The sequence below is a fragment of the Kitasatospora sp. NPDC056138 genome (genome assembly GCF_042264695.1).
Lineage (GTDB): Bacteria > Actinomycetota > Actinomycetes > Streptomycetales > Streptomycetaceae > Kitasatospora.
The window spans coordinates 57,672-114,248 of the sequence record NZ_JBHJVK010000020.1 but is presented as its reverse complement, the minus strand read 5'-3'; the positions used below and the strand labels follow the sequence as shown (position 1 = coordinate 114,248).

The 56,577-nt window shown below is 70.8% G+C and carries 48 protein-coding genes and 10 pseudogenes (2 of these 58 running past the window's edge); 26 read left to right on the top strand and 32 right to left on the bottom strand.

The window, feature by feature from the left end; translation table 11 throughout:
• The 3 genes from ACFC1R_RS15495 to ACFC1R_RS15485 all read left to right on the top strand — a co-directional run.
• Positions 1-96, top strand: the 3' end of a protein-coding gene (locus ACFC1R_RS15495; protein WP_375938671.1) for a hypothetical protein. The gene continues 99 nt to the left of window position 1, outside the view; only the last 96 of its 195 coding nucleotides appear in the window; its start codon lies off the left edge, out of view; it ends in the stop codon at positions 94-96.
• A gap of 21 nt (positions 97-117) precedes the next feature.
• Positions 118-378: a hypothetical protein gene (locus ACFC1R_RS15490; protein ID WP_375938638.1), complete on the top strand. Its 261-nt coding sequence runs from the start codon at positions 118-120 to the stop codon at positions 376-378.
• Positions 379-526: 148 nt separating this feature from the next.
• A complete protein-coding gene (locus ACFC1R_RS15485) occupies positions 527-751 on the top strand; it encodes a hypothetical protein (protein ID WP_375938635.1) in 225 nt (74 codons plus the stop codon).
• A gap of 174 nt (positions 752-925) precedes the next feature.
• Here ACFC1R_RS15485 and ACFC1R_RS15480 read toward each other — a convergent pair whose 3' ends face one another.
• Positions 926-1,144, bottom strand: a complete 219-nt coding sequence (locus tag ACFC1R_RS15480) for an integrase core domain-containing protein (protein ID WP_375938632.1) — start codon at positions 1,142-1,144, stop codon at positions 926-928.
• On the opposite strand from ACFC1R_RS15480, the gene ACFC1R_RS15475 reads away from it, so the two are divergent.
• Positions 1,104-1,664: a hypothetical protein gene (locus tag ACFC1R_RS15475; RefSeq protein WP_375938668.1), complete on the top strand. Its 561-nt coding sequence runs from the start codon at positions 1,104-1,106 to the stop codon at positions 1,662-1,664. The genes ACFC1R_RS15480 and ACFC1R_RS15475 overlap by 41 nt on opposite strands.
• A gap of 174 nt (positions 1,665-1,838) precedes the next feature.
• Here ACFC1R_RS15475 and ACFC1R_RS15470 read toward each other — a convergent pair whose 3' ends face one another.
• The 6 genes and pseudogenes from ACFC1R_RS15470 to ACFC1R_RS15445 form a co-directional block, all read right to left on the bottom strand.
• Positions 1,839-2,483, bottom strand: a complete 645-nt coding sequence (locus tag ACFC1R_RS15470; protein WP_375938629.1) for a hypothetical protein — start codon at positions 2,481-2,483, stop codon at positions 1,839-1,841.
• A pseudogene (locus tag ACFC1R_RS15465) lies at positions 2,480-2,818 on the bottom strand (GNAT family N-acetyltransferase); the annotation flags it as partial. The gene ACFC1R_RS15470 and the pseudogene ACFC1R_RS15465, both read right to left, overlap by 4 nt.
• 90 nt (positions 2,819-2,908) lie before the next feature.
• Positions 2,909-4,237 (bottom strand): hypothetical protein, encoded by a 1,329-nt coding sequence (locus ACFC1R_RS15460; protein WP_375938626.1) that lies wholly within the window; start codon positions 4,235-4,237, stop codon positions 2,909-2,911.
• Between the two features lie 445 nt (positions 4,238-4,682).
• Positions 4,683-5,450 carry a peptidase S1 gene (locus ACFC1R_RS15455; protein ID WP_375938623.1) on the bottom strand — a complete coding sequence of 256 codons (768 nt, stop codon included), beginning with the start codon at positions 5,448-5,450 and terminating at the stop codon, positions 4,683-4,685.
• Positions 5,451-6,049: 599 nt separating this feature from the next.
• Positions 6,050-6,826: a helix-turn-helix domain-containing protein gene (locus tag ACFC1R_RS15450; protein WP_375938620.1), complete on the bottom strand. Its 777-nt coding sequence runs from the start codon at positions 6,824-6,826 to the stop codon at positions 6,050-6,052.
• A gap of 475 nt (positions 6,827-7,301) precedes the next feature.
• Positions 7,302-7,478 (bottom strand): annotated as a pseudogene (locus ACFC1R_RS15445) (ISAzo13 family transposase); the annotation flags it as partial.
• 263 nt (positions 7,479-7,741) lie between these two features.
• Here ACFC1R_RS15445 and ACFC1R_RS15440 point away from each other — a divergent pair.
• Complete coding sequence (locus ACFC1R_RS15440) at positions 7,742-8,218, top strand: hypothetical protein (RefSeq protein ID WP_375938617.1); 477 nt, start codon at positions 7,742-7,744, stop codon at positions 8,216-8,218.
• Positions 8,219-8,319: 101 nt separating this feature from the next.
• Positions 8,320-10,605, top strand: a complete 2,286-nt coding sequence (locus ACFC1R_RS15435; protein ID WP_375938614.1) for a tetratricopeptide repeat protein — start codon at positions 8,320-8,322, stop codon at positions 10,603-10,605.
• Between the two features lie 149 nt (positions 10,606-10,754).
• On the opposite strand, the gene ACFC1R_RS15430 is transcribed toward ACFC1R_RS15435, so the two are convergent.
• The 5 genes from ACFC1R_RS15430 to ACFC1R_RS15410 all read right to left on the bottom strand — a co-directional run bounded on the left by ACFC1R_RS15430 (position 10,755) and on the right by ACFC1R_RS15410 (position 15,198).
• Complete coding sequence (locus tag ACFC1R_RS15430; protein ID WP_375938665.1) at positions 10,755-11,324, bottom strand: transposase; 570 nt, start codon at positions 11,322-11,324, stop codon at positions 10,755-10,757.
• A complete protein-coding gene (locus ACFC1R_RS15425; protein WP_375938662.1) occupies positions 11,240-11,455 on the bottom strand; it encodes a winged helix-turn-helix domain-containing protein in 216 nt (71 codons plus the stop codon). The genes ACFC1R_RS15430 and ACFC1R_RS15425 overlap by 85 nt, the downstream gene beginning before the upstream one ends.
• A 49-nt stretch (positions 11,456-11,504) precedes the next feature.
• Positions 11,505-12,746, bottom strand: coding sequence for an IS110 family transposase (locus ACFC1R_RS15420; RefSeq protein ID WP_375938611.1), 1,242 nt, complete (start codon positions 12,744-12,746; stop codon positions 11,505-11,507).
• 439 nt (positions 12,747-13,185) lie between these two features.
• A complete protein-coding gene (locus ACFC1R_RS15415) occupies positions 13,186-14,427 on the bottom strand; it encodes an IS110 family transposase (RefSeq protein WP_375938608.1) in 1,242 nt (413 codons plus the stop codon).
• Between the two features lie 612 nt (positions 14,428-15,039).
• Complete coding sequence (locus ACFC1R_RS15410) at positions 15,040-15,198, bottom strand: helix-turn-helix domain-containing protein (protein ID WP_375938605.1); 159 nt, start codon at positions 15,196-15,198, stop codon at positions 15,040-15,042.
• 682 nt (positions 15,199-15,880) lie between these two features.
• On the opposite strand from ACFC1R_RS15410, the pseudogene ACFC1R_RS15405 reads away from it, so the two are divergent.
• The 4 genes and pseudogenes from ACFC1R_RS15405 to ACFC1R_RS15390 all read left to right on the top strand — a co-directional run bounded on the left by ACFC1R_RS15405 (position 15,881) and on the right by ACFC1R_RS15390 (position 20,868).
• Positions 15,881-16,644, top strand: a pseudogene (locus tag ACFC1R_RS15405) (transposase).
• Between the two features lie 282 nt (positions 16,645-16,926).
• Positions 16,927-17,601: a winged helix-turn-helix domain-containing protein gene (locus ACFC1R_RS15400; RefSeq protein ID WP_375938602.1), complete on the top strand. Its 675-nt coding sequence runs from the start codon at positions 16,927-16,929 to the stop codon at positions 17,599-17,601.
• Complete coding sequence (locus tag ACFC1R_RS15395; RefSeq protein ID WP_375938599.1) at positions 17,598-18,857, top strand: sensor histidine kinase; 1,260 nt, start codon at positions 17,598-17,600, stop codon at positions 18,855-18,857. Before ACFC1R_RS15400 ends, ACFC1R_RS15395 begins: the two co-directional genes overlap by 4 nt.
• Positions 18,858-18,924: 67 nt before the next feature.
• The gene (locus ACFC1R_RS15390; protein WP_375938596.1) at positions 18,925-20,868 is read left to right on the top strand and encodes a glycoside hydrolase family 9 protein; all 1,944 of its coding nucleotides are present in this window, start codon (positions 18,925-18,927) and stop codon (positions 20,866-20,868) included.
• Positions 20,869-20,892: 24 nt separating this feature from the next.
• On the opposite strand, the gene ACFC1R_RS15385 is transcribed toward ACFC1R_RS15390, so the two are convergent.
• The gene (locus ACFC1R_RS15385; RefSeq protein ID WP_375938659.1) at positions 20,893-21,537 is read right to left on the bottom strand and encodes a hypothetical protein; all 645 of its coding nucleotides are present in this window, start codon (positions 21,535-21,537) and stop codon (positions 20,893-20,895) included.
• 205 nt (positions 21,538-21,742) lie between these two features.
• Positions 21,743-22,587: pseudogene (locus tag ACFC1R_RS15380) on the bottom strand (helix-turn-helix transcriptional regulator).
• Positions 22,588-22,797: 210 nt separating this feature from the next.
• Between ACFC1R_RS15380 and ACFC1R_RS15375 the strand changes: the two are divergent.
• Positions 22,798-23,532 (top strand): SDR family oxidoreductase, encoded by a 735-nt coding sequence (locus ACFC1R_RS15375; RefSeq protein ID WP_375938593.1) that lies wholly within the window; start codon positions 22,798-22,800, stop codon positions 23,530-23,532.
• A 21-nt stretch (positions 23,533-23,553) separates the two neighbouring features.
• The gene (locus tag ACFC1R_RS15370; RefSeq protein WP_375938590.1) at positions 23,554-24,027 is read left to right on the top strand and encodes a nuclear transport factor 2 family protein; all 474 of its coding nucleotides are present in this window, start codon (positions 23,554-23,556) and stop codon (positions 24,025-24,027) included.
• Positions 24,028-24,925: 898 nt separating this feature from the next.
• On the opposite strand, the pseudogene ACFC1R_RS15365 reads toward ACFC1R_RS15370, so the two are convergent.
• From ACFC1R_RS15365 to ACFC1R_RS15350, 4 genes and pseudogenes are all read right to left on the bottom strand, one after another.
• Positions 24,926-26,420, bottom strand: a pseudogene (locus tag ACFC1R_RS15365) (alpha/beta hydrolase); the annotation flags it as partial.
• 134 nt (positions 26,421-26,554) lie between these two features.
• Entirely contained in the window at positions 26,555-26,821 is a 267-nt protein-coding gene (locus ACFC1R_RS15360; RefSeq protein ID WP_375938587.1) for a hypothetical protein, read from the bottom strand.
• 7 nt (positions 26,822-26,828) lie between these two features.
• Positions 26,829-27,899 (bottom strand): protein kinase family protein, encoded by a 1,071-nt coding sequence (locus tag ACFC1R_RS15355; RefSeq protein WP_375938656.1) that lies wholly within the window; start codon positions 27,897-27,899, stop codon positions 26,829-26,831.
• A 417-nt stretch (positions 27,900-28,316) separates the two neighbouring features.
• Positions 28,317-29,240 carry a transposase family protein gene (locus ACFC1R_RS15350; RefSeq protein ID WP_375938584.1) on the bottom strand — a complete coding sequence of 308 codons (924 nt, stop codon included), beginning with the start codon at positions 29,238-29,240 and terminating at the stop codon, positions 28,317-28,319.
• A gap of 746 nt (positions 29,241-29,986) precedes the next feature.
• On the opposite strand from ACFC1R_RS15350, the gene ACFC1R_RS15345 reads away from it, so the two are divergent.
• Both ACFC1R_RS15345 and ACFC1R_RS15340 read left to right on the top strand, forming a co-directional pair.
• The gene (locus tag ACFC1R_RS15345; protein WP_375938581.1) at positions 29,987-30,301 is read left to right on the top strand and encodes a hypothetical protein; all 315 of its coding nucleotides are present in this window, start codon (positions 29,987-29,989) and stop codon (positions 30,299-30,301) included.
• Positions 30,302-30,767: 466 nt separating this feature from the next.
• A pseudogene (locus ACFC1R_RS15340) lies at positions 30,768-32,210 on the top strand (NF041680 family putative transposase).
• 67 nt (positions 32,211-32,277) lie between these two features.
• Here ACFC1R_RS15340 and ACFC1R_RS15335 read toward each other — a convergent pair.
• From ACFC1R_RS15335 to ACFC1R_RS15315, 5 genes are all read right to left on the bottom strand, one after another.
• Positions 32,278-32,565, bottom strand: coding sequence for a hypothetical protein (locus tag ACFC1R_RS15335; protein WP_375938578.1), 288 nt, complete (start codon positions 32,563-32,565; stop codon positions 32,278-32,280).
• 152 nt (positions 32,566-32,717) lie between these two features.
• Positions 32,718-33,092, bottom strand: coding sequence for a hypothetical protein (locus tag ACFC1R_RS15330; RefSeq protein WP_375938575.1), 375 nt, complete (start codon positions 33,090-33,092; stop codon positions 32,718-32,720).
• Positions 33,092-34,666, bottom strand: a complete 1,575-nt coding sequence (locus tag ACFC1R_RS15325; protein WP_375938572.1) for a hypothetical protein — start codon at positions 34,664-34,666, stop codon at positions 33,092-33,094. The genes ACFC1R_RS15330 and ACFC1R_RS15325 overlap by 1 nt, the downstream gene beginning before the upstream one ends.
• Before the next feature lie 4 nt (positions 34,667-34,670).
• The gene (locus tag ACFC1R_RS15320; RefSeq protein ID WP_375938569.1) at positions 34,671-34,997 is read right to left on the bottom strand and encodes a hypothetical protein; all 327 of its coding nucleotides are present in this window, start codon (positions 34,995-34,997) and stop codon (positions 34,671-34,673) included.
• 160 nt (positions 34,998-35,157) lie between these two features.
• Positions 35,158-36,141 (bottom strand): GNAT family N-acetyltransferase, encoded by a 984-nt coding sequence (locus ACFC1R_RS15315; protein ID WP_375938566.1) that lies wholly within the window; start codon positions 36,139-36,141, stop codon positions 35,158-35,160.
• A gap of 66 nt (positions 36,142-36,207) precedes the next feature.
• Here ACFC1R_RS15315 and ACFC1R_RS15310 point away from each other — a divergent pair.
• The 4 genes and pseudogenes from ACFC1R_RS15310 to ACFC1R_RS15295 form a co-directional block, all read left to right on the top strand.
• Positions 36,208-36,711 (top strand): annotated as a pseudogene (locus tag ACFC1R_RS15310) (ABC transporter); the annotation flags it as partial.
• A pseudogene (locus ACFC1R_RS15305) lies at positions 36,708-37,172 on the top strand (ABC transporter permease); the annotation flags it as partial. The pseudogenes ACFC1R_RS15310 and ACFC1R_RS15305, both read left to right, overlap by 4 nt.
• Entirely contained in the window at positions 37,135-37,737 is a 603-nt protein-coding gene (locus ACFC1R_RS15300; protein ID WP_375938563.1) for an alpha/beta fold hydrolase, read from the top strand. The pseudogene ACFC1R_RS15305 and the gene ACFC1R_RS15300, both read left to right, overlap by 38 nt.
• A 463-nt stretch (positions 37,738-38,200) precedes the next feature.
• Positions 38,201-40,096, top strand: a complete 1,896-nt coding sequence (locus tag ACFC1R_RS15295) for a potassium transporter Kup (protein ID WP_375938560.1) — start codon at positions 38,201-38,203, stop codon at positions 40,094-40,096.
• 166 nt (positions 40,097-40,262) lie between these two features.
• Here ACFC1R_RS15295 and ACFC1R_RS15290 read toward each other — a convergent pair.
• Positions 40,263-40,355, bottom strand: a pseudogene (locus ACFC1R_RS15290) (type I methionyl aminopeptidase); the annotation flags it as partial.
• Between the two features lie 22 nt (positions 40,356-40,377).
• Positions 40,378-40,773: a tautomerase family protein gene (locus ACFC1R_RS15285; RefSeq protein ID WP_375938557.1), complete on the bottom strand. Its 396-nt coding sequence runs from the start codon at positions 40,771-40,773 to the stop codon at positions 40,378-40,380.
• A gap of 158 nt (positions 40,774-40,931) precedes the next feature.
• On the opposite strand from ACFC1R_RS15285, the gene ACFC1R_RS15280 reads away from it, so the two are divergent.
• Both ACFC1R_RS15280 and ACFC1R_RS15275 read left to right on the top strand, forming a co-directional pair.
• Positions 40,932-41,405 carry a winged helix-turn-helix transcriptional regulator gene (locus ACFC1R_RS15280; protein WP_375938554.1) on the top strand — a complete coding sequence of 158 codons (474 nt, stop codon included), beginning with the start codon at positions 40,932-40,934 and terminating at the stop codon, positions 41,403-41,405.
• Between the two features lie 110 nt (positions 41,406-41,515).
• Positions 41,516-41,710, top strand: a complete 195-nt coding sequence (locus tag ACFC1R_RS15275; RefSeq protein ID WP_375938552.1) for a hypothetical protein — start codon at positions 41,516-41,518, stop codon at positions 41,708-41,710.
• A 15-nt stretch (positions 41,711-41,725) separates the two neighbouring features.
• Here ACFC1R_RS15275 and ACFC1R_RS15270 read toward each other — a convergent pair whose 3' ends face one another.
• Complete coding sequence (locus tag ACFC1R_RS15270) at positions 41,726-44,725, bottom strand: BTAD domain-containing putative transcriptional regulator (RefSeq protein WP_375938549.1); 3,000 nt, start codon at positions 44,723-44,725, stop codon at positions 41,726-41,728.
• Positions 44,726-45,090: 365 nt separating this feature from the next.
• Between ACFC1R_RS15270 and ACFC1R_RS15265 the strand changes: the two are divergent.
• The 4 genes and pseudogenes from ACFC1R_RS15265 to ACFC1R_RS15250 form a co-directional block, all read left to right on the top strand.
• Positions 45,091-45,399 (top strand): annotated as a pseudogene (locus ACFC1R_RS15265) (MBL fold metallo-hydrolase); the annotation flags it as partial.
• Positions 45,390-45,521, top strand: a complete 132-nt coding sequence (locus tag ACFC1R_RS15260) for a hypothetical protein (RefSeq protein WP_375938546.1) — start codon at positions 45,390-45,392, stop codon at positions 45,519-45,521. The pseudogene ACFC1R_RS15265 and the gene ACFC1R_RS15260, both read left to right, overlap by 10 nt.
• The gene (locus ACFC1R_RS15255; protein ID WP_375938543.1) at positions 45,518-45,952 is read left to right on the top strand and encodes an MBL fold metallo-hydrolase; all 435 of its coding nucleotides are present in this window, start codon (positions 45,518-45,520) and stop codon (positions 45,950-45,952) included. The genes ACFC1R_RS15260 and ACFC1R_RS15255 overlap by 4 nt, the downstream gene beginning before the upstream one ends.
• Before the next feature lie 104 nt (positions 45,953-46,056).
• Positions 46,057-46,500, top strand: a complete 444-nt coding sequence (locus tag ACFC1R_RS15250; RefSeq protein ID WP_375938540.1) for a hypothetical protein — start codon at positions 46,057-46,059, stop codon at positions 46,498-46,500.
• Positions 46,501-46,745: 245 nt separating this feature from the next.
• Here the strand turns inward: ACFC1R_RS15250 and ACFC1R_RS15245 are convergent, their stop codons facing one another.
• Both ACFC1R_RS15245 and ACFC1R_RS15240 read right to left on the bottom strand, forming a co-directional pair.
• On the bottom strand, positions 46,746-47,582 hold the full coding sequence (locus ACFC1R_RS15245) for a phytanoyl-CoA dioxygenase family protein (protein ID WP_375938537.1): 837 nt from the start codon (positions 47,580-47,582) through the stop codon (positions 46,746-46,748).
• A complete protein-coding gene (locus ACFC1R_RS15240; protein ID WP_375938534.1) occupies positions 47,579-49,579 on the bottom strand; it encodes a DegT/DnrJ/EryC1/StrS family aminotransferase in 2,001 nt (666 codons plus the stop codon). The genes ACFC1R_RS15245 and ACFC1R_RS15240 overlap by 4 nt, the downstream gene beginning before the upstream one ends.
• A gap of 229 nt (positions 49,580-49,808) precedes the next feature.
• Here ACFC1R_RS15240 and ACFC1R_RS15235 point away from each other — a divergent pair, with 229 nt between their 5' ends.
• Together ACFC1R_RS15235 and ACFC1R_RS15230 are read left to right on the top strand one after the other, a co-directional pair.
• Complete coding sequence (locus ACFC1R_RS15235) at positions 49,809-50,750, top strand: Gfo/Idh/MocA family protein (protein ID WP_375938531.1); 942 nt, start codon at positions 49,809-49,811, stop codon at positions 50,748-50,750.
• A gap of 159 nt (positions 50,751-50,909) precedes the next feature.
• Positions 50,910-52,850, top strand: coding sequence for a BTAD domain-containing putative transcriptional regulator (locus ACFC1R_RS15230; RefSeq protein ID WP_375938528.1), 1,941 nt, complete (start codon positions 50,910-50,912; stop codon positions 52,848-52,850).
• An 80-nt stretch (positions 52,851-52,930) separates the two neighbouring features.
• On the opposite strand, the gene ACFC1R_RS15225 is transcribed toward ACFC1R_RS15230, so the two are convergent.
• The 4 genes from ACFC1R_RS15225 to ACFC1R_RS15210 all read right to left on the bottom strand — a co-directional run.
• The gene (locus tag ACFC1R_RS15225; protein ID WP_375938525.1) at positions 52,931-53,914 is read right to left on the bottom strand and encodes an NAD-dependent epimerase/dehydratase family protein; all 984 of its coding nucleotides are present in this window, start codon (positions 53,912-53,914) and stop codon (positions 52,931-52,933) included.
• Positions 53,911-55,335, bottom strand: a complete 1,425-nt coding sequence (locus tag ACFC1R_RS15220) for a glycosyltransferase family 2 protein (protein ID WP_375938522.1) — start codon at positions 55,333-55,335, stop codon at positions 53,911-53,913. The genes ACFC1R_RS15225 and ACFC1R_RS15220 overlap by 4 nt, the downstream gene beginning before the upstream one ends.
• Positions 55,336-55,448: 113 nt before the next feature.
• Positions 55,449-56,138: a PIG-L deacetylase family protein gene (locus tag ACFC1R_RS15215; RefSeq protein WP_375938519.1), complete on the bottom strand. Its 690-nt coding sequence runs from the start codon at positions 56,136-56,138 to the stop codon at positions 55,449-55,451.
• Positions 56,122-56,577, bottom strand: partial view of a hypothetical protein gene (locus tag ACFC1R_RS15210; RefSeq protein ID WP_375938516.1) — the end only. It continues 1,509 nt past the right edge of the window; only the last 456 of its 1,965 coding nucleotides appear in the window; its start codon lies off the right edge, out of view; its stop codon occupies positions 56,122-56,124. Before ACFC1R_RS15210 ends, ACFC1R_RS15215 begins: the two co-directional genes overlap by 17 nt.

Here is a 56,577-nt window from a genome sequence, read left to right as displayed (position 1 = left end):
GCAGTCCACCTCTACATCCTGATCGCCCGGCGGCAGGTCAACGGAAGTGACCGGGGTGTCCTCGGACAGCCCGGCCAGGCCGGTCAGGCCACTTAGGCCGAGCGCATCCAGGTCATCGTGACCGACCACTCCGAACAGCACCAGTTGCAGCCCGGTCAGGTCAGCCCCGGGCAGCCGGTCACCGCACTGACCGAGGCGCCCAAGGTGTCCCGGTCGGAGAGCCACGCGGTGACCGGGGACAGCGGGAAGGCGGTCAGCGCTGGCCCGCACCCTGCCGGAACCGGTCACGGCGACCCGCCGGCCTGTGCCGCTGACCTGGGCGGAAAACCGGTCAACACCCCGGCGGACAGCACCCGGTCGGTTAACCCCGGCCGGTGACCGCGCCGCCGGTCAGTGACCGGGGTGACCGGACTACCGGTGACCGGGCAGCGCCCTGGGGCGGGTGACCGGACCAGTCACTCCAGTCGGTCACCCGCCCCAGGTCATCCACCCCACGACCTCCTCCACCGAACCGGAGAGCACCACGATGCGCACGACCCCCGCCACGAGCGTCGAGGTGGACACCTGGATCACCGTCCTGCAGGAGAACGGCCACCTCCACCAGGCCGAAGCAGGTCCTGGCGGCACCTGGACTGTGCCACGACGCCGACGCAACCGCCCCTGGACCCTCCACCACCCCGTCCTGGCCATGGACTGCATCGAGGACATCCTGCGCGACATCCAGCAGCAGAGCGCGGAGACGGGGCGATGACCGCCCGGACGCCGGAGGGCACCGCCTATGGCGGTGAGCGTGACCTTGATCAGGCTCCTGGCGGAGCAAGTTGTCGCATTGGATATCCCAACGGGCTATCCAATGCGGGCATCCTCACCCAAGGGGCCGAGGACGGCTGTGTCAATCCCCTGGTTTGGTTCCGCAGAGACTTTGCTACGCAGCCAGGCCCTCGTATAGACGGCTGGCTCTTGCCTCGCTGATGATCCATCCGAACTCCGTCGGTGGCAGTCCGTTCGCCGCACTGTGCCTGCGGCGCGTGTTGTAGAAGTCGGTGATCCAGATGGCGGTCTTCGGTCGGGCCTCGGCCCTGGTGGCGAAGTGCTGCCGGTAGATGCACTGGCGCACGGCCGCCCACCTGCGAGACCTGCTCATGGAGAGCAACATCCTGCCCCACGCGGACCGGCGGCTCCTGCTCTACGAACGCTGGCTCGCCGAGCGCCTCACGGCGGTCGAGGATCCCGCGCGACACCAGCTCCTGCACCGATTCGCCACCTGGCACCAACTGCGGCGCCTACGAGCGAAGGCCGAGGCCGGGCCGCTCGGACGCTCCCCCACCCACGAGGCCCGGCAGCAAATCCCCCAGGGCGACGCCTTCCTCACCTGGCTCGCAGCCCGCAATCGGACCCTTGACCAGTGCCGACAGGCCGACCTCGAGGCCTGGCACGCGGACAACTACGCCACCCGCCGACCTGCCCAGCCCTTCCTGCGCTGGTGCATGGGCAACGGCGCCATGCCCCGACTCGCCCTGCCGCCCCACGTGATCAAGCAGGACCAGGCGGGGAGGGGGCGGGCCGCGGCTGGGGCGGTGCGCGGGGACACTGCGGTCATAGCCGTTCCACCCCCTTGGCGATCAGGGCGAGGACGGCGAACACGAGAATCGTGGCGCCGATGAAAGCCAGGTCCGTCATGAGAGCTCCACCGGGAGTCACGCCGGACGGGCGTCCGACCGGTCTCCACGATTCTCCGGTGTGGGATCCCTGGACGCCGACCGTTCCTGGTCCATTAGAGCTGCTTGACGCGTCGCCGGGCCCGCCGCCGCAAATCCTCGACGCCGCAGGCGGACCCGTCACCGCCGCCTGGAGATGACCGGCGGTGACGTCTTCCTCGCCACCCTCGCCGCCCTCACCCCCGCGGCCGGCTCTCGGTCTTCGGCGCCGTCACCGGGCAGCGGGAACCGGTCCAGCTCCCAGGCCAGGTACTTGTTGTAGGGACGCGGTCGGCGGTCCAAGGCGAAGAGCAGGTCGAGCAGGAATCCGACACTGGCTGCCGCGTCGAGGTGGCCGGCGAGCGGGTTGCCGTCGCGGTGGTTCTTGACCGAGCGGTAGAGCGAGTTGGCGTAGGCGTCCAACAGGGCGGCGGCGGACCGGAAGGCCTCCTCGGCGCCGAACCGTCCCATCGCGGCGACGATTCGGGTGACCTCCCCGTCGCGGCGGTCGACGAGCACCCGGGAGCGGGCGATGGCGTACCGCTCCCAGTCGGCGGGTCGGCGGAACCGTTCGAGGGTGGTGACGACCAGGTCGAGCCGCGCGGAGCGGTAGCCGTCGAGCGCAGCCAGCTCGCTCGCCGCGTCGTCGGCGAGGATGACGTAGAGGTCGTGGTCGGAGTGACGGGTGGTCATGCCGTCGTGGGCCCGGGAGCCTTTGAGGACGAGCCCGACGACGGCCGGATCGGCCGTCGCATCGGCGACGAACGCCGAGAAATCCAGCGTCACGCCAGGTCCTTGCGCATCAGCGTGCACATCGTCTCGTACCGCTGGAGCGAGCCGTCCTCGGCCTCCACGTCCCAGGAGTCGAGCTCGCGGCCAAAGGCCCGGTAGCCCAGGCGTTCGTAGAGGGCGCGGGCGCGCGGGTTGCTCTCCTCGACGCCGAGTTCGGCGCGGGTCGGGCCCCGGGCGCCGATCCGCTGCTCGGCGGAGCAGATCAGCAGCATGCCGATCCCGCAGGACTGCAGGGCCGGGTGGACGCCGAGTCGCCAGAGCGTGCCGGCGCCGGGCTTGACCGTGCAGTCGATGCCGCCGACCGCCACCGGGAGCCCGACCGGCGTGCAGTTCGGAGTCGAGCTCCAGGCCGATGTGGTCCCCGTGCCGTCCAAGGGGTTTCGGACCGGCCCCGACGTCAGGAGGTGTCGTGCAGGCGGTCAGCTGTCCGGGTCGCGGTTCTCGCCGCGGAGTTCGGGATCCGGTGCTTCGTCCACCGGTGCGGCGGTACGGCGGAGCGTGTTGCGGTGCTGCTCCAGGACGGCCGCGCGGACCCGGCTGGTGGCGGCGGGCGGGCTCGGCGCCCGACCGGCAGCCGGGTTGACCAGGCCTGGAGCGTGCGGGGCCCGCGACTGGGCAGTAACGGACGACTGCGCGGTGCCGGGCCCATGGGTGTGCTGGCGGACGACGGAGGGCTCACCGAGCGGCTGGTGGACAGTCAGGCTGCCGGGTTGCTGCGGAGGCGTCGGACTGGCCGATGCGCTTGCGGCCGGAGCAACCGGGGCAGCGGGGTCCTGGGAAGGGCTCAGCCCGTCCAGGGACAGGCGCTCGTTCCCGTGCGGGCGGCCCGCGCCGGGGCTGCCGAGGACGTTGCCCGCGAGCGTGAGCGGGCTGCGCGGGTTCGGGGTGCTGTGGCCGGCCAGGACGCCGTTGAGCTGCCGGGTGTGCTCCTCCTCGTGCTCGGTGAGATTGCGGGCCACCTGGTCCATCCGGTCGGCGGTGCCCTGGAACGCGGCGAGCAGGCGCTTGATCACCTCGACGCCGACGGCGGTGGCGATCTCCTCGGCGGCGGCGATCACCACTCGCCCGAGCGCATCCCCCGACTGCCCGAGGTCCAGGCTCTCCACCAGCCGCCGGAACGAGTTGCCATGCGTCTCGATGTCGTCCGCGTGCTGTCGCAATTTGCTGGCGCAGGAGGCAAGTTGGGAGAGGTCGACGCCGAACCCGGCGCCGACCGAGCGGATCGACCCCCCGCCGGTCACCTCTTTGACCACACTCTCCACCACATCGCCCACCGGCTTGGCCAGCGCCTGGCCGAGCGCGGACACCGCCTGGTCCAGGATGGCGGAGACGAGCTGTTTGCCGGCCGCGACCACGGCCGCCTCACCGCCCGGACCGGTCAGCGAAGCGACAGCCAACTCGCCCTGTGTGGCAACAAGTTGGGCGGTCGAGGCGGCCTTGCACGCCTGAATCACCAGGGCGCCCGCGTGCAGCACGTTGACCAGCGTCCCGCAGCCCTCCACCACCAGGCCGGAGAACTTCGAGATCGCGCCCCACAGTTCGGCGAACTGGTCGGCAGACGCGCCGTGATACGTCTCGCGCAACGTATTGACGGCCTTGTCCGCGGCCAGTTGCAGCGAGTCGATGCCCGAGGCCAGCCTGGTCAGCTCGTCCGCGAGCCGTACCACCTCGTCCTCGTTCACCTGGGGCCATTCCACCCCGAGCAGACTCAGCACCGGTTGCAGTTCCGGTGGCAGGTCCAGTGCCATGCTTCCCCCAATGACGGTGGCGACATCACGGACGCCGGTTGTCGGCACCCCACCAGGAGGGCCGAGCGGCCGCCGGTGGAGGCGGCCGCCAAGAGCCGAACAGCCCGTTCCCGGGCAGGCGCCGGACATCACCTGGCGGATGCTCGCTGCCGGACTCGGCCAGCGTCCCGCCGTGTCCTTGCAGTTCGCGCACCCCCAGAGCATCCGCCGCTGTTGGTGATGTGGCCCAGCTGCCAGCTGGAGCGTGCGGTCGGCGTGAGAAGAGGACCATGACCGCGCCCACCGCCACCCGCCGGAAACAGCCCGCCGGCAGGCCATCCCCTGGTGGAACAGCTGCGCGCCAGCGCCCCCGAGCCGATGCCCCGCCTGGATGACCCGCCGGCCCTGGGGGCGGTACGGATCGCCGGCGCGCACCCGGCCCGTTGCTCGCTACTGACCCACACTCCTAGCCGAGGTGGAAGCCAGCCCCGACGCCGCCGTGGGCGTCCATATCGGCGAGGATGCTCAGGATCCGGGTGTGGTGGAACGCGCCCCAGGCGTTGCCGACGAGCGTGTTGCCGACCACCGTGGGCGAGCCGGAGTCTCCGGCCCAGGTCCAGATCAGACTGGTGAACCACTTCGAATCACTGCCCGTCAGCACACCGCAGGTCAGACCGGTGGCCCAGCCCTGCTTGCACATCCTGGTGCCGATCGGCGGGAGATCCCCGATCGAGGTGATGGTCACCCCGCCCACGGTGCTGACGGGGGCGACCTTGGCCGGGTCCAGCTCGATCACCGCGTAGTCCAGGCCGGCAGGGCCGCCGCTGAGGAGGTTGTTCGGCTCGCTGACGTAGGTCGCCGTCCCGATCGGGCCGACCGCCACATCTGAAATGGCTTGCTCGGCAGTGGGGGTGGGGGCGACGTTGAGGCCCTGTCCCCCCGGCGCGGTGCTCTTGTAGACCTTGTCCCCCACCAGCTTGTTGCCCGCCTTGTCGATGAAGCAGTGAGCGTTGGTCAGGGCCACGAGGTTCCCCGCCCTGTCGTGGCCCACAGCCGTGACGGTGCAGGTCTCTGCGGTGATGGCGGTCGGGGTCGGCTGGTTCACCTGGATCCAGATCGGGCTGCCACCACCGAGGGGGATCAGGGAGGCTGCGTGTGCGGGCGCCGCCGACACCGACCAGGCACCCGCCAGGGTCACGGCGGCGACAAGGACCTTGCTCAGGGAGCTAGGCATCGAACTCTCTTCCTGCAAAAGGGAGGTGAACCGGGTGCGGAGAACCTAGCGGCGTACTGGAAGGATGGATTGGACAAATTTGACCTTGTCCTCGCAGGGCGAAGCCTCCTTCCCCATGAGGCACTTGTACTCGACATCAGGAACTCGGACGGCCCGGTCGTCCGTGCGGGTGGCCGTCGTCAGGCCGGGAGTGATGCCGGCCAGGGCGTGGAATCCACGGCTGAGGTGGGCCTGGTTGTAGAAGCCGCAGGCCGCAGAGACGTCGACCAGACTCGCAGCCCCGGAGGTGAGCGTCCCCAGCGCGCGGTGTCCGGGCGGACATCTCGGGTGCCAGGCCGACCTTTTGGTGGATCAGGTCCCCCTGGCTCCAACTCACTTCGGCTGCGAATCGGGCGATGGGGCTCTCTCTCCGGCCGTTCTGGACGGCAGTCGCCAGGTGAGGCCCGCCTCCGGTGCCGGGTCCGGGCCTCGTCCGATCCGGACCAGCAGGACGGCATCCCGCAGGCCGAATCTGGCCGCCCCGGTCACGGGTGGCCGCCAGTCGCTCCACCAGCGTCCCGGGCCTCCGGCCCCAAGACGTCGCGGAGCTCGACCACCTTTCAGAAGGAGAGGGCCCCCTCCGCCCAGCGGGCGACCGCCATCTGGCCCGGGGTGACCCCGGCCAGGGCGCGGAACTCGCGGTTGAGGTGAGCCTGGTCGTAGAAGCCGCAGGCGGCGGAGAGCTCGGCGAGATTCGCACCACCCTGGCCGAGCATCCCCACCGCGCGGTGGAAGCGCAGCACGCGAGCGAGCGTCTTGGGCGTCAGGCCGACCTGCTCGGTGAACCTGCGGACCAGGTGCTTCTGGCTCCAGCCGACCCGGTCGGCGATCCGTGCGACTGGGATCGTCCCGGCGGCGTCGGACAGCAGTTTCCAGGCATGGTCCACCTCGGGCGCAGTATCCGGCCCGAGCTCGAATCTGGTCAGCAGGGCAGCGTCGAGCAGGTCGAACCTGGGCGCCCAGTCGCAGGTGTTTGCCAGACGTTCCACCAGCAACCCGGCCGCCGGTCCCAGGACATCGCAGACGTCGACCACGGTGTTGGTCAGCTCGCTCATCGGTACGGCGAACAGTCGGTAGGCGCCCAGCGGCGTCAGCTCCAGACGGATCGCCTCCTGGCCGCCGGGGTGCTCGCACAGTCGGGGCCCGTCCTCCAGCCCGGCGATCAGCGAACCGACCACCTCACTACCGGAGTTCACCGTCCCCAACCGGCTGACCTGTGCAAACGGCTTCCTCAGATTGAGCACCAGGACGGCGCGGCCCGTCGGGACGAGCCGGACCCGATAGGGCGAGGCCACTTCGTCCCAGTAGCCGGCGTAGTCCCGGACGAAGGGGCGCAATCCAGGATGAAGTGGCCGGGTGATCCGCCACAGACGACCGGCCCGGGTGATCCGAACACCCCGATGTCCTTCGGCCGGCATGAGCTCTCCCTCCCCCGGCGGTGGTCCAGCCCACCATGATCCGATGTTGCATCAGTCCTTATACAGACCAGCAGGCTTTAATCGGCCATATCGGCGGTGTTCCAGCCCTCGCATATGGGGCTTTGCACCGGCACAGGGAGTGGAGTACGCCAGGACAAGCAGGCCATCGACGTCCACGATCACCGGCTGCCCGCATCCGGGGCCGCCACGCCGGCCAACTTCCAGAGCGGCCCGCGGACTTCAGGGTGCCCGCGGCGGAACCCGGACAACGCATCGACGCGCGCGCCACTTCCGAGCAGACCGTCCATCACGGCCCTTGGTTGATCCACGTGTCTCCTGGCGGAAACACATGATCAAGCAGAGGCCGCCTTGCTGTCAGGCAAACGGCTACTGTAAGCGGCTCCTCTCCGGCGTCCAGCTCGTCCACGCCCCGGCGGACCGTGGTCTCGCTGGCCCGAGCCGCCCGTGCGACGGCCCGGACGCCCCCATGGCCCAGCAGCCGGGCCTCGGCGCCCATCAGCAGACGCCGTTGCCGCTCATCCAGGTGCGGGAACAACACCTCGAACTTCAAGGCGAGCTGGTCACGGATCGACTCGGAGATGCGCGTACCGCATCAACGAGCCCAGAGCCGTGAAGCAACACGTTGTTCCTCTTCAAGTCCTAAGGGTCGTCCCGTACTGACTTCGGCGCTCCAGGGTGACGATTTGGCAGGCATTGCTGACGGCTAGTCACTTATCGTTGATCGCCTGCGCAGCCACGTGAATATCCGCCTGGGCACGGCGCCCGGCTCGCGGTACGGTCGGGGTCACGGTTGTCGACAAGGGGGGATTGCGCATGCTGTCCGAGGCGCTGACCGCGCTGGCCATGTCCGGGGGGACGGCGGTGATGACCGCGGCGGGGACCGAGGCCTGGGAGGGGGTCCGAGGCCGGGTGGCCGCCTGGTTCGGGCGGGGGAACACCCAGCGTGAGAGTGCCGAGCTGGAGCGGCTGGGTCGCACTGCCGCCGAGCTCGCGGCAGCTGAGGGCGAGCAGCTGGAGCGGCTCCGGATCCGCCAGGAGGCATCCTGGCAGGCCCGGTTCGAGGCGTTCCTGGAGGACCTGCCGGAGGACGAGCGCGAGCGCGCCGGCGCGGCGCTGCGCGAGCTGCTGGCTGAGAGCGCGGCCCAGGCCCAGGTGTCGGCCGGGGACGGCGGGATCGCGGTCGGCGGAAACGTGCACATCAGCGCTCAGGAAGGCTCGGTCGCCGCCGGTGTGATCCATGGGGGTGTGCAGATCGGACACCCTCAGGTGCCGGATCCGTCCACGGGCTGAACGGACCGGGCACGCCAGGCCCGTCACAAACCTCGCCACCGCCGCTGCTCACAGGGGTCCAGGCGAGCAACCACAGCTTCGCCGTCGGCCACGCCGACCAGGTGGCCTACTACGCCGGCCGACATGCCCCGGCCGCCTGGCCGCATCAGGTCGGGGCGGTCCCAAACGCCGCGCGCTGCTTCCAGCACCGGGCCGTTGTCGATACTCCCGACGCTCCTGCGCGCTGCCGGATACTGGTCGGCGCCGCCGGGGTCGGCAAGTCCCAGCTGGCCGCGAACGAGGCCCGCACTGCCTGGGAGGCCGGGCAACTCGACCTGCTGGTCTGGGTCACCGCCGACAGCCGCGCAGCGATCCTGACCGCCTACGCCCAGGCCATCGCCGAGATCAGCGGTGGCGACCCGGCAGATCCGGAGCAGGGCGCGCGGGAGTTCCTCGCCTGGCTCCGGCCGGGCGGGGCCGGGGCGACGGTTCGCCGGCTGATCGTCCTGGACGGTCTGGTCGACCCCGACGACCTGCGCGGACTGTGGCCGCCGGACCAACCCGTGGGGCAGACCCTGGTCACCACCTGGCGCCGGGACCTGGCCCGCGAGGGGCTTGGCCGACAGGTGGTCACCGTGCCGTCGTTCAGCTCCGCCGAGGCCTTCAGCTACCTCACGGCGGTGCTCGCCGCGTCCGGCCGGGTCGAGCCCCCTGAGCAACTGGAGGCGCTCGCCCGCGAGCTGGGGCACCTGCCGCTCGCGCTCGCGCAGGCGGCCGCCTACCTGGGCAGCACCGGTCTGAGTTGCGCCGACTACCTCCGCATGCTCTGCGACGACGGTCGGCGGCTGGCCGACCTCGTGCCGGACCCGGGCGGACTGCCGGACGAGCAGAGCCTGCCACTGCCATACGCCTGGGACCTCGCGCTGGAGCGCGCCGACGCCCTGGCGCCGGTCGGGACGGCGCGGATGCTGCTGGAACTGGCGGCGCCGCTGGCTTCCGACGGCATCCCGGCTACCGTGCTGATCGCTGCGGTTAGGTACCTCGACCGGCAGCGGACCGACCGCCCGGCAGAGGACGCGGAGCCGGACGAGCGCGCCGACGAGACGCTCGCGCTGCTGCACCGGTGGAGCCTGCTCGACTACGACCCGGCGGACCAGGACCGGTCGGTGCGGGTCCACCCGGTGGTGCAGCGAGCCGTCCGCGAGGGCGTGCCCGCGAGCCGGGCCGCAGAGCTGGCCGACGTGGCCGCCAGCCTGCTCTTCGTCGCGTCCCGGACGTCGGCGGACGAGGCGAACTCGATGACGTTCTTCCTGGTTCCCCCGAGGGATCGGGCGCCGCACCTGCGTTCGCGCGCCCTCGATCTTCCCCCGGACGTGCTGCGCTCCAACGTCGAGGCGCTGACCCGCAATGCCCCGGCCATGATGCTGGGCGCCGGCGAGCCCGAGCTTCGGTACGGGTGGAGTACCGGTCAGGAGCTGCACGATCTCGTGCTCCGGGTGGGCGACACGCTGGCGGACGACGGCCGACCACAGGCCGCACTTGACTACTTCGTAGCGCTGCTGCCGACGACGGCCGACCGGCTGGGAGCCCGGCACGAGTCCGTGACGAAGCTGCGCGGCCGGATCGCGCGGCTGCGGGCGGAATCCGGCGACCTCACCGCCGCGATCACCGAGTACCGTCGGATGATCGGCGATCAACTCGCCCTGCTGGCCCCGGAGTACGAGCTGTATCCCTCCCAGCGGATCCGCCTGATCGAGGAGGTCACCGAGCTGCGCTACCGCCTGGCCTACTGGCTCGAACAGGCCGGTGACCTGCCGGGCGTCGCACGCGTCTATCGCGATCTGCTCGCCGATGACCGCTACATCGCGGCCGTCTACGGACGGACGGGCCCGCCCGACTTCGCTCTGTGCCGCGATGCCGCCGAGTGGCAGGGAAAGGCGGGAGACGCGGCCGGGGCAGTGGTCGTGTACCGCCAGCTCGTCAACGAGCAGTTCCGCACGTGCGGGCGGGAGAACTCGGGCACCTTCGACACCCGTTTCAGCTTCGGCCACTGGCTCGGCGAGTCGGGCGACGCACGAGGGGCGGTGACCGTCCTGACCGACCTGCTCAACGACCAACTTCGCCTGGAGCAGCGCGAGATCGCCCAGGGCGCTCGGGACATGTGGTCCAACCCGTACGCGGTAGCAGCCAACACCGACCGGTCCGCAATCTTCCGCACCCGCGCCGCCCTCGCCCGCTGGCGCGGCCAGTCCGGCGACCCTCGCGGCGCAGTGGCCCTCCTCTCCGACTTGCTAAACGAGCAACTGCGTGTCCTCCGCCCAGACCATCCCGACCTCGCGACCACCCAACAGGCACTCACGTACTGGCAGGAACAATCCCGGGGCAGGGGGTGGCTACGAGGGAGGTAGCCTTCGCAGGCTGCTTACCGGTGGTTTGTTGACACGTGGTCAGGTCAGCAGTGTCGGTGAGGAGAGAGTTCTTCGGGGGTGTTTCCATGACCGTGCGCGTACCGTGTCCACCGGCTCCCGGGCCCCTCGAAGGTTACTGACTCGGCGCTTCAAGGTGACGGCGGTGGGAGGTCGAGGGAGAGTCCGGTGCCGGCGAGGAAGCCGTCGAGGACGTCAGAGCGGTACTGCAGTCGCTTGAGACGGTTGCGGACGAAGGCTTCGAGTCGGTCCAGGGCGACGCCGGCGAGGTTCGCGAGACTGTGCTTGACGTTGGCCCACAGGTACTCGACCGCGTTCAGCTCGGGTGCGTAGGCGGGCAGGATGAACACCGTCAGCCAGTCCCGCGCACCGATCAAATCGCGCATGGCATGGGAGACATGGGTGTTGATCCGGTCCCAGACCAGCACGATCGGCGCCCTGACCAGCTGGTGCATGCCGTCGATCAGGCCGATGTAGTCGCGCTCGGACAGGCTGCGGCGCTCGCCCTTGCGCCCGGTATGGCGCCGCAGCCGGTGGCACAGCCGGGTCCGCGAGCCCGGGCGCATCGCGAGCAGTCCGGCGACCGGGACCCGTCCGGAGCCCCGGCCGCAGACCTTCACGACCGGGGTGATGCCACGCCGGCCCCACGTGCGCCCCTTGGGCGGTCTGCGGGTGAACCCGGCTTCGTCCTCGAAGCAGATCCATCCGTCGCAGGCCGCCCGGGTGCTTTTACCTCCGTCCAGGTCGCCTCCTTCCACGCGGTCACGGCCCGCTCGTCGCGTTGGGCGGCCCGCCGGGCCGGGACCTGCGGGGTGAAGCCGAGCCGGCTCATCAGGCGGGTGGCGCCCGAGACGCTGTAGACATCCGATGGGGTTAAGAGGTCAAGCTGCGATGGCAAGGGCGAGCTTGGGTGGGGCGGGGAAGGCGGTGCTCTCGCTATAGGGCGTGTGGTTGGTGAGGCAGTGGTGAAGGCAGCCGAGGAGCCGGTTGTAGAGGTTGCGCTGGGCCGAGGTGTGACGGTCGCCGACTGTGCGTCGGCGGTCGTAGTGGGCCCTGGCGCCGGGTGAGGCGTTCAGGGAGGCGAAGGCCCAGACGTAGCCGACGGCGGCGAGCCGCTGGTTCTTGACCCGGCGGGCCATGACCGCGTGGCTCTTGCCGGAGGCGCGGGTGACTGGCGCCGACCCGGCGTAGGCCTTGAGGGACGTGGCGTCGGTGAAGCGGCTTCGGTCGTCGCCGATCTCGGCGAGCACCCGCGCGCCGGTGAGTGCGCCGAGGCCCGGAAAGCTGGTGATGATCGCGGCGTCGGGATGCCGCTCGAACAGCTCGACGGCGGCCTCGGCGAGCTCGTCCGCAGCGGTGCAGGCGGCCTCGAACTTCCCCAGCAGGGCCAGGGCCTGGCGGCCCATCGCCTTCTCGACCAGCGGGAGTTGGCGCATCTGCGGGACGCGCAGGGCGGCGTGCAGACGCTCGACCTCGGCGTCGATCCCGCGCTGACGGCCGGCCCGCTTGAGGACCGCCCGAAGCTGGGTGCGGGTTAGACGGGAGGCCTGCGCGGGGGTCGGTGCGGCGGCCAGCAGCGTGCGGGCCAGTGGCGCGTTGATGCCGCCGGTGGTCGACTGGACGGCGGCGAGGTAGCCGGGGAAGTACTCGCGCAGGTGGGAACGGAGCTTGTTACCGGCCTGGGTGCGGTCCCAGACGGCGTCCTGCTGGGCGCGGGCCAGGACCGCGACGGCCTGGGCGAGTTCGCTGTCGGCCGGCAGTTGGCGGTGGGCGTCGGCGTCGGTGCGCAGGATGTTCGCCAGCACCATCGCGTCGAGGTGGTCGGACTTCTTTCGCACGACGGTGTGCCGCTCGCGGTAACGGGCCGCGGCCATCGGGTTGACCGCGTAGACGGGCCTGCCGGTTGCCCGCAGGCAGGCCACCAGGAGGCCGCGGGAGGTCTCGATCGCCACCGGTATCCGCTCGCCGGGGCTGTCGCCGTACTCGGCCAGCAGGTCGAGCAGCTGCTGGAGGCCGGCCGCGTCGTCGGCGATCCGGGCGCGGGCGAGGAGTTTGCCGTCGCCGTCGATCAGGGCGACATCGTGGTGGTCGCTGGCCCAGTCGATCCCGCAGAACACTCTCATGGGCGCCTCTCAGTCTTTCCGCTCGATGTGCGTTTCTGCTGGTCAAAGCCATGCAGAGGCACGCGACTCCCTAATGGAAGGGCTCTCGGCCCGTCATCCGATTAGTCGTTCGTGACCCCAGCTGACCGCAGGGGCCTCGGTCTGTGCAGGAGCTCGGAGGCGTCCCGGCGAAGTGAGAGGTGCACCCTGCGGAGGGCTCGGACCACGAGTATTCGATCACCCGATCGGCGGCGACCGTGAGGACGCCGGACGCCGGGGCCGCCGATCTCCTGCCGGAGGTCAAGCCTCACATGCCTGTCAGGAGTGGCCCCGCCGCTGGCGTCCTCGCCGCTGAGGTGAAGCTGGCGGCCGCGCTCTACAGCGAGGTCTCTGCGGACCGGGACACGTGAAGCGATCCACCGGCTTCGCCTCCCATTAGACATCCGATGGGGTTAAGAGGTCAAGCTGCGATGGCAAGGGCGAGCTTGGGTGGGGCGGGGAAGGCGGTGCTCTCGCTATAGGGCGTGTGGTTGGTGAGGCAGTGGTGAAGGCAGCCGAGGAGCCGGTTGTAGAGGTTGCGCTGGGCCGAGGTGTGACGGTCGCCGACTGTGCGTCGGCGGTCGTAGTGGGCCCTGGCGCCGGGTGAGGCGTTCAGGGAGGCGAAGGCCCAGACGTAGCCGACGGCGGCGAGCCGCTGGTTCTTGACCCGGCGGGCCATGACCGCGTGGCTCTTGCCGGAGGCGCGGGTGACTGGCGCCGACCCGGCGTAGGCCTTGAGGGACTTGGCGTCGGTGAAGCGGCTTCGGTCGTCGCCGATCTCGGCGAGCACCCGCGCGCCGGTGAGTGCGCCGAGGCCCGGAAAGCTGGTGATGATCGCGGCGTCGGGATGCCGCTCGAACAGCTCGACGGCGGCCTCGGCGAGCTCGTCCGCAGCGGTGCAGGCGGCCTCGAACTTCCCCAGCAGGGCCAGGGCCTGGCGGCCCATCGCCTTCTCGACCAGCGGGAGTTGGCGCATCTGCGGGACGCGCAGGGCGGCGTGCAGACGCTCGACCTCGGCGTCGATCCCGCGCTGACGGCCGGCCCGCTTGAGGACCGCCCGAAGCTGGGTGCGGGTTAGACGGGAGGCCTGCGCGGGGGTCGGTGCGGCGGCCAGCAGCGTGCGGGCCAGTGGCGCGTTGATGCCGCCGGTGGTCGACTGGACGGCGGCGAGGTAGCCGGGGAAGTACTCGCGCAGGTGGGAACGGAGCTTGTTACCGGCCTGGGTGCGGTCCCAGACGGCGTCCTGCTGGGCGCGGGCCAGGACCGCGACGGCCTGGGCGAGTTCGCTGTCGGCCGGCAGTTGGCGGTGGGCGTCGGCGTCGGTGCGCAGGATGTTCGCCAGCACCATCGCGTCGAGGTGGTCGGACTTCTTTCGCACGACGGTGTGCCGCTCGCGGTAACGGGCCGCGGCCATCGGGTTGACCGCGTAGACGGGCCTGCCGGTTGCCCGCAGGCAGGCCACCAGGAGGCCGCGGGAGGTCTCGATCGCCACCGGTATCCGCTCGCCGGGGCTGTCGCCGTACTCGGCCAGCAGGTCGAGCAGCTGCTGGAGGCCGGCCGCGTCGTCGGCGATCCGGGCGCGGGCGAGGAGTTTGCCGTCGCCGTCGATCAGGGCGACATCGTGGTGGTCGCTGGCCCAGTCGATCCCGCAGAACACTCTCATGGGCGCCTCTCAGTCTTTCCGCTCGATGTGCGTTTCTGCTGGTCAAAGCCATGCAGAGGCACGCGACTCCCTAATGGAAGGGCTCTCGGCCCGTCATCCGATTAGTCGTTCGTGACCCCAGCTGACCGCAGGGGCCTCGGTCTGTGCAGGAGCTCGGAGGCGTCCCGGCGAAGTGAGAGGTGCACCCTGCGGAGGGCTCGGACCACGAGTATTCGATCACCCGATCGGCGGCGACCGTGAGGACGCCGGACGCCGGGGCCGCCGATCTCCTGCCGGAGGTCAAGCCTCACATGCCTGTCAGGAGTGGCCCCGCCGCTGGCGTCCTCGCCGCTGAGGTGAAGCTGGCGGCCGCGCTCTACAGCGAGGTCTCTGCGGACCGGGACACGTGAAGCGATCCACCGGCTTCGCCTCCCATTAGGACACGTGGAACTTCCGGCCGATCAGCGTCGCCACCCGCGCGCCGGTCCACACCTGGTCCTCGTCCCAGCCGTGGGCGGTCGGCCCCTGGTCGAGGTAGGTGGCCAGCTTCTCCTGGCAACGCGGGGACAGCTTGCAACGCCGGCCGCCCGCACCTCGTGAGGCCAGAGCCGCAACCCCGCCATTCGTCCACGCCTAGTGCCACTGGTAGGCCGACTTCGAGCTCACCCGCAGCCTACGGGCGACCTCCGGAGGCCCCAGCCCATCGGCGAACAACCCCGCGGCCTTCAGCCGCACCTCCTCGCGGCGCTGACGTGCCTTCGCCGTCAGCCCGCCCCCATCCGCATAACGCATACCAACGGCATAGCGCGCAGATGACCGTCGGTCAGCTACACGAATAGGCCAATCACCCCGAAGCGCCGAAGTCAGTAACTGCCCTCATGGCCTCTGGTCGCCGTGGCAGACGCCGGAAACCGGGTGCAGCAGGACATGGGCGCCTGGCATCATGGCTCCCGTGATCATGTATCGAAAGGCCGATGCCGCGTAGACGGCCACGCGCACTGCGCGCTGAACAGCCGGTCTCCCGCGTCTGGGGGCTGACCCCGCCGTTCCGGATTCATGGGCTCTCCACCAGGGCGAGCCTGGCCGTGCACCGGGTCGAGTACCTGAGCGGCAGCTTCTACATCCACCCAGGTGCCACCGACTGTGCATTGCGGCGGTACCGCGGGTTCCTCCACCCACCGGGCAGACGTCCGCTGTACCCGCAGGAGTCGTACTGCTCGTGCACCTGGTGCTCCTTCGACGACGTCAGGCACGCACGCGACGTGCAGAGGCTGCCGGAACGAGCCCGTGCCGAGCTCGGCCGGCTCGTGAAGCCTCTGGATGTGGTGTTCTTGTGCCGAACTCTGCCGGACCCGTTCGCGCACCGGCGCCAGTGGCGCACACAGCTCTGGTGGTACCGCCGCCTGGCCGACCGGTCGGAGTGGGGGTGACGGAACCCGTGGCCGACCCGCGCCGAGGTGGGATGATCACAGCCATGGGTGTTGTGATCACGGCGTCGGAGTCGTGTCTGGACAGCCCCGTTCACCGGGCTGAGCTCGCACGACTTCCGCAAGCCGATGACGATGCTCCGCCGCGAGGGTGCCGACACCGTGCGGCCAGGCCGGCCCTGGAATCTCCCGCTGGAGGACCGGGTCCTGCTGGTCGCGGCCTACTGGCGCACGAACCTGACGCTATGGCGGAAAGCGCCGCTGTTCGGGGTGTCCAAGTCGGCAGCCGACCGGATCGTGGACCACGTCGCCCCGTTGCTCGCGCTGAAGCAGCGCAAGCGGTTCGCCAAGGACACGGTGCTGATCGTCGATGGCACGCTCGTCCCCACCCGCGACCACGCCATCGCGGAGAAGTCGAAGAACTACCGGTACTCCACCAACCACCAGGTCGTTGTCGACGCCCACACGCGCCTGGTCGTCGCAGTCGACAAGCCCTACCTGGCAACCGCAACGACTGCAACGCTTGGACGGAGTCCGGCGCGAAGGGCGCTGTTGGCAGGACCACCACGATCGCCGATGGCGGCTACCCGGGCACCGGCCTGGTCATCCCGCACCGCCGCCCCAAAGGCGGCGAACTCACCGACTGGCAGACCGAGCACAATCACGATCACAAGAAGGTTCGTGTCCGAGTCGAGCACGTCTTTGCCCGCATGAACTGGAAGATCCTCCGCGACTGCCGCCTCAAGGCGACGGCGTCCACCACGCCATGCTCGGCATCGCCCACCTCCACAACCTCGTCCAAGCCGCGTAACGGACCACGTCGACGGTCAGCCGATCTTGTCCCAACCCTTCCAAAGATCAATTACGGGGCGACCCCTAGCCTTCTGCGACCTCGCCGCCGTCATCACATGCCACAAACGACTGATGAAGCTCACCAAGAAGGACAAGGTCTAACGTCGGTGTGGGTGAGTTCGATGATTCCGAGGGCCGCGAGGCAGCCGTCGGTTCGTCGCCGAGGAGTGCTGGAAGCTCGACTCTCATCACCATGGCCTGGGCCTTCGCGATTATTCCGGCACACGTAGACTCCCCGGTCATGCGCGTACTGGTTCTTGAGGACGACCCGGAGCTTGGCCCAGCGATCACCAGAGGCCTGCGTGAGGCAGGCTTCGCCGTCGACTTCGCCGGCGATCTCGCTGAGGCCGACTTCAAGCTCGCCGTCAACACCTACGACTGCCTGATCGCCGACCGCACTCTGCCCGACGGGGACGCGCTCACCCTCCTCGCCGCCCAGCGCAAAGCGGGCTCCACCCTCCCGATCCTCCTGCTCACCGCGCTGGACGCGATCACCGACCGGGTGGCCGGCTTCGAGCACGGCGCGGACGACTATCTCATCAAGCCCTTCGCATTCGCCGAACTCAACGCCCGGGCCCGCACCCTGTGCCGCCGCAGCCAGCCCGCACGGCCGTCCGTGCTGCGCGTCGGCAACCTGGAACTCGACCTTCCACGCCGCCGGGTGCGGCGAGACGGCGTGCTGCTCACGCTGAGGGCGAAGGAGTTCGCGGTTCTGGAGGTCCTGATGCTGCGCGCCGGGGAGGTCGTCACCCGCAGTGAACTCATCGAGAGCTGCTGGGACGAGCAGGCCGAACCGCTCTCCAACGTCGTCGACGTCCTCATAGGCCAGCTGCGCCGCCGACTGGGCCCACCCGAGCTCATCATGACGGTACGCGGCGCCGGATACCGCCTCGCCGACCCGGCCACGGGCCTGTGACGTCGCGTACTCCCGCCGCCGCGCGCCTGCACCGCGCCCGGTGGGTGATGACGCTGCTCTTCGCGGCGACGACCGCCGTCTGCCTGCTGGTGCTCGCCACCATCGCTGTCCGCACCGACAGCCACTCCCGCACGAACGATCTCGACGAAGCCGTCAGCCACCGCGCCGACGGTCTGGCCCGCACCCTCTTCTACGACGAGAGCGGCACCCTGCGCCTGGACTCGCTGCAGGAGGACGAACTCGCCCGCAGCGCCGAAGCCCTCGCCATCCTCCAGGCACCCCCGAACGCCGGACCACGGATCCGCTACGCCTACCCCTCCCAGGCCGCGCTGCCCGAACAGGCGGAACTCGAGGAGATCTGGCAGGAAGTCCAGCACGACCAGGAGACCGCTCTGGTCACCACCACTATTGCCGATGGACACGAGTACCACTGGGCCGCGGCCCCGGTCTGGGACAACGACAGGATCGGCGCCACCGTGCTGGTCGGAGCCGATCCGGCACCCAGCCAGGCGGATCACAAGCGCCTGATCCAGTGGCTGGCCCTGGGCTGCGCCGCACTCGTGCTGGCGGCCGCCGCAGTGGGCCACCTGCTGACCGGGCGCTCCATGCGCCCCGCTCTGCAAGGACTCGAGCAGCAAGAGCAGTTCCTCGCCGAGGCCGCCCACGAACTGCGCACGCCACTGGCCACCCTGCGCCTGGTGGTGGAGAACGGCAGCGCCTCACCCCGTCGGGCCCCCGCGGCCCTGGACGAGGCCGTCCGGCTGGTCGACCGGCTGGGCCGGCTCGTCACCGGACTGCTGGCCCGGGCCCGCGTGGAAGCCGGCACCCAGGAAGTCGAACTCACCCCGCTACGCCTCGACCAACTGGTTGAACAGACCATCGAGGAACTGCCGGACCCCACCGGGGTCACCGTCACCACCGAGGCCGCCATCGTCGAGGGGGATCCCGAGCTGCTGGCCCAAGCGGTCCGAAACCTCGTGGAGAACGCCCTGCGACACGGCGGCGGTACTCCGGTCGACGTGACGGTCGCCGCCGGCCGGGTCGCGGTACGGGACCACGGCCCCGGCGTGCCGGCCGAAGACCGTACCCGGGTCTTCGAGCGGCGAGTCACCGGAGCCGCGAGCACCGGCACCGGCACCGGTCTTGCCATCGTCCGATGGGTGGCCGAGCTTCATGGCGGCACCGCCCGGCTCTCCCAGGCCCCCGGTGGCGGGACACTGGCAGAGCTGCTGCTGCCGGAGCGTAAGAGCAGCTGACGCGGCCTGGCCGCCTTCGCCAGGCCATCTCATCCTCATCTCATGCAGCAGCGGGCACGGTGGAGCCATGTTCACCTTCCCAACTGGTCCCAAGCGCAGCCTGCGCTCCACCCCACTCCTTGCAACCGCCGTGCTCGGCGTCGGCGCGGTCTACTACGCCCTACCCGCGGACGGCGCCACTCCCGCCGGGGACCCGGCCCAGGCCGGCCCGGCCGTGATCCGGGTCGACCAGGTCGGCTACGCCATCGGGGAGGCCAAGCAGGCGTTCGTCATGGGTTCGGAAGCAGGACTGAGCCGCGCAGGCTACCGACTGGTGGACGAACACGGCACCACCGTGGCCACCGGCCAGGTCGGCAGCCGCACCGGAACCTGGAACAGCAAGTACCCGGATGTCCACACCGTGGACCTGTCGGCCGTCGACCTCCCGGGCAGCTACCGCCTCGAGCTCACCGGCACGGCCTCCGGCAGCTCCCCGAAGTTCCGCATCGCGACCGCCAAGGACCTGCTCACCCCGCTCATCGAGGACAACGTCCGCTTCTTCCAGGCCCAGCGCGACGGCGCCAACGTCCTGCCCGATGTCATGCACCGCCAGCCCTCGCACCTGGCGGACCGCCAGGCAACGGTCTACGCCACCCCGCACTACAACGAGGACGGCACCCAGCTGCTCGACGAGAAGCTGACCCCGGTGGGCGGACCCGTCGATGTCTCGGGCGGCTGGTCCGACGCGGGCGACTTCCTCAAGTTCACGCACACCACCGCCTACAGCACCGCCGACCTGCTGCTGGCCCTGCGCACCGCACCGCACGCCGCGGGCCTGGCCGACGAGGCCAAGCAGGGCCTGGCCTGGCTGGACAAGATGTGGGACGGCAAGACCGGCACCCTCTACGCCCAGGTCGGCATCGGAGCGGGCAACGACAACATCCGGACCGACCACGACGTCTGGCGACTGCCCGAGGCCGACGACAAACTGGACGTGGAACCGGGCGACCCGAACTACCTGATCAAAAACCGGCCGGTCTTCCGGGCCAACGAACCCGGCGCACCGATCAGCCCCAACCTCGCCGGCCGCATGGCCGCGGTCTTCGCACTCGCCGCGCAGAACAACGCCCAGAGCGACCCAGCCGCCGCCAAGTCCTGGCTGGGCAAAGCCGCCGCCGTCTACACGAAGGCGAACACCAAGCCCGGCGACGAACTGGTCACCGCGTTCCCGCACAACTTCTACCCCGAGGACTCCTGGCAGGACGACATGGAGTTCGGCGCCACCGAAATGAGCCTGGCAGCCGAGGCACTCGGCGACGACCGGGCCGCCGACTGGCAGCAGCAGGCGAGGCACTGGGCGAAGCTGTACATCGCCTCCGACACCAAGGGCACCCTCGGCGTCGCCGACGTCAGCGCCCTCGCCCACGCCGACCTCCTCACCACCCTGAAGGCGGACAGCGACAACGACACGGACAGCCTGACCCCCGACGACCTGAAGAGCGACCTGCGCCGACAGCTGGACGACGGCGTGAACCGAGCCGCCAAGGACCCCTTCAGGGCAGGCGCCGTGTACACCGACTTCGACTCCGTACCGCACACCTTCGGCCTGGTCGCCACCGCACAGCTGTACGGCAACGCCACCGGCGACCATCACTACGACGCCTTCGGCGCACAACAGCGCGGCTGGGCACTGGGCGCCAACTCCTGGGGCAGCACCTTCATGATCGGCGCAGGCGAAATCTACCCCCACTGCCCCGAACACCAACTGGCCAACCTCGGCGGCAGCCTCGACGGCACCGGCGACATCCTGCGCGGCGCCGTCGTCAACGGGCCGAACGCAGCAGACAAGCTCGCCGAACTCAACACCTTCCCCACCATGAAGCGCTGCTCCTCCAACCCCGGTACTCCCTGGACCGACTTCGACGGGGCCAAGGCCCGCTTCCTCGACGACGCGGGCGCCTGGCAGACCGTGGAACCCTCCGTCGACTTCACCTCCACCGCATTGCTGGCCTTCGCCCTGTCACAGAACTGAACGATTGACCAGCCCCGGGCGGGCCTAGACGTGCAGCCAGATCCGCAGGGGACCGACCGGCTCGAAGCCATGGCGGACGGCGACCGCCAGGTCATCGCCGTGCTCGTAGCCGACCACTGGCAGGGTGGGGAACAGCCGGTGCACCGCGTCAAGTACGACCGGCCAGGCCGCGTCAGGACCTCCGTCCAGAGCGAAGACATTGGAGATTCCGACCACCTGGCTGCTGCGGCTCGCCACCGCTCCGGCAGTCACCCGGCCACCAGGGGAATGTCCGGCGAGCACGAAGGTGGCCGGGTCGTCTAGCAGTTCGGGGCGGAAGAGGTCCGCGTTGCCGTCCCCGTCGTCCCAGGCGAGCGCCCAGGCGCGCAGCGTCTCCGGGTCGCCCGCCACGTCCCAGGCAAGGTCCGATGTGGTGGCGGGCGCACTCGCCGGGCGGTGGATCCACTGTGCCTCGAACAGCACCTGGAAGCCGGCCTCCGTCAGGTCGAGGTCAGCGAAACTGTCCTTGACGGAGGCGCCGGGCGCGATGGTGTCGATCCGGGCTGCCAGCATGGCCGAGTCGGCACCCGGCACCAGCGTCACCGCGTCGGGGTAGTACAACGGCGTTCGGGTTGGGGCGGTCCAGGCCTGTGCCCTGAACTCGCTCGCCAAACCATGCGATCGACTCATCGCCGCGCACCACTCGGCGTTGTTGCGGGCGGCGGCCTGAATCAGGAGCTGGTTCGGCGTCGTCACGAGCGCGGATCATGCTCCGTCCCGGCCAGGCCTGTCGAACGGTTTTCCGCCGCCCGCAGGACGGACACTCCGAACATCGGCCAGCTCCTGGGGAATTACGGGCTCTGTCACCAATCACAAGATCAGCGAAAGAGCCGAATTACGTGACCGTCGACAGGAGGGCGAGAAGCGGTCCGTAGAGCAGGGCGTACTGCTCAGCGGTGATCTTCAGGCCGGACGGTTCGAGGAGCTCGATGAGGGCGGCGTGGCGGTCCGCGACGATGCGCTGCAGGGCCTGGGCGCTGGAACTGCCGGGTTCCGCCTGGTAGATGACGAGCTGCCGGCCTGGAGCGGCGCGTACGTCGAAGGCCTGGTAGGTGAGCGCCAGGGGCCGACGTCCGGGTGGAGCAGGTGCTTGGCATTCTGGGTCTTGCCACGCACGGCGTGGGTGTTCCACAGGAGGGTGAAGTCCGCGCTGTGCTCGGTGAAAGTGCGGGCGAGTTCCCGCAGCCGCGGGTTGTCCGGGTCAACGCCGGCCGCCTGGCGCAGGTGGGCCACGGTGGCCTGCGCCGTGCAGCTCCAGCGGGTGTGGAACTGCCGGCCCGCCGGGTCGAGGAAGGCCATGCAGGCCAGATTGTCCGTCCGTTCGAAGGGTGAGTACAGGGCCTCCGCCAGGGCGTTGGTCGCCAGGACGTCCAAGGTCCGGTTGATGACGAACGCCGGGCCGCCCGGGTAGCCGTCCATCAGCTGTCGAAGGGCGGGACTGCCCCGGTCCGTGGTGTGGGTGAACTGGCTGCCCGCCACCGTCCCGGCCAGCTGGTGCAGGTGTGCGTGGGCGTCGGGGCCCAGTCGCAGGGCGCGGCCGAGCGCGTCGAGTACCTGGGCCGACGGGTGGCGTTCGCGTCCCTGTTCCAGGCGGGTGCAGTAGTCCGCGTTCACCCCGGCCAGGACGGCGACCTCCTCGCAGCGCAGCCCGGCGACTCTGCGCACACCGTGGCTCGTCATGCCGATGTCCTGCGGCCGCAGCGCCGCCCTGCGCGCGCGTAGGAACTCCCCCAGGTGGTTGTCGTCGGTCACGTCCTCAGGTTGGGCCGCAGCGACGGCGTGTTGCCTGGGTGCGGTGCACCCAGGCAACAGGCGTCCTGGTCGGCGGTCGCCGATCTGGCCAGACTCGGTCAGGCAGGACCGATCCGCATACCGAGAGGAACAGCAGGCATGACAGACGCAGTCAAGGTCGTGGCGGTCACCGGAGCGAGCAGCGGGATCGGCGAGGCGACCGCCCGCCGGCTTGCCGCCGACGGCCACCGCCTGTTCCTCGGAGCGCGGCGCACCGATCGTCTCGATGCGCTGACCGGGGAGATCACCGCCGCAGGCGGCACTGCGGCGTTCCAGCGGCTGGATGTCACGGATGCCGCCGACGTCGAGGCCTTCATGTCCGTCGCCCGCGAGCGCTACGGCCGCTTGGACGTGGTGGTCAACAACGCCGGAGTGATGCCGCTCTCGCCGCTTGCGGCGCTGAGGACCGACGAGTGGGACCGGATGATCGACGTGAACGTGCGGGGGGTTCTGCACGCAATCGCCGCCGCGCTGCCCGTGATGCGCGCTCAGGGCGGCGGGCACTTCGTGAACATCGCCTCCGTCGGCGCGTACGAGGTCTCCCCCACTGCCGCCGTCTACTGCGCCACCAAGTTCGCCGTCCGCGCGATCTCCGAAGGACTGCGTCAGGAGTCCACCGGGAACATCCGGGTCACTCTCGTCTCCCCGGGCGTGACCGAGTCCGAACTCGCCGACGGCATCTGCGACCCTGCCGCCCGGGAAGCCATGAAGGCCTACCGCGCCGTGGCGTTGCCGGCTTGCGCCATTGCGCAGGCCATTGCCTACGCCGTCTCCCAGCCTTCCGAGGTCGACGTCAACGAGATCGTCGTCCGCCCCGCCGCAAGCGCCCAATGACCCCTCCGGGAAGGAACCGACATGCCGCACAAGGCCGCCGACTACGACAGCCTGGCCCGCAGACTGCGGGCCCTGGAGGACAAGGAAGCTCTGCGCGCCCTCATGATCCGCGGGTGGCGTGCGCTGGACCACAAGGACTGGCAGACCTGGATCGAATGCTGGGCCGGGGACGCGGTGCTGGAGTTCGGACGGTGGGAGAAGATCCACGGAAGGGAGGAGATCCGGGCGAAGGTGGAAGAGGCGGAATCGCCCTACGCGAGCATGCAGCATCACATCCTCAACCTGCACTTCGACGTCGAGGGTGATCGGGCGACCGACATCGGCTACATGTGGTTCGTCGCCGTCACCACACCCGGGAGTACCCGCGCTCCCTACTCCATGGGAGGCCCTTACGACTGGGAGTTCCGCCGCGGCCCGGACAGCTGGCTCCTGGTCCGCCAAAGGCTCGGCGTCTGGTGGACCGATGGCGAGGACACCCTGAAAGCCTTTGAGTAGGGACCCCGGCACGCCTACGCCACCATCGCCTACGAGGTGGCCGGCCTCCACCAGGAGAACGACGAGGACGGCTTCGACGACGAGGACCAGGACGACGAGGTGCCCGGCGAACTGGACGCCGCGCTGGAGTGGGCCCGCGCCGGGGTGTGCGTCCTCCAGCAGTCCCTGCCTCGGCCGTTCCGCGACGTCCTGCTCTACAGCGAGCTGGACAACCGCCCCGCCCACCGCATCCTCTACTGCTGCGCCACCGCGGCCCGAAGGCGGCCGCGGCCTGGTTCACCGCGCTGGTCTACCTCAACCCGAACGACAACGTCGGCGCCCGCTTCCGCGCCCCCGACGGTCCCCAGTACCCCGGTTTCTGAGCAGCACGGAAGGCCGTCACCCTGCACGCGGGGTGACGGCCTTCGGCATGTGCGGGGCTGCGGGTTGGGGCGGCCGGTGTGTACGGCCAGCCGCCCCGGGCGGCGATGCCGTGCCAGCGTCCGGGTGCCGTGGGTGATGGTCTGCACGTAGCTGACCTAAAAATTCTTCACACGTGCCCCCATCGATCGGCGGTACGTGTCAGTAGTTGTGGACACGCGGCCCACACCACCCGGAACGAGGTCACGGCCACCACCCGGAGGCGGGGTGTTCCTCGTAGGCTGACCGGGCTGCCCGCCCCCACCCCATTGCCCGGGGGCGGGCAGCAACGACCGGGCCCGGTAGCGGCCGGAACAGCGGGCTGTGTCCCGCCGGCCAGGCACACACCCGCCTGGCCGACGCCGTTCACCACTGCCGCCGGAACACCGGGGCCCTGTTACCGGGGTCAAGGACTGGTCGGCAGGCGAGGTGGGTGGGGAGGGCCGGGACTGTGCCGGGTTTTCGCGTCGTGCGGTGAACCGCCGCCCCGATGCCGGCTCTCCAGGTGTGTGAGAACGGAGCGCATGGCTCGGTGCACGGCTTCGCGGGACTCGTCGGTGGGGTCGGCGGTCTCGAAGCCGTGGTGGCCATGTGGGACGTCGAGTACCTCGACGGCGGCCTTGCAGTCCTCGGCGGCGGCGAGGAACTCCTCGACGGTGGCGGCGAATTCGGGGCTTTCCAGCCCCGCACGGGTCAGGATGATCGGCAGCCGGCCCGCACCGCTCACGGTGGCGGCCGGACGGAAGCGCGGGTCCACAACACCCCAGCCGGGCGGCGTAGCCAGCACCGGGTAGTTCGCCGCCACGCAGCGCAGCCACGACGGCGGCGCAGCCAGCCAGTCGGCCGTGAGCAGGCCTGCGGCGGAGAAGAACCACAGGGCGACGCGATCCGGGTCCACCCGCGGGTCGGCACGCACCAGTTCGACCGCCTCGGCCAGGTCCGCGGCCGCTTGGGCGTAGTCGGCGAGCCCGTGCAGTCGGTGGTCCACGGTCGCCCCGACCACTCCCAGGCTCGCCGCGTAGCGGGCGTAGCCGAGGTAGAACGGCCAGTCGCGCGGTGGCCGCCAGGTCCCTGGGGACCGGGCCGCCGTGCACGAAGAGCACTGCCGGACGCGGGCCTGCGGCCTGCGGCAGGTGCAGGTCGACGCGACCGGCGCGTACCCGGGGCAGCTGCGGGAGGTCCAGCGGGAACGGGCGCAGGTAGGGGTCCAGGTATGGGCTGCCGCCCTCGGGTGCGGTCAGCCGCCGCCCCTGTCCGGCGGCGGCGCGCAGCAACACCTTCGCCAGCTCGTCGGGGCAGGAAAGCATCGGCCAGTGTCCGGTGGCCAGCTCGAAGAAGCCGACCCGGGGATCGGCCAGCGCCCGCAGCTGCGGCGGACCGACGGCCAGCATCCGCTGCACTGCAGCAATGGTCACGCCGCCCTCGGTGCACAGGATGCCGCTCGTCGGCACTGCGGCGAGCGCGCCGGTCAGCCGCAGCGGCCGGGTGAGTGTGCGGCGGGGCTGCGGGAGCGCGAGAGCGGTGAGCCGGTCCAGGTCCACTTCGGTCAGTCCGGCGGTGCTGCCCCAGCGCTGCCACTCCCCTGGTACCGGCGGCGGCACGGGCTCATCGCCCGCGGACCGCAGCTGCTCGTGCACCGTGTGGTCCGGCACCAGAGCGAGGGCCGCGTCACCGTCCTGGGGCAGGCCCGCGTCAAGATAGACGACCCGGGCCACTCGCTCCGGACGCCGGTCTGCCGCACCGAGCACCGGGTGGATGCCGTAGTCGTGGCCGACGAGCACCAACTCGGGCTCCTGGGCCGCATCGATCAGCCTCACCACGTCCTCGATGTGCGTCTCGAGGTCCGTACCTGGCCCCGCGAGGTGGCGGCTCTCCCCCAGGCCGGTGAGCGTCGCCGGGTGAACCTCGCAGCCCGTCTCCCGTAGCCGGGTGGACACCCCGTCCCACAACCGGCCGTCCGTGAACGGGCCGGACACCAGGATGAATGCGGTCATGCGCGTCTCCTCCAACGCCTCAGTGCGCGTGGGCGGCTTATCCCGTCCACGCCATGACGGGTACGGTAGGAACTCCCCCGGAGGGAGGTTCAAGCCTTGGCGCCGGACTGCCTGCTGAGCATCGGTGAGCTCGATCAGTCTGGCTGGGCGGCGGAGGATTCTTCCTGGTGATCGGCGGTGTGCCGGTCGAGTCTGGCCAGCAGATCGTCCAGGTCAGAGGTGGTGAATCTCCACTGGAACGGCTGTGCCGTGGCGCTGTAGCGGTCTTCGAAGTCTCGGAGCCGGTCCCTGTCCTGGGTCAGGTTGGTGAAGTCGTTGGGCGATACGACCTTGCGCTGCACCACGGAGAAGTAGATCAGGGCAGCCACAGCCTGCCGCAGGCGCTGACGTCTGATGGCCACCCGTCCATCAGACGATGGACGAGCTGCCCAACCCGCTGATCCGGCCGATCTCCTCCATCGGATACGGGGTCTGCCTGCTCTCCAGTTGGAACTTGCGGTAGAAGTCCGTCATCACCGCGGCGAGCGGGGCGTGGTGGGTGAGGATCGCCGCGACCTGCGGCGGAATCCCCTTCGGGTGCTCCCCTTGGGCGCATGCGCGCACGAACGCGCTGCGCTCCTCCCCCCTATACCCGTACAGGGCCGTGACCAGCCAGATCACCAGATGTGTGACGGAGTAGCAACGGTCATAGGTCCGGTGTTCGGCGAAAAAGTCGGCCTCTTCCTTGGACAGGTCGAACCGGGAGGAGATCGCGAGGCCGTAGTCCGCAAAGAACAGACGCTCACCGTCGGTCAGGATGTTCTGGAAGTGGGCATCGAAGTGCAGGAGACCGCGGGCGTTCATGAACGAGGTCCCAGCCTGCAGTTGCCTTTCGACCATGGCGCAGGCCCTCTCGGCCGCCTCGTCCCCGGCTTTGACCTGAGTACCCAGCCAGTCGTGCAGGTTCTGCGGGATGTACTCCAGGAACAGTGCGATGCTCGCCGAGGACTCTCGCACAGCCTCGATCCGGCGGCGCACCTGCGATCCGCCTCCCCAGTAGGTGACAGCCTTCTCCACGTCGGCCAGTTCCTCGGGAAGCGACTGCCCGGGGTGCGGCAGGACCCGCCAGTGGTACATCAACGGGAAGCCCTCATAGTCCCGTGCGAGCACCCAGTTCGTCGTCATGGTGTGCACGGCCAGCTCCCTCCAGGCCCCAAAGCCCGGGCCCCCGATGACCCCGACGCCGAAATGGGAGAAGGCAGGTAGCCCGAAGAGGTTCGCCGTGGACCGGACGTTCTCCGGCTGCCTTTCCAGATCGCTCAGCGGCACCCGCTTGACGAAGACCGGGGTCCCGCCGATGTCCAACAGCGCCGATGTCCCGCCGATACCGGATCCCATCGGCTCAGCCGCAGCCACGAGGTCGCGCAATTCAAGATCACTGCACAGGGCCAGCGCCGTGGAGACGGCACTGTAAGCCGCCAGCCGCGCACCGCGCGACATGTCAACGCTCTCGACGACTGCCTCCACGCGGGCAACAACCTCTCTGAGACACCTGGGTGCCTCCGCCGAGCACGTGCGCGCGACGCACAGCCCTGCGGTTCGACACTTGGCACGTGCAGCGGACATCCAGGATCCGCTTTGCGAACACAGTTCCGAACCCCCTTTCGGCTGCACTGTACGTGAAGACGACAACGAGATCGGGCGAACGCGATACCTCGGCAAACCACCACTGCTCAGTGGCTCGGAACCGGGCTGGCTCGCTGTGGTCGAGCTTCATCGCGCTGTCCTTCGACGCCGACCGGTGAACACATCCGTCAGGCCCAGCGGGGCCAACCTCCGAAGGACTTCCGGAGCCGACCACTAACGACCTGGTGCGTGATTGCGGCGGCGATGTGACGGCCTGAGCGACGGCTGTTGTCAGGTGGTGGCGGTGCGGTCGGAGACGAGGCCTGCGACGGCGAGGTAGGTGGCCGGGAGGGTGTCGCGGCGGTGGGTCCAGCGCGCCAGACCCTTCCAGCGTTTGTGGTCGGCGAGGGCGTGCTCCACGGGGATGCGCTGGGACGAGTGCTCGTGGCGGGCCTGCTCCCGGGCCTCGTGAACCTCCGGTGCGGCGATCTTGTTCGGCTTCCTCGGTGGTGTGACCGCCTTGCCGGGATGGTCCCTCCGCAGACCCAAGTAGCCGTCATCGAGAAGCACTTGGACTTCGGGGAACTGTCGGAAGAGGTCGTCGATGCCCTCTCCGCGTATCGCGGTGGTGTCGTGCATGCGTCCGGGGCGAAGGTTGCCGGCCCAAAGGGTGCGGCCCTTCGCGTCGGCTATGACGGTGGCCTTCATCGTGTTCTGCTTCTTCTTGCCGGAGACGAAGGCCCGCCGCCCGCCCCGGCGCGAGGCCGGGCGGCGGACCTGGACCTCGGTGGCGTCCAGTCGCAGCACGACGCCCTCGGCCTGGGCGTAAGCGAAGACGTCTGCCAGGGTCCGCAGCCGGACCCCGGGACGGTCGGGCACCGCGAAGCCACGGGCGGCGAGCAGGCCCCTGACCTCGCCGATTGCCCGGGTCACGGTGGAGCGGTCGACTCCGAAGAGCAGGGCCAGGACGGCATGGGGCAGGTCGTGGCGCAGGTGGATGACTGTGACGGTCACCCGGTCGACGAACACCAGCCGATGCCTGGCACCCGCGCCGGCCGCCCGTTGCCGTGCTCCACCACGGGAAGCGTCGCGTCGGCCCTCGACCACGGCCTGCCACGGAGTGGCCAGTTCGACGACCACATTCGCCAGATACCGCCGCGAGACGCCGGTCAGCACCCGATGGCCGAGGACCGCGCGGTTCACCTTGATCGTCACACCGTCAGATCATGCCGCCCACAACAACGCTGGTCACATCGCTGCCGCAATCACGCACCAGGTCGTTAGAGGCTGGCCTGCCCCGGCACGGTCGCTCGCGCCTCGGATCCGGGTAGGACCGAAGACAGGCGGACAGCACCTGCGGTTCAGCAGCCACCAGTGGATTCCGGGAACTGGCGACCCGGCGCCTGCTAGGCCGTATCTGACAAATGCTCACCTGGCTGGCTCGCGGAGCCAGAGGATCAGGGCGGCCAGGACGATTCCGGTCCGATGAGCATTGCGCGCCCCGAGGAGTGGACGGCCCACCCATCCCGGGCAGTTGAAGCCCCTCCTGCGGACGGCGGACTGCTGGGTCGCGTCACGGTGGTCTTCGTCCTCATCAGGCCTGCGAGCGCAAACTGATGCAGCGCCGCGCTGACCTGCTGATCGTTCAAGCGCCCGAAACCGACTGGACCTGACCACCCGGTGATGGCGATTGCTTTGGCCGGGTGCGCGCAGCAAGCTCCTGAGAGCTTGGCCGGTGCCCGGTCCGTCGCATCGGCGGGAGCACCGCGCGGAGCGATCAAGTCACGTGCTGATAAGGCCACTTGGGCGAGGCCTGCTGGCGAAGCAGTCGACCAACCAAGATGAATGAGAATCCGGCCATTAGTTGACTTCATTTGTCTTGGCTGATGACAGGAGGGCTCGGAACTGCCTGAATGGAGGGAGCCACCGACGCATTGGAAGGCCGACGAAGGGACACCACGATGAGGTCGATCCGTTGTCTGCTCGCCACCACTGTCGTCGCCGGGACCGTCCTGCTCACTGCCGCTGTGCCCGCTTCGGCGGCCGGCATCTCGACGACCCGCGCCACGGCGGCGCCCGCCACCCAGGCCGTCTTCTCCGCCGGGAGCTTTGCCACGAGCCTGGACGCGGCAGTCCAGCAGGCGTACGCCAAGGCGCGCCAGGAGGCCGCCAACGCCGGCTACAGCACGAGCCAGTGCGTGCCGCTGGGTGCACCGAACATCGAAGGGGTCAGCGCTGACTGGCTGGCGGAGGTCACCATCCAGTGCACCCGCTGACCGGTTGGTCCTTCACGGACGACCCCGGACGCGGCAGGTGACCGACGGCTCGTCAGCAGGCCGTGCAAGGGCCGCCATCGTGGTCGGTCCAGACGGCACGTACCGGGATGACTGTGTCTCCACCACGCGCGCCTCAGGGGGAATCGTGGACGATGAGAAGAGAGCCGACGGGGCGGAGGCCGGGCCCTGGTGGCGGCGGTTCGCCAGGCGTCATCCAGCGGGTCTGGCCTTCCTGCTCATCCTCCTGGTGTTCTTCGCCTTCTGCGCAGTGATCGCCCTGCTGGATCCTGCTGAGCCTTGCGAGCTGCCCCCAAGTTGCTCCTTCAGCTACTGGCACTAAGCTTGTTCTTTTTCTTCCAGCCTCGAACGGTGTCGCTCACATGGGGATTCGCCGGACATGAGGGCGGCCTTCGTATGATCCTGTGCTCCGACCAAGGTGCACGTGACCACGACGAAGGCCGTGAGGGTGAGTCTGCTGCCTGATGCTGTCCGGCGGGAAGCGTTCGCGGAAGCGTCACGCTTCCGGGGAGAGTTCTACGGGTGTCTGACCGCCCGGCGTGACGGGTTGTTCGAACTCACCGACGCGGTGCTGTGTGCGGACGGTGCGGTGAAGTCCCCGGTGGACCTGACGCTGTCGCCCGGAGCACCGTCGTGGGCACGGAGCGATGTACGGCGGCCTGAACCACGGCCGGATCGACGTCGTCCGGCTGCGGACGGTGCTGGCCGGGCTGCCACTGCCGCGATTCGAGGGCGGGCGCCTGGTCCTTGCCGTCGATGTGTCGCCGTGGTTGCGCTCGGACGCGCCGTGCTCGGCGGAGCGGCTGTTCTGCCACGTCTACGGCCGGGCGAAGACAGCCTCGCAGTTCATTCCGGGCTGGCCCTACTCCTTCGTGGCCGTGCTGGAGCCGGGTGCCACGTCCTGGACCGCGATCCTGGACGCGGTCCGGCTCGGTCCGGCGGACGACGCGACCGCGGTCACCGCCGCCCAACTGCGGGGTGTCGTGGAGCGGCTCATCACCGCGGCCAGTGGCAGGCCGGGGACCCGCACGTCGTGATCGTCAGCGACGCCGGCTACGACGTCACCCGACTGGCCTGGGTCCTGCGCGATCTGCCGGTCGAACTGGTCGGCCGGGTCCGCTCCGATCGCGTGATGCGCCTGCCGAAACCACCGAGGATGCACGGCGTCACCGGCCGGCCGCCCAGGCACGGCCCGGAATTCCGCTTCGCCAAGCCGGAGACCTGGCCCGAGCCCGCGATCACCACGGTCACCGACACCGCCAACCACGGCAAGGCCGTGACCCAGGCATGGGACCGGGTCCACCCACGGCTCACCCACCGCTCCTCCTGGCTCGACCACGAAGGTGAACTGCCCCTGGTGGAGGGAACGTCGATCCGGCTGAAGGTCGAGCACCTGTCGAAGGAACGAGACGCCCCACCGGTATGGCTGTGGTCCTCCAAAACCGGCGCCATCCCACAGGACGTGGACCGCTTCTGGCAGGCATTTCTCCGCCGCTTCGACCTGGAGCACACCTTCCGCTTCGCGAAACAGACCCTCGGCTGGACCACCCCGAAACCCCGCACCCCCGAGGCCGCGGACCGCTGGACCTGGATCCTCATCGTCGCCCACACCCAGCTCAGGCTCGCCCGACCACTCGCCGCGGACCTCCGCCGCCCCTGGGAGAAACCCACCACCGCCGACCGCCCCACCCCGGCCCGGGTCCGCCGGGGATTCAGGAACATCCGCCCCCACCTCACCTGCCCGACCCGTGTTCCCAAACCCAGAGGCACAGGCCCCGGACGGCCACCCGGTGCCAGGAACAAACACCGCGCACCCCGCTACGACGTCGGCAAGACCGTCAAACGCCCCGAGAACCTCAAGGCCATCGGCAAGCCCGGACGATCTTGGTAGATAAAGAACTAGCTGAGCAGCCCACCAGAAGGGCGTCACCGCTGATGCGGTGACGCCCTTCGTCCTTTCAGCGGACCGTCACGCTGATGGTCTTGGTGGTCAGGGCGACGCACGGCTGTGGGCCGGCGTGGCCACAGCTCTCGAACCGCCAGGTCACCGTTGCCGTCCCACGGGCCAGTGCGGTGTACGTCGTGCGGGTGGCGTCGGCGCAGCCGGCCGCGTCGGCCGTGCAGTCCCCGCTGTCCGAGTCCGTGGCCTTCAGGACGTGATCCCTGCGATCGTCCGGGAACCACTGGTGTGAGTAGTCCGTCCGGGTCCAGTCGACGGCGAAGGTCTCGCCGACGGCGAGGCTCACGCTGTCGCTCCTGGATACCTGATCGGCGCCCTGGTCGTCGCGGGGAAGAGTGATGACCGCCCTCGGCGACTGCGCGGAGTCGGAACAGGCGGCTGCCACGCCGCAGACGAGGGCGGCGGAGACTGCCAGAGCGGCAAGGCGACGAGTAGCCATCAGGCGTACGCCCGTCGGCGGACCGACATCAGGGTGGCGACCTGACCGAGCCAACGGGCGAAGAGCCGCTCCTCCTCAACCTCGGCTGCGCTCATCGCGGCCGCGCGCAGCCACCTGCGGACGAGGTCGGCGCCCTCCTGACCGATGACGGGTTCCGGCAGCTCGAGCGCGGCGGCGATCCCGCCGACCCGGACGTGCTGCGCCAGGAAGCCGAGCGGGTACGGGCCGATTCCCGCCTGCTCGGCCTGACGGCAGGCTGCGATCGCCGCCTCGGTGAACAGCGCCCGGCGCGGTCCGCCGTCGAGCATCAGCCCGCGGGTGATGGCGGCGGGGACATCGAGGCCGGCCAGTTCGGAATCCTGACGGACGTTCATCACTTGGGAAGCTCCAATCCGACGGCGGTGTCCAGATTGTCCTTGTCAGTGAGGTTGCCGAGCTGACTGTTGACGAACTGGTCGGCCGTGACCCACTCGGTGAAGCCCCACGGGTTGTAGACCTCGAGCCGGTCGCCGTCGCGCCCGATGATCACCATCTGGTGACCCTCCTTGGACCCCTTCCGGTTCACGTTGATGGGCACGGGCAGGCCCTGGTCCAAGGCGTTGTCGATGCGCGAGAGAGCGTTGCGGCGGTCGTCGGCGCTGCTGAGCCCGACGTGCTCGTACGGGACCCCGGTGGCCGTGCTGATGTCCTGGTTGGCCAGGGCGTTCTCGCCCTTGGGGCCGATTCCGTTGTCCTTCTTCGGGTACGTCTGCTTCTGCCCGTCGGCCGTCTGGCCCTGGATGTACTGTCCTACGTAGTAGTCCTCCAGCCGATGCTGGAAGTTGTCGGGAGAGTCCGCACCGGGAACATCCGGCGTGTTGCCGGTAGTGAGGTTGAGCATCAGCGTCGGGTCCAGCCGCGCCTGCGCGATCACCGTCGAGGCCGCCACGCAGTCGCCCGTGCCGCCCTGGGAGTAGAAGTTGTAGTACCCCTTTCCGCCCTTGGCCGGGTGGGAGTTCTGCCCGTCGTAGGCGGCGATGTGCCGCCCGTCCGTGCTGTCGCTGTCCGTTGCCGGCACGAGGTGCTGGGCGAGCCAGGCCGGGTCGTCGCCGTGCGGGTGGATGAGTCCGTCGAACTGCTCGACCTCGTCCATGGAGTGCCCGGCTGCCAGGGCCTTCCTCAGGAAGGCGGCCTCCTCCGGCGACTTGGCGTTGGCCAGCAGGGTCTTGAACCTGGCCTGGTCAGACGGGCTCATGCCGGCCAGGACCTGGTTCGCCCGGGTCAGCTGGTTGTCCGTCAGGATGTACGAGGTGCCGGAGCCCTTGCCGGCGTCGGTCTGCGCATTGGCCAGCACGACGGCCGAGAGCGGGTCGGACGAACCACCGCCCATCCGTTCCGCGCGGGCCTGTGACGCGAGCTGGTTCAGGGTGCTCGCGGTCTCCGTCCCGCCCGCCTCGACGTACTGGGCGACCCGGAGCCGGGTGGCTATCCCGTTGTCGGCGGCGTCGCGCGGGGTCTGGCTCACATCGAACCAGGAGTCGTCCTTGTTGGCGCCCTTCTCGGCGGCGTGCAGCTGGTCGCACCCCGGCGGGTCCTCGCGCTGGCCCCTCTCCAGGTCGTCCGCCCAGGTGTTGAGGGCGGCCGCGGCCTTGGTCAGGGTCTGCTGGGAGAGCGCGAACTCCGATGCCAGGGCGGATATCGCCTGTCCCGCGTTCTCGGCCACGGCTCCCTTCCACGCCTGCGGGAGCTGGTCGCCGGCCACCTTGTTGAGATCGTCGGACGCCTTCTGCAAGCCGGCGGCCGCATCGGCGTACGCCTTCGCCCGCTCGCGGACGGAAGCCGGCGATCCCGCCGGACCACCGACCCCGAGTGCATGGTGGACGATGTCCAGCAGATCACTGTCGTTGTCGAACCAGCCCAGGTCCTTGAGGTCGCTCTGGGCGTTCTGAAGATCCTTCACCTTGCTCATGCCGTCACCGCACCGCCCCGGTGACGGAGGAAGCGACGTTGGCCTCGGCCGTACGGTAGTTGGCGGTGGTCTGGGTGACCTGCTGCACCAGCTCGTCCACGGCCTTCTGGGCCAGCGCGATCTCCTGCGCCCAGGCGGAGTCGAAGGCCTGCCACGCGTCGTCGACGCCGAACTCCCCGAAGTCCGACTTCGCGTAGCAGACCGGCGCGGTGTACGCAGAGGTGGCCCCCGCCAGGTCGGTCGACACCTGGTGCAGTTGGCCGGCCATCTGATCCATCATGTCGAGGTGGACGCCGTAGCCGGCCTGCCCTGACCCCAAACTTATCGTCATCCCCCGTAATGCTCTCTGGACGTGGCTCGTGATCATATCGATCTTGGTCCGGTGGCAGTGACCCGGCGACAGTCCTGGTGATGAACTGTTGAGCGCTCATGGCTTCGGCCGAGGCATTGTCAAATCCTGTGGACTGACCAGACAGCCCGATGACCGGTGATCAAGCAAGCGGCTTGCGGTAACGGACGTACTCGTTCTGCCGCCGGAACCCCACACTCTCGTAAAGGTCGTAGGACCGGTGCGGGTTTGCCGTGCCCGTGAACAGCCGGGCGGTCGTTGCACCCTGCTCGCGCAGGCTCCGCAGCCCGTCCAGCAGTAGGACCCGGCCGATTCCGAGGCGTCGCTGGTCCGTCCGGACACTCAGCTCTTCCACCTCGCCCACGGTGTGGTCGTGACGGCGGATGGAGCAGAGGGCGACGCCGACCATGTCCTGCCCGTTCCAGGCAGCCCTCCAGCATGCCGGGTCGGCGGTGTCGACGAAGTCCTGGAAAGGCCATCTCTGAGCGAAGCCTGTGTCCGCGTACGAATCGACGACCGTCCTCCAGGCTGCGCGGTAGTGGCTCGTCCCGATCGGCCCTGTCCGTATCCCGGCTGGCAGTTCGCTGCCCGGCTCGGGCACCTGCTGCAGATCGCCCAGCTCCAGCTCGACCAGGCTGAAGACACGTCGGTAGCCGGCTGCGCGCAGCAGCGCCGTGGCGTCCTGCTCGGAGGCCATGGCGTTCGCGCCGATCACTGCCGTCCGCGCCGTTCCATGCTGTTTGACGAGCTGGCGGATCCGCTCTTCGGCCCAGCTCAGCATGGCTGAGCCGATGCCCTGGCCGCGATGTTCGGGCAAGAGGTAGCCGCGGTGCAGGTACAGCCACGTATCGTCCCGCTCTTGCCACCACCGGATCGTCGAGTAGCCGACGACGCTCCCGTCGAGCACCACCAGGATCTGGTTCTTGGACGGCTCCTCCAACTTGGCGGAAGCTTCGGCGATCTCGGCCGCTGTCGGGAGCCCTTCCACAACCGAACGGACATCGACCCGGTCCCGTTCAACACATCCCAGCCGCACCGCGGCCATGGCGCCGTGGTCTTCGTCGCCGCGATACGGCCGGAACCCGAAGCCGACCGGAAGGTCCTGTCCTGCCGTGCCATCCAACATGACCGGATGTTCTCGAACTTCGAGGCAGGTCCGCCACCCTATTCACGCCGCGGTCGTCTGCGGCCGGTCGGCAACCCGAGGATCATCTTCCTCGACGAGCCCACCATCGGCCTCGACCCCCGCAGCCGTCACAACATGTGGCAGATCATCCGCCAACTCGTCACCGGCGGCGTCACCGTCTTCCTCACCACCCAGTACCTGGACGAAGCCGACGAACTCGCCGACCACATCGCCGTGCTCAACGGCGGCAAGATCGCCGCCGAAGGGAGCGCCGAGGAGCTGAAGCGGCTCATCCCCGGCGGGTACGTCCGGCTCCGCTTCACCGACCCGTCCGCGTACCAGTCGGCTGCCTCCGCACTGCGCGAGGCGGCCCGGAACGACGAAGCGCTGGCACTGCAGATCCCCAGCGACGGCAGCCAGCGCGAACTGCGCGCCATCCTCGACCGGCTGGACTCCGCCACCATCGAGGCGGACGAGCTGACCGTGCACACCCCCGACCTCGACGACGTGTTCTTCGCCCTCACCGGCCCGGCCAGCGCCCCCAACCAGCCCAAGGAGAGCGTCCGATGAGCGCCTTCTCCCTCGCCGTCCACGACTCGAACACGATGCTGCGCCGCAATCTGCTGCACGCGCGGCGCTACCCGTCCGCAACCCTGAACCTGCTGCTCGCGCCGATCATGATGCTGCTGCTCTTCGTCTACATCTTCGGCGACGTGATGAGCTCGGGCATCGGCGGCCACGGCGCCGGCCGCTCCGAGTACATCGCCTACATCGTCCCGGGCATCCTGATGATGACCATCGGCAGCACCGTGATCGGGGCCGCGGTGCACATCTCCATGGACATGAGCGAGGGCCTCGTCGCCCGCTTCCGTACGCTGGCGATCCACCGCGGCTCCGTGATCATCGGGCACGTCGTCGGTAGCGTGCTGCAGTGCATCGCCAGCGTGGTCCTCGTCGGTGCCGTCGCCCTGGCCATCGGCTTCCGCCCCCACGATGCCACCGTCCTGGACTGGCTCGCGGCGTTCAGCGTGCGTCCGCGACGTCGACGCCCTCCTCGCGGCCCGGGGCGTGCAGCGGGCGCTGGTGGTGGGCTGGTCCTACGGGGCGTTCGTCGCCGCACACTGGGCCAGCCACAACCCGCAGCGCGCCCTGGGCGCGGTCATGGTCGAGGGCACGCAACCGTACGACTGGCTCGACGAGGCGATGGAGCAGCGGATCCGGAAGCAGTTCCGGCGGTTCTCCTTGCCGATGGCGCTGCTGCGCCCGACGGGCCTGACTCCGCGGATGACTGCTGAACAGATGGCGAACTGCAACATCGAACTCGGCAGGATCGCCCGCGAGCACGAGCTGGCTCCCGTCCTGGACGACATCGCCGTCCCGGCGCGGTACGTGGTCGCTTCGGGGACGTCCCCCGGAAGCCGCGGTGACGAGCAGGAGCGGATCCGCGCCGGCCTCAACGCGGTGACCGTCCGCAACACGAACATCAAGATCAGTGCGAAGGTCGCGAGCAACCACGATGCGATCCTCAAGACGGAGTTCCCCGCCGTCGCCGAAACCGTACGCGAGGTCGCCACCCCCGGCCGTGCGAACCACTGAGGGCTGGACCAGCCGCTTGGCGACGACTACGCGTCCTCGCCACCGTCGCCCACCTCGATCGCCCCGGGACTTCTGTCCGGCGGCCCTCGCGGTACACGGGGGCGTCCACCATCGAGCGCTCCACCGAGAGGCGCACGGACTCGCTCCCGGCTCGAACCCGGGGCCCATCGAGCACTCCGGCGCATCGGCGCAGTCCGCCGGCCGTACAGGTCGGGAAAGCGGGCGCTTGCTCGCGCGCACCGGGCGCACACGCCAGTCGGACACTGCAAGAGCCTCCACGGATCCGGCAAGGCGCCGGCTTTCGACCAACTCGACGACGCGGCGCGCCTACCCCGGTGGTCGCGCGTGCGATCATCGTCCGCACTGATGCACCCGGGCTGCGTCACAGCAGCTCGCACGGAGGAGGTCACCCTTGGCCGATCACGGTGCTGCACCGCAGCCGACGGAGGTTCAGCATCCAGGCGTGCAGAACACGGCGCGCCTCGCGCTGGTCGTGGGCGCCCTGGGTGTGGTCTTCGGCGACATCGGGACCAGTCCGATCTACACGCTCCAGACCGTGTTCAACCCGGACGACCCTCACCCCGTCCCGGTCACCACGGAGAACGTGTACGGGGTGGTGTCGCTCGTTTTCTGGTCGGTGGTGGTCATCGTGCTGGTCACCTACGTGCTGCTGGCGATGCGCGCCGACAACGAGGGCGAGGGCGGCATCATGGCGCTGATCACCCTGCTCCAGCGGTGGAGTTCACCGCGGGGCCGCAAGACCACCGCGGTGCTGGCCGCACTGGGCATCTTCGGCGCCTCGCTGTTCTTCGGCGACAGCATGATCACCCCGGCGATCTCGGTGCTGTCCGCGGTCGAGGGGCTGAAGGTCGTGGAGCCGTCGCTGGCGGGCGCGGTGGTGCCGCTCACCGCGGCGATCATCGTGCTGCTGTTCCTGGTCCAGCGCCGCGGCACCGCAGCGGTGGGCCGGGTGTTCGGGCCCGTGATGATCGCCTGGTTCGTGGCCATCGGTGCGTGCGGAGTGTCCGGCATCGCCAACCACCCACAGATCCTCAAGGCACTGTCGCCGAGCTGCGCCCTGGGCTTCCTGTTCGGCCACTTCGGGACCGCCTTCTTCGCCCTGGCCGCGGTCGTGCTCGCGGTCACCGGCGCCGAGGCGCTCTACGCCGACATGGGGCACTTCGGCCGCCGGCCGATCACCCGCGGCTGGCTGTTCCTCGTGTTCCCCGCGTGCGTACTGAGCTACCTCGGCCAGGGCGCACTGATCCTCGGGGACCCGCACAACATCACCAGCCCGTTCTTCCTGCTGGCGCCCGGCTGGGGACGGCTGCCGTTGGTCGTGCTGGCCACGGCGGCGACCGTGATCGCCTCCCAGGCGGTCGTCACGGGCGCGTACTCGGTCGCCTCCCAGGCCGCCCAGCTCGGCTACCTGCCGAGGCTGCGGATCGCGTACACCTCCGAGTCGACCATGGGTCAGATCTACGTCCCCTGGATCAACTGGCTGCTGATGGTCTCGGTCCTCACCCTGGTCTTCGCCTTCCGCAGCTCCACGGCACTCGCGTTCGCCTTCGGCATGGCGGTCACCGGCACCATCACCATCACCACCCTGCTGTTCTTCTGCGTCGCCCGCGCCCGCTGGGGCACACCGGTGTGGCTCGTCGCGGTCGGCGCGACGCTGCTGCTCGCCGTGGACCTGCTGTTCGTGGCGGCCAACGCGACCAAGCTCCTCCACGGCGCGTGGCTGCCGCTGCTGATTGGCATCACCGCGTTCACCGTCATGACGACCTGGCAGCGCGGCCGCGCGATCGTCACCGCCGAGCGAGCACGGCATGAAGGCCCGCTGCGCGAGTTCGTCGAGGACCTCCACAGCGGGGAGGTGCCGGCGCTCCAGGTCCCCGGCACGGCCGTCTTCCTCAACCGGGGCAAACAGACCGCGCCGCTGGCCCTGCGGGCCAACGTCGAACACAACCACGTACGACACGACCACGTCGTGATCCTCTCCATCGAGACCGAGACCGTGCCACGCGTACCGGCCGATCAGCGGATCGCCGTCGACGACCTCGGCTACGCCGACGACGGGATCATCCACGTCACCGCCCGGTTCGGCTACATGGAGACACCGGACGTGCCCACCACGTTGGTGATGCTCGATCCGACCGAAGCGGAGGGCCGGCTGCAGCTCGACCAGACGTCCTACTTCCTGTCGAAGATCGAGCTGCGGCGTGGAAAGGAGCCGACGATGGCGCCCTGGCGCAAGCGCCTGTTCATCGCCACCTCCTACATCACCGCCGACGCCGCCGAGTACTTCGGCCTCCCCCGCGAGCGCACCGTCATCATGGGCTCGCACATCGAGGTGTAGGCGCACCGGCTACGGACGGCCACATCAGACCCGCACCGCTCGGCGGCCAAGTCGAGGCCCGGCCGAGGATCGGGCCGCGCGGTCGGCCGGGGCATGTCATTGGCGCCGTTTGAACAGACACCTCGTTCGGTGAGGCACCTTCACGGACGCAGGCCACTGATCCCACCCGTCGAGAGACGTGCGGGTCCTCGTGCATGCCGCGGCCCACGCCGTGGCCGCCGAAGTCGGCGGGGATCCCGTAGCCGGCCGAGCGGCCAGCCACCGACCCCCACCGTCCGGCGTCAGCTCATCTGCTGCTCCAGGTCGAGCAGTTGGGCCTCACCGCGGCCTGCGGACCAATCCGCCGAACCGTTCTCGGTCAGCACCACCAGGACGTCCTCGGACCGGACCCCGACCTTGCCCGCCTCCTCGGCGATCCGCCGGTACAGGGCGCGCTTGGTCTCCTCCGGGCGCCCCCGGCGCAGCGTGATCTCCACGCAGACGACGTCGCGCCGGTCGACGCCGAGGTACTCGGGGTCGAAGAACATCTGCTCGGCGGGCAGGGCCTGGACGATCTGGAAGCGGTCCTTCTCCGGGATGCCGACGGCGTCGACCAGCGCGCGGTGCACCGCAGCCGCGATCTCCGGCCGCTGCTCGGCGGGGCGGTCGGAGCTGAGCGTGATGCGGACGAGCGGCATGGCACGTACCTCCTGATGGCGGCCGGCGGCGGGCCGGACCGATGACCGGCCGCCACGGGCAGTGCGATCCGGTCCCGAATTCCTGATGGACGGTCAGCAGTCTACGCAGCTGGCTTTCAAATCGAAAGCCAACATCTCTGAACGGCTACAGTGGGTCCGTGGAGTGGGGTGAACAGGACGTCAGCAACTGCGGCATCGGCCGCGCGCTGGAAGTGGTGGGACGGCCGTGGGCGCTCCTGGTCGTCCGGGAGATCGCACGCGGCCTGGAGCGTTTCGACGAGATCCAGCGCCATCTGGCGGTCTCGGCCGCGGTGTTGAGCCGGCGACTGGACGAGCTGGTGGAGTCGCGACTGCTGGAGCGGTTCCCGTACCAGGAGGCCGGCCGGCGCACCCGGTTCGGATACCGGCTGACCCCGCGCGGCTGCGAGCTGTACCCGATCCTGCTCTCGCTCAAGGAGTGGGGCGACCGGCACCGGGGCGACCCGGCCGGTCCGGCCACCAGGCACCGGCACGCGGACTGCGGCGCGGACGTCCGTCTGGCCCTGGTCTGCGAACGGGGACACCCGGTGACGGGCCTGGCCGAGGTGGAGCTGGTCCAGGGCCCCGGCGCCCGCCCGGTGCCCCGGCCGTAGCACCGGGGCGGTCACCGAACCCCTGTGACCAGCTCGTATATGAGACGTAGATCGCGAGCGGTGAGGATAAGGGCCTGAGTACACCGTTTGAACCGACCGGGAGTCTCCTCATGAAGCGATCTGCAGTGTTCCGCCGATTCCGTGCGGCGGTACTCGTCCCGGCCGCCGTAGCAGCCGTGCTGGCCGCCGCCGGTACGGTCGCTTCCGCTGTCACCCACGAGGTGCCCACCGGTCACGCCGTCGCCGTCGGCGGCTCGGGGCCGCAGCCGCCGAGCGACGTGACCGAGTGGAACACCAAGGTCTGATCGGGCCGTTCCCGCTCAGGCCGGCGGGATCGGTCCGTCCGTGGCCTGCGCGAGCGTGAGGGAGCGGGCCCGGCCCGGCAGCGCCGCGGCCTCGGCGGCCTCGGGGAGCCCGATGCCGCCGAGCACCAGGTGCGCCTCGGCCGCGTGGGCCAGCCCTTCCTCGACACGGCCGAGGTCCAGCGAGACCTGGGCGAGGATCAGCAGTGCGTGGCCCCGGTCGCGCTCGCTGCCGACCGCGGTGCGGTAGTGGGCCAGGGCCCGCTCCGCCTCCCGGTACGCCTCCGGCAGCCGGCCGAGCGCCCGCAGCGTGGCCGCACCGCGGTAGCGGGCCTGGGCCGCCTGGCCGGGGATGTCCGAGCTCGCGCAGATCTCGAGGCACTCCCGGTACCCGGCGAGCGCCTCCGGGTACCGCCGCAGCTCGTGCAGGGCCAGACTCCGCACGCACAGCGCGTGGGCGGTGCCGTGGTGGTCGGCCACCTCGCGCAGCAACGGCAGTGCGCCGTCACAGGCCGCCACGGCCTCGTCGGCCCGGCCACTGCGCAGCCTGGCCATGGCCGCGTTCAGCACGGTGACGAGTTCGCCCGAGCGGTGGCCCATCTGCCGGGCCAGGGCCAGCGCCTGGTCGAAGTAGTGAACGGCTTCGTCGTAGCGCTGCTCGAACTGCGCTATCGCACCGAGGTCGTTGAAGGTCTGACGCAGGATGACCGTGTCACCGGCACGGCGGCAGGCCTCGGTCGCCAGCCGGATGTGGGCGCTCGCCGCTGCCAGCCGGGTGGTCTGCAGCGCGGCGTTGCCGCACACGAAGAGAGCCCGGCCCGCGGCACGGTCGTTGCCGGTGCGGACGGCCTTCTCGGCCACCGCCGCGGCGGCGGAGGCCAGTTGGCTGTAGGGGATGTCCCGGCCGAACGGACTCAGCGCGATGAGCAGGTCGGCCGCGGTGTCCAGCAGCTCCGGTGTCGCGGTGCCACCCTGCACCGCGAGCTGGATGATGTGGACGGCCCCGTCGAACTCCTCGGCCACCCAGGCGCGGGCGTCCGCCAGGCCGGTGAAGCGCGGTCCGCGCGGGTCTCCCGGGGTGAGCGTGGTGTGCACGGGGTCGCCCGGGACCATCTGCTGGAAGGCCGATCCGGCGGCTCCCAGCAGGAAGTTGAGCAGCCGGTGGGCCACCTCGGTGCGCCCGCCGTCCTGTTCCCGGCCCGCCGGCGCGGGCAGCTGCCGGGCGAAGGCCTGGACCAGCTGGTGGTACCGGTAGCGGCCCGACGACGGCGACTCCAGCAGCGCGGTGTCGACCAGCGACTCCAGCAGCGGCTCCGCCTCGTCCTCGGTGAGGCCCAGGGCGGCCGCCGCCGCGCCGAGGCCGATGCTCCCCCCGGTGACGGGCGCGAGCGTCCGGAAGGCGTGGGACTGGGACTCGGTCAGCTGGTGGTAGCCGAGCTCGAACACGGCGGCCACGGCCAGCTCGCCGGCCTGGAGTTCGGTCAGCCTCCGGCGTTCGTCACCGAGCCTGCGCACCAGGTTCGCCACCGTCCAGCCCGGCCGGGCGGCCAGCCGGGCCGCCACGATCCGCACGGCGAGCGGCAGGTTCGCGCAGGAGGTGACCAGCTCGACGGCGTCGGCCCGTTCCGCCGCGACGCGTTCGGTGCCGATGACCCGCTGGAGCAGTGCCAGCGCCTCCTCGGTCTCGAACACGCACAGCCGGACGTGGGCGGTGGCGGGCAGCCCGGCGAGGCGGGCCCGGCTGGTGAGCACGACCGCGCAGTCGGCCGAGCCCGGCAGCAGCGGCCTGACCTGGGCGGCGTCCCTGGCGTCGTCGAGCAGCAGCAGGACGCTCCGGCCGTCCAGCACGGTACGGAAGAGCCGGGTCCGGTCCTCCAGGGAACGGGGGATCTCCTGGCCCGGCACTCCCAGCGCCGACAGGAAGCTTCCCAGCACCACACCGGGTTCGGCCGCATCCGTCCCGGTACCCCGCAGGTCGGCGTAGAGCTGGCCGTCGGGGTAGCGCCCCTTGACCTGGTGCGCCCCCCGCAGCGCCAGGGTGCTCTTGCCGATGCCGCCCATCCCGCTGACCGAGGCGACCGTCAGGGCGGTCCGGTCCGCGCCGAGCAGGGCCTCGCGCAGTTCCGCCACCGCTTCCTCGCGGCCGCTGAAGTCCGCCGTGTCCGGCGGGAGTTGAGCGGGACGGGCAAGGGCGGGCGAGGTCGCGGGCACGGCGGCCGGGGGCGCGGCGGACCCCGCGCCGATCCGTACCGGCGCGGGCGCCCCGGTGCGTGGCGCCAGGTCGTTGGCCAGGATCCGCCGGTGCAGCTCGCGCAGTTCCGGCCCCGGGTCCACACCGAGTTCGTCGGCCAGCAGCTGCCGCGCCCTGGCGAAGACGGCGAGCGCCTCGCCCTGCCGTCCGCAGCGGTACAGGGCCTCCATCAGGAAGCCGTACGGCCGCTCCCGCAGCGGGTGTTCGCCGGTGAAGGCGGTCAGGTCCGGGATGGTGGACGGGTACCGGCCCAGCAGTAGGTCGTGATCGAAGCGCTCCTCCAGCAGCATCAGCCGCAGTTCGGCGAGCCTGGAGCGCTGCTGCTCGGCGAAGGGTCCGGGCACCCCGGCCAGCGGCTCGCCCCGCCACAGTGACACCGCCTCGGTGAGCAGCCGGGCGCACTCCTCGTGCCACCTCGCCGCGCGGGCGCGTGCCGCCTCGGCCGCCAGTTCCTCGGCGCGGTGGGCGTCCACGCCGGCCGGCGCCACCGCCAGCCGGTAGCCGGACCCGGCGGAGAGCAGTAACTGCGGGGTGGCGCGCCCCTGTTCCAGTCGCTGCCGCAACCGCCAGACGTAGGTGCGCAGACTCGTCACGGCGGAGTCCGGGGCCTCCTCGCCCCAGACCATGCCGACCAGTTCGTGCAGCGAGGCAGCTCGCCCCGAGCGGAGCAGCAAGGCGGCGAGCATGGCCTGCTGCTGTGGTGGCCCGACCGGGACGTCGGCCCCGTCGAGACAGATCTGCATGGCGCCGAGCACGTTGAACCGCACCGCCCCCTCCAAGCCACATTCCCTTCCCCGGCGCGACCGGGCCGGCCTCCGGCCGATCGCGCGACACTTCCGCACGGAAACAGTTCGGTCATATTAATGACGGATGAGCAGAATGGAACGGTTAGGGCGCATGCGATTTGAGTGCCGGCGCCCGTCTTCCGGCGCGCCGGGACCGCGCCCATCGGCGCGGGCCCGCGCGGACCGGGGCGAGCGGTCCGGCTGGACGGCCGGCTGGTAGGGGTGGACGCAATGTCCGCCGCGCTTCCCGGCCACGTGACGGGTCCATCGCTTCACCGCGTACCGACCGCCGTGCGCCCGGGCCACCCAAGTCCGGCCGCTGGAACCGCTCATGAGAACATCAGCCGGTGCGCAGGCTGACGGTACTGGGGACGTGCGGGGCCTGGCCCGAGGCCGGCCGGGGCGCCAGCGGCTACCTGCTGGAGTACGACGGGTTCCGACTGGTGCCGGACCTGGGCTACGCGGCCTTCCCGCGCTTGCCGGAGCACTGCGCAAACACGCAGTTTAACGCCGTGGTGATCACCCTTGAGCACCCCGACCACTGCGCCGACCTCAGCACCCTGTGCCGCGCGCGCTGCTTCGCGACGGAGCGGGGCGCCCGGCTGCCGCTGTACTGCCCTCCCGGGGTGATCGGACGCGTCAGACGATGGAACCGACGGAGGATCTGCTCGACGTCTTCGACGTGCACCCACTCCCGTCGAACCACCGGGTGGGACCGCTCCGGCTCGACTCCGCGCTGCTGCCGCACCATGTCCCGCACACGCGGGCGTACGGTTGACCGCCCCCGGCCTGACCCTCGCCTACAGCGGCGATGCCGGGCCGGACCCAGCCCTGTCCCAACTGGCTGCAGACGCCGACCTTTTCATCGCCGGAGCCACGTTCCGGAGCACAACAGCGGAGAGCGGCGACCCCTATCCGATGAGCGCCGTCGATGCCGGAACCTGGGCCACCCGCGCCGGGGCCAAGCGCCTGATGCTCACCCACTTCTGGCCCGGCAGTGACCGCGCTCGTTCGACCGCCGACGCCCGCAGCAGCTTCTCCGGCGAGGTGATCGCGGCGGCGGAGCACATGGCGTTCACCTTCTGGTACTCCGGAGTGACTTCGCGATCCGTCCGGTCGCGGCTCCGCACCGATAGCAGCGGCTCGATCGGCGACATGCCAGACCTGTTCGCAGGCATCCAGAAGTTCACTGAAAATCACGGATTCTGACCCTGCGTCACTCGGCGTGGGGCCGGACTGCTGGTGTGCAGGGACAGTGGGATGGGGAACCGGTCGGGCTGGATGTGTGGGAGACCTGCCGGGAGCTGATCCCGGTGGGGAGCGTGTTCGCGTTCCTGGCCGAGCACCGGGAGACGCTGTTCCCGGGGGCGATGTCCGCGGACATGCACCCGTCGACGAACGGGCGGCCGGCGGCCGCAGGCGCAACAGCAGCGGGTGCGGCAACCGGTTCGGGTGCAGCAGCAGCAACGGGTGCAACGGCCTCGGCCGCCGTTGCTTCGCGGGCCCTGGCCTTGGCGCGCTCGACCTTGCTGCGGCACGAGCGGGAGCAGTACTGCTTCGGCCGCCGGGGGTTACTGCTCGTCCTGGTCGTCGTCCACCGCGGCCGGGTCGCGCAGCGGACGCAGGGCCCCCTCGGGCTGGGAGGGGGTGAAGGCGTACCGGCCCAGGCCAGCGCGGGCACGGCCGCCAGCCCGGCCGAGGCCAACGCCTCGACCGCCTCGCCCGCCCGCGGGCTCTCCGCCACGTCGCCCGGCTGATGCCGAGGTCGGCGGCGAGGTCGTGGACCTCTGCCTCGCCGCCGCTCTCGTCACGCTCCGCATGCTGATCCGACGCTCAAGGTCATCGCGCACCTCCCTGACGAACTCGCCGTCCCGTTCAGAGAGTTGCGCGATGGCTGCCCGATGACCAGGGGCTACTCCAGGATCCCTGCTGCACCACTCCACCGGACGCCGTCCAGACCTACCGTCCGGGCCGACACCCAGCAGCAGCGCTCGGGCCCTCGTCAGTCGGCCGCCGCGGCGCCGTCCACCCGGATCAGGCCGAGATCGGCCATGGCCTCCGCAAAAGCCGGGCCGTCCGTCTTGCTCCAGTCGGGGTCGTAGTAGGGGAACCGCTCGGCATCGTACTCGTGGCCGGCCCGCAGGAAGAGGTCGATGTAGTCATGGGCGGCCCGCCGCTCGGCTTCGGTCTCCGGGACGGCGACGTACGAGACGCTCCACTGGGCCCGGAGCCTTCCGAACAGGGACGCGTGCCAGAGTCGCACGTCGAACACGATGAGGTCGCCCGGACGGCAGTCCAGGCTCGTCCCCGGCCACCAGTCGGCCTCACCGGCTTCGTCCAGGGGGCTGTCCAACGGCCAGGCCGCCCGGTAGTCGGTGAGCCGGTCGCTGAACTCGCCGCGGTGGGAGCCCGGAATCACCCGGAGCGCGCCGGAGTCCGCGGTCAGCGCACTGAAGTAGGTGACCATCTTCACCGCGCGCAGCGCGGGAGCAGCGGCGTCCCGATGCCACGGGGAGGCGTCGTTGTAGAGCATCCCCTTGGCCGGCTTGGGCATGACCGGGCCGTCGAGCAGGGCCTCGCCGAGCCCGACCAGACGCGGGCCGGCGACGAGGCGCCGGCTCGTGGCGCTGCCCTCCCCCATCAGCGGCAGGTAGTAGCCCATGGAGCCGGTGACCACGTCGGGGATCTCGGTGGGCAGGTCGTAGGCACTGGCGAGCTGCGCCCTCACCTCCGCTTCGAGGGAGGCGACGGTTCCGGCGTCGAAGAAGCCTTCCAGCTTGAGGAAGCCGAACTGCCGGAAGGAGGAGAGCTGGCGGGGGGAGAGGACGTACTGGGTCACGATGCCACCTCTGCTGTCACGACCGATGCGGCCGACGTGGACGGTGCGGCCGACGTCGCGCCCGGCACGGGCGATTCCGGCGTTCGGTACTCCGGGGTGGACATGCCGCCCAGCCGGTACCTCAGGGTCGGCATCCCGGTGCATCCGACGGGGATGTCCAGCCGGTGGATCTGCTCCAGCAGGATGTCGTCCTCACCGACCCGGGCCTGTATCTCCGCTTCGCTCCGGGTGCGCCGGAAGGTCAGCAGGCGCAGCAGATCGCGGCGCAACAGCCACGCCCCCATGTCGACCATGCCGTTCAGGCCCGCCCCGGGGATCACGGCGCGGTCCCGGACGACCGGGCTGCCGGGTTCCAGCACCCGGACCGCGGACAGCTGCTCGAACAGCTCGGCGGCGGCCTCCGAGGGCGGCAGCCAGGGGAAGCGGTCCACGGTGGCGGGCGAGCCGGAACGGTCGATCAAGGTCCGCCAGGAATGCGCCGCCGGATAGCCCGCGTCGGCGACGGCCAGCAGGGTGGACAGGTGGTCGGGCTCCCATTCGTTGTCGTCGTCGAGGAAGGCGACGAAGTCCCCGGTGCACCCGGCGGCCGCCAGTTCCCGGAGCGCCGCGATCCGCGCGAAGGGCTCGTCCGGCAGCACGCCGTCGGCGCCCAGGGTGACCACGGCACAGCCCGTGTCCGCGACGGCCGCCGGGACCTGGTCCGCGTCCACCCACACCGTCAGCCTGACGTCGGCTTCGACGTCCTGCTTCGCCACGCCGGCCAGGGCGGCTTCCAGGGTGTCCCGCTCTCCCCTGGTGACCATGACGACCTCGATGGTCGGACGGTCCTGCGGCAGTGCGGGCCCACCAGCGGCCGGTTCCCGGTCGAGTGCCCGGAGCGTGGCCGCCAGATCGACCAGCCGGGACTCGTCGGCGAGGAAGGCGTGGTGCGGCACCACCACGTATTCACGGTGCCAGGTCCGGGAGTGGGGCAGCGCTGCGTCGGGGGCCCGCAGGGCGGCGTACTGCTTGATGGTCTCCGGCAGGTACAGCGGCCCTTCGACGACCGGCGGGTACACCGAGTCGAGGATCAGGCCGGTCTGCGCCTCCACGGCCGCGATCACCTCGGCCGGACTGCCGACACCGGCCGGGACGCGCACCGCGACGCCGTAGAACGATCCGCCGGCGACGGCGCTCCGGTCAGCGGCCATCGACCACCGGCTCCCGTCGAGGGCCCCGGCCAGGATCGCGGCTCCCTCCGCACGGCGCCGCGCCTGCCGGTCGAACCTGGCCAGCTGGTCGACGAGCAGCGCCGCGGCGAACTCGGGCGGCGAGTGGTTGGCCCCGTGGAGCAGGTGCGCCGGTTCCAGCTCGTTGGCAGCGGTGCGCGACACCACGTCGGTGCGCCGGCGCGAGTCCATGACCAGCGACTCCAGCCGGGCCGCAGTCTCCGGGTCGTCGGTGAGGACCGCGCCGCCCTCGCCGCTGGTGATGATCTTCGTGGCCTGGAGGCTCAGGATGGAGACGTCGCCCAGCGAGCCGATCCTGCGTCCGTCGGCGGTCGTCCCGAACTGGGTGTGGGAGGCGTCCTCGACCACCGGCACCCCGGGGAACCGGGCCCGGGCCGCATCCACGTCGAAGTGCTGCGCGTACAGATGGATGCCGAGGATCGCCGACGGCGCCTCGGTCAGGGTCGCGAGGTCGCCGCACGGCGATTCGGGGGTGGCGTCGAAGAACACCGGCGTGGCTCCGACCCGCAACACCGAGGTGGCGCAGCTGACCCAGGTGGTCGCGGTCATGGCCACGGTGTCACCGGGACCGATGCCCAGGGCGTGCAGCGCGGTCACGATCGCGCTCGATCCGCTGGTGACCAGGACGCAGTGCCGACGGCCGGACATCCGCGCCACGGTGGCCGCGGCGGCGACGTTCTGCGACTTCCAGATGCTCTTGCTGCCGCTGACGGCCAGCCGTCCGCTCTGCAGCGCCCTGATCACCGCCCGCTCGGTGTCCTCGTCCATTTCGGGCCAGCGCGGCCAGCCGGAAACCGTCCGCCCGGGCGACGGAGATGGTGCATTGTTCATCGGCGTCAGGTCCTATCCGTCCGGTGGTGAGCGGAGCCAGTAGACCGGCCACGGATCAACGCCAGATCTACACCGTGTACGCAGGCTGTCGATCCGGCATAGAGATCGCATCCATCGGCGGCTGATTGGCTACGGGAAAAGCCGATTCAGTTTTGGAGTCCTCACGATGAGCACCCGGACCGGCCGACCCCGCATCGCCGTCGTCGGCGGCGGAAGGATCGGCAGCACCCACGCCCGCAATCTCGTCGAACTCGGAGCCGACGTCACCGTGGTCGAACCCGACCCGGCGCGCGCCGCGGCGCTCTCGGCCGGACTCGGCTGCCGCGTCGTCCCGGACGCGGCCGGGCTGCCCGGTGCGGACGGGGCCGTGGTGTGCACGCCGACCGACACCCATGCGGCCGTGGTCACCGGCCTGCTGCCCCTCGGGATCCCGGTGCTGCTGGAGAAGCCGTGCACGGCGCAGCCGGAGGCCAGCGCACGCCTCGGCGCGCTCGCCGACGCGGCCGGGGTGCCCCTGCGGATCGGCTTCCAACGCCGGTTCTCCCCGGAGTACGCCGCGCTGCGACGGGAGTGCCGCGCCCGGCCCGGCCAGTTCGAATTCGCCGTGTTCACCAGCTTGGACGGGGCCGCGCCGCCCCAGGGGTACCAGGTCGCCGGCAGCAGCCTCGCCTTCGACCTGCAGATCCACGACATCGACCTGGTCCTGTGGCTCTTCGGGTCCGAGGTCGTCGAGGTCTCGGCATCGCAGAGTGCCGCCGGCGCGGCGGCCGACCTCCTGGTGACCACGTTGACGCTGGCCTGCGGGACGGTGTGCTCCGTGGTGAGCAAGCGGGCCAGTCCGGGCGGCTGCCAGGCCTATGCCGAGCTCATCGGCTCCCGCACGCTGCTGGACACCCGGCCGCTCACCGCTCCGGGCCCGCACCCCGACTTCCGGTCCCGGTTCGCCGCGGCGTACCGCGCCGAGATGGCGGCGTTCCTCGCGTTCGCCCAGGGCGGGCCGGACGAACTGCCGCACTGGCGGGACGCGGTGGCCGCGGAGACGGTCTGCGCCCGGATCGACGAGGCGCTCAGTCCGGCGGGCGCCTACGCCGGGGCGTCCGTTGGCTGAGCGCGGTTCGGGCCGCCGCGCGGGCCCCTGCGGCCGCGCGGCCCGGCTCGCGCCGACCGATCAGCCGCACACCCGCTCGCAGGCCGGCGCGGGTGCCGGATGACAGCACCGGGTAGCGCCGCGGAATCCCGCGGCTTGGACGCACGACCGGGACGGGACATGTCCGAGGGCCCCTTCACGTTCGACATCATGGGACCGATCCGCGCCGGTCTGGACGGCGCCCCGCTCCCCCTGGGCGGCCCGCAGCAGTGCGCCGTGCTCACGCTGCTGCTGATCCGGGCCGGCGAGTCGGTCCCGCTCCACGAGATCAGCGACCTGCTCTGGCAGGACGACCCGCCGGCCACCGCGGCGAACGTCGTCCACCACCACATCAGCGCGCTGCGGCGCGTGCTCGAACCGGAGCTGGGCCGGCGCGACTCCGGACGCTGGCTGCTGCGCAGCAGCGTCGGCTACCGGCTGGACGTCGATCCGGGCTCCGTCGACCTGCACGTGTTCCGCCGGCTCGTCGAACGCGGCCGCGACCGCGCCGCCCGGTCCGACTGGGAGCAGGCGGCGAGCCTGTACGGCGAGGCGCTCGCGCTGCGGCGGGGCGCCGTGGGCACCGGCTGCCCGCAGAGCGTCGTCGACACCCCGTTGTTCCAGGCCGCCGAGAACGAGTACGCCAAGGCGGTGGTGGAGGCCGCGCGGATCCACCACCGGATCGGCCGCGGGCACTGGATGCTCCCCCTGCTCCGGCTCACCGCGGAGCGCTATCCGCTGGACGAACGGCTCCAGGCCGCCCTGGTCCGCGCGCTCGGCGCGGCCGGCCGCCAGGTCGAGGCGCTCGACACCTACCGGCGGATCCGGACCACGCTCTCGGAGGAGCTGGGCATCGAGCCCGGCGACGCGCTGCGCGCCGCCCAGACCGCGGTGCTGCGGCAGAGCGCTCACCCGGACACCACCGCGGATCCGGAGGACACCGCGCCCGCGCCGACCAGCACGGACCCGCACCCGGCCCAGCTTCCGCCCGGCCTGCCGGTGTTCGTCGGCCGGGACGAGGGGCTGGCCCGGATCCTGGCCCTCGCGGCCGGCGCCTCCGGCCCGGTCGTCGCGACGATGAACGGCATGGCCGGCATCGGGAAGACCGCACTGGCCGTGCGCGCGGCCCACCTGCTGGCCGAGCGCTTCCCCGACGGGCAGCTCTTCGTGAACCTGCACGGCTTCGACGACTCGGCCGCGCCCCTCGCGCCCGCCGACGCGCTGCGCTGCCTGCTCGAATGCCTCGGCCAGCCGGCCGGGGACCTGCCCTCGACCCTTCCGGGTCTGACCGGCAGGTACCGCAGCCTGCTGGCCGACCGCAGGGTCCTGATCGTGCTCGACAACGCCAGGGACGCGCAGCAGGTCCAGCCGTTGCTGCCGTCGGCGCCCGGCTGCATGGCCCTCGTCACGAGCCGCAACGTGCTCGAACAGCTGCTGGTCACCCACCACGCCCATCCGGTGTCCGTGCCGCCGTTCAGCGTGGCAGAGGGCCGTGCCGTCCTCGAGCGGCACCTCGGGCCGTCCCGGACGGCCGGTCGGGCGCGGGCCCTGGAGGCGATCGTCAAGTCCTGCGGCGGGGTGCCGATCGCCCTGGCGGTCGCGGCCGCGCGCGCGTCGTTGAACCCGGGCCGGCCGCTGGAGTCGATCGCGGGAGAGCTGCGGACGGCGGCGAACAGCCTCGACGCCTTCTTCTCCCCCGACCCCGACCTCGACCTGCGCCGCGCCCTGACCTGCTCGTACCGGGTGCTCGACGACGCGACGGCCCGGCTCTTCCGGCGCCTGGGCGAGGGCGCGGTCCGCCGCATCCGGGTCGAGGCCGCGGCCGCGCTCGCCGGGTTGCCGCTGGGCCGCTGCCGGCAGCTGCTGGCCGGCCTGGTCGCCGAGTCCCTGGTCTTCGAGCCGTCGCCGGGCTGCTTCGAGCTGCACCGGTTCGTCGCCGACTACGCGCTCGAAGCCGAGCACCGCGTCGATCCGCCCGCGGCACGGGCAGCGCCGGCGGACTGCGCGGGCGGCCGCGCCTGGCACCGCGCCGCGCCCGCCCGCCGCCCGGCCCACCGGCTGGCGGCCCCGTCGGCCGGTTGACGCCCTGCGGCAACCGCCTCTCCCGCGCCCGGCGCCGGCTCCTCCCGGCGCCGGGCGCGGCCGCACGTCGCGCCGGTCCCCTACACGAGCGCCGGCACCGCGCGCTGGTACGCCGCCACGTCGGCGATGATCGTGGCCAGATCGTGGCGCGGCCGGTAGCCGATCTGCGCGAAGGCCTTGGCGCAGTCGGGCGCGCGGCTGGGCACCTCCTCGAAGCCGGGACCGTAGGTCTCGTAGGCCTCCTGGTACTCGACATGCACGATCTCGCTCGACGACCGCGTGACGGCGACCACCCGCCGGGCCAGCTCGGCGATGTCCACCTGTTCGAGGCCGCCCAGGTTGAACGTCCCGCCGTGGGCGGTCTCGTCCTCCAGCAGCGCGACGAGCGCCGGGACGATGTCGAGCACGTGGCAGAAGGAGCGCCGCTGCCCCCCGCCGCCGTAGACCGTCAGCGGCTCGCCCGCCAGCGCCTGGCCGACGAACCGCGGTACGACCATGCCGTAGCGCCCGGTCTGCCGCGGCCCGACCGTGTTGAACAGCCGCACCGTGACCGCCCGCAGCGCGTGCTTGGCCACGTAGCCGTGGGTCAGCGACTCCGCGACCGCCTTGGCCTCCGCATACGTCCAGCGGCTCAGCTGGGGCGGGCCCAGGATCTGGTCGTCCTGCTCGGTCAGCCGCGGCTTGCTGTTCTTGCCGTACACCTCGCTGCTCGACGCCATCAGGATCGGCACGTCGTGTTCGTGCGCGGCGGCGAGGACGTTCTCGGCTCCGCGGATGTTGGTCCGCAGTCCGCCGAGCGGGTCCTCCAGGATGTTGAACACCCCGACCAGGGCGCCGAGGTGGAACACCCGGTCGACCGTGGCGACCTCGCGTCGCACCAGTGCCTCGTCGCAGACGGAGCCGGTGACGGTGCGCAGGCGCGGGTGCCTGCGCACCGACGCCAGATTGTCCAGGCTCCCGGTGGTCAGGTTGTCGAGGACGACGACTTCGTCCCCGGCCGCCAGCAGGTGTTCGGTCAGGTGGGAGCCGATGAATCCGGCTCCTCCGGTCACGAGGCTTCTCATCGCGGTACGCCTTCCTCACCCGCGGGCATGCCCACATCGGTCAGTTCGGTCATCGGCCAGGGAACCGGTGTGCAGCGGAACGCCGCCGGCCCGGGAGTGCCGGCCTCGTCCTCGGTCAGGTCGAACTGGTGCAGTTCCCGGCGCAGCGGTGTGGTGAACTCCCAGTACGGGCGGTCGTACGCCGCCAGCGCCTCGCTCAGTTCGGGGTCCGGCGCGGCCACCGGCGCGGTGCTCACGCCGGACAGCACGAACACCTCCCGGCAGACCCGGTCCAGCTCGGCCAGCACCCGGCTGAAGGTGCCGTCCGGGAAGTGGCGCCAGTAGTCGGTGATCACGCCGAGCGCGTAGTGCTTCCCGGCGCCCGGGAGCCTGGTCCCGAGCAGCCGCAGCTGGTGGCCCGGGCCGCCGGGCGGCAGGTCGGCCGGGTAGCACACGGTGTCCGGGGCGGGCAGTCCCGCCGGCCAGCCCTGCGGCGCGCCGACCAGCAGGACGGGGCCGTCCGCGTCCGTGATCCGGCGGGTCAGCCCGTCCAGGGCGGCCAGGCGGCCGCAGTCCGCGGTCGCGGCGTCCAGGTGGTCGGAGAACCGTTCCAGCGCGGGGATCAGGTCGCGGGAGTGGGCGATGTCGTAGCTGCACACCGCCTCCACGTCCAGGCTCGGGTATGCGCGCACCAGGATGTGTTCGTTGCGCCGGTCGCGCACCACCTCGCGGTTGCGGTCGCGCTCGTGCGGCTGGTGCAGGGTGATCGCCGCGGGGGCGAAGACCGTGGGCAGGCCGGCCCGGGCGAGCCTGCAGCCGAGTTCGATGTCCTCGATGCCCTTGACCTCGAACCGGGTGTCGAATCCGCCGACGAGGTCGAAGAACGACTTGGGCACGGAGGTGTTGAGCGTCCAGAAGAACGCCCAGTCGGCCGGGCGGGGCCGGGCCAGCAGCTCGGTGAGGGGATCGTGCAGCGAAGGGGTCCGGGCCAGCCGGGCGAAGACGGCGTCCGGATCGGCGAAGTCCCAGTCCGCTCCGTGCTTCAGCCGCCACTGAGCCGGGGTCAGTTCGCGCCCGGCGCCGTATCCGCAGACCGCGACCGGGCCGTCGGCCTGGGCGTCGAGGTGGGCGCGCAGCAGGTCCGGGTGGCACAGGCAGTCGGCATCGAGCAGGACCAGCAGCCCGCCGCGCGCCGCCGCCGCGCCCGTGTTGCGGGCCGCGCCCGCGCCCCGGGCGCGCTCGTGCCGCAGCAGCCTGATCCGGTCGCCGTCGGCGAACTGCGCGACGGTCTCGCCGACCGGCTCGGTGGAGCCGTCGTCCACCACGATGATCTCGAACGCGCCCGGGTCCAGGGTCTGCCGCTGCAGGCTGGCGAGGCAGTGCTGCAGGGCTCGCGTCCGGTTGTGGGCGGGGATGACGACGGTGATTTCGGGTTCTGCCATGCCTGGGGTTCCTTCCGGTCGGGGCCGTCGGCTCCTCTCGGAGCCGGTCGGCGGCGTGGGCCGGGCCGTGCGTGCTGGGCACGGCACCGGCCGGGCGCGGATGGGGACAGCCCCTAGAGGACGGTCCGGTGGACTTCGAACGCCTCCGCGTGCCGCACGCCGATCGCGGCGCCGCGCAGGGTGGCGAGCGCTGCGATCGACTCCTCGCTGCGGATGTGCGGGGCGGGCCGGTGCTGGGACCGGTAGGCCCGCATCGCCGCCAGTTTGGCGTCGAGACGGCCGGTGATGTCGGCGTACGCGGTGGAGAGCGGCAGCGGCTCGGACGACCACTGGATCTTGGACGACTCGTAGCTCATCACGTGCGGGACGAGCCACTTGCCGAACTGGGAGCCGATCGGCCGGGCCGCGGCGAAGCCGGCGGCGAAGGTGGCCACGTGGTCCTGGTCGTAGTCCCGGCCGCTGGGCAGCAGCAGCAGGTCCGGGCGGCGCCGGTCCAGCTGCTCCTGGAACTCGTCGACCAGCTCCCGCCGGGGGAGCGTGTCGAGCCGCTCGTTGAGCTGCCGGTCGCCGTGGACGACGGTGTAGCTGAAGCCGAGCAGCGCACTGACCTGTTCGATCTCGGCCAGCCGCGCCTGGTAGGTGACCGGCTCGTCCAGCCCGTAGTGCGCCATCCCGTCCACCGACAGGTACACCACGTGCACCTCGCCGCCCGCCGCGGACACCGAGGACAGCAGCCCTCCGCAGCCGAGCACCTCGTCGTCCGCGTGCGGCGAGAGCACCAGCACGCTATCGAAGTTCCTCAAAGTTCCGGCTCCTTTCCTTGTCGCTGTCAGGGCCCCCGCTGCCGTCGGCGGCGTCGGCGAGCAGCGTTCTGATCGATGTGGTCGACACGAACGGGAGGCCGGCCAGCGCGGCGAGGGGCTCGGGCCCCACGGCGGCGAGCGCGGCCAGGTCCTCGGAGGTGGGCGGCGTGTCCGGCTCGTCGGTCAGCGCGTCCCAGGCGCGCAGCCGGCGCCCGAGCTCGACCACCGGCTCCGGGCCGGGGCCGACCGCCGCGACGGCGTGGGCCCGCAGGGCCGCGGGCGTCTCGGGCGCCCCGACGCAGAGCGCCCCGACGGCGTGCAGGTGGTCGAGCACGGCAACCAGCTGCCGCCGTGACTCCTCGTCGACCCGCGCGCCGGGGGGCCAGCCGAGCAGCGCGGCCACGTCGTACGGCTCCGGCAGCGCGGCCGGAGCCGCTGC

Coding starts and splice junctions, on each gene's coding strand:
- ACFC1R_RS15485 (WP_375938635.1), top strand. CDS start 527: ATGCGCACGACCCCCGCCACGAGCGTCGAGGTGGACACCTGGATCACC.
- ACFC1R_RS15475 (WP_375938668.1), top strand. CDS start 1,104: ATGCACTGGCGCACGGCCGCCCACCTGCGAGACCTGCTCATGGAGAGC.
- ACFC1R_RS15480 (WP_375938632.1), bottom strand. CDS start 1,144: ATGAGCAGGTCTCGCAGGTGGGCGGCCGTGCGCCAGTGCATCTACCGG.
- ACFC1R_RS15460 (WP_375938626.1), bottom strand. CDS start 4,237: ATGGCACTGGACCTGCCACCGGAACTGCAACCGGTGCTGAGTCTGCTC.
- ACFC1R_RS15455 (WP_375938623.1), bottom strand. CDS start 5,450: ATGCCTAGCTCCCTGAGCAAGGTCCTTGTCGCCGCCGTGACCCTGGCG.
- ACFC1R_RS15440 (WP_375938617.1), top strand. CDS start 7,742: ATGCTGTCCGAGGCGCTGACCGCGCTGGCCATGTCCGGGGGGACGGCG.
- ACFC1R_RS15425 (WP_375938662.1), bottom strand. CDS start 11,455: ATGAGCCGGCTCGGCTTCACCCCGCAGGTCCCGGCCCGGCGGGCCGCC.
- ACFC1R_RS15420 (WP_375938611.1), bottom strand. CDS start 12,746: ATGAGAGTGTTCTGCGGGATCGACTGGGCCAGCGACCACCACGATGTC.
- ACFC1R_RS15415 (WP_375938608.1), bottom strand. CDS start 14,427: ATGAGAGTGTTCTGCGGGATCGACTGGGCCAGCGACCACCACGATGTC.
- ACFC1R_RS15410 (WP_375938605.1), bottom strand. CDS start 15,198: ATGCGTTATGCGGATGGGGGCGGGCTGACGGCGAAGGCACGTCAGCGC.
- ACFC1R_RS15400 (WP_375938602.1), top strand. CDS start 16,927: ATGCGCGTACTGGTTCTTGAGGACGACCCGGAGCTTGGCCCAGCGATC.
- ACFC1R_RS15390 (WP_375938596.1), top strand. CDS start 18,925: ATGTTCACCTTCCCAACTGGTCCCAAGCGCAGCCTGCGCTCCACCCCA.
- ACFC1R_RS15385 (WP_375938659.1), bottom strand. CDS start 21,537: ATGAGTCGATCGCATGGTTTGGCGAGCGAGTTCAGGGCACAGGCCTGG.
- ACFC1R_RS15375 (WP_375938593.1), top strand. CDS start 22,798: ATGACAGACGCAGTCAAGGTCGTGGCGGTCACCGGAGCGAGCAGCGGG.
- ACFC1R_RS15370 (WP_375938590.1), top strand. CDS start 23,554: ATGCCGCACAAGGCCGCCGACTACGACAGCCTGGCCCGCAGACTGCGG.
- ACFC1R_RS15355 (WP_375938656.1), bottom strand. CDS start 27,899: ATGTCGCGCGGTGCGCGGCTGGCGGCTTACAGTGCCGTCTCCACGGCG.
- ACFC1R_RS15345 (WP_375938581.1), top strand. CDS start 29,987: ATGAGGTCGATCCGTTGTCTGCTCGCCACCACTGTCGTCGCCGGGACC.
- ACFC1R_RS15330 (WP_375938575.1), bottom strand. CDS start 33,092: ATGAACGTCCGTCAGGATTCCGAACTGGCCGGCCTCGATGTCCCCGCC.
- ACFC1R_RS15325 (WP_375938572.1), bottom strand. CDS start 34,666: ATGAGCAAGGTGAAGGATCTTCAGAACGCCCAGAGCGACCTCAAGGAC.
- ACFC1R_RS15320 (WP_375938569.1), bottom strand. CDS start 34,997: ATGACGATAAGTTTGGGGTCAGGGCAGGCCGGCTACGGCGTCCACCTC.
- ACFC1R_RS15315 (WP_375938566.1), bottom strand. CDS start 36,141: ATGTTGGATGGCACGGCAGGACAGGACCTTCCGGTCGGCTTCGGGTTC.
- ACFC1R_RS15300 (WP_375938563.1), top strand. CDS start 37,135: ATGCCACCGTCCTGGACTGGCTCGCGGCGTTCAGCGTGCGTCCGCGAC.
- ACFC1R_RS15285 (WP_375938557.1), bottom strand. CDS start 40,773: ATGCCGCTCGTCCGCATCACGCTCAGCTCCGACCGCCCCGCCGAGCAG.
- ACFC1R_RS15275 (WP_375938552.1), top strand. CDS start 41,516: ATGAAGCGATCTGCAGTGTTCCGCCGATTCCGTGCGGCGGTACTCGTC.
- ACFC1R_RS15260 (WP_375938546.1), top strand. CDS start 45,390: ATGGAACCGACGGAGGATCTGCTCGACGTCTTCGACGTGCACCCACTC.
- ACFC1R_RS15240 (WP_375938534.1), bottom strand. CDS start 49,579: ATGGACGAGGACACCGAGCGGGCGGTGATCAGGGCGCTGCAGAGCGGA.
- ACFC1R_RS15235 (WP_375938531.1), top strand. CDS start 49,809: ATGAGCACCCGGACCGGCCGACCCCGCATCGCCGTCGTCGGCGGCGGA.
- ACFC1R_RS15230 (WP_375938528.1), top strand. CDS start 50,910: ATGTCCGAGGGCCCCTTCACGTTCGACATCATGGGACCGATCCGCGCC.
- ACFC1R_RS15225 (WP_375938525.1), bottom strand. CDS start 53,914: ATGAGAAGCCTCGTGACCGGAGGAGCCGGATTCATCGGCTCCCACCTG.
- ACFC1R_RS15220 (WP_375938522.1), bottom strand. CDS start 55,335: ATGGCAGAACCCGAAATCACCGTCGTCATCCCCGCCCACAACCGGACG.